The sequence below is a fragment of the Streptomyces sp. x-19 genome, assembly GCF_046549115.1.
GTDB classification, from domain to species: domain Bacteria; phylum Actinomycetota; class Actinomycetes; order Streptomycetales; family Streptomycetaceae; genus Streptomyces; species Streptomyces albulus_C.
Window position 1 is genome coordinate 1 of the sequence record NZ_JAJPWK010000013.1, and the last position, 57,116, is coordinate 57,116.

General features: G+C 70.5%; 47 protein-coding genes, 1 tRNA gene and 2 pseudogenes (1 of these 50 running past the window's edge). 31 read left to right on the forward strand and 19 right to left on the reverse strand.

Translation table 11 applies throughout. The features are described 5' to 3' along the window. Window positions 1-445 precede the first annotated feature (445 nt). From ACLJT4_RS25900 to ACLJT4_RS25915, 4 genes are all read left to right on the forward strand, one after another. Window positions 446-1,705: an ABC transporter substrate-binding protein gene (locus tag ACLJT4_RS25900; protein WP_233661988.1), complete on the forward strand. Its 1,260-nt coding sequence runs from the start codon at window positions 446-448 to the stop codon at window positions 1,703-1,705. Beyond that, window positions 1,702-2,625, forward strand: coding sequence for a carbohydrate ABC transporter permease (locus ACLJT4_RS25905; RefSeq protein ID WP_411125667.1), 924 nt, complete (start codon window positions 1,702-1,704; stop codon window positions 2,623-2,625). The genes ACLJT4_RS25900 and ACLJT4_RS25905 overlap by 4 nt, the downstream gene beginning before the upstream one ends. A 4-nt stretch (window positions 2,626-2,629) precedes the next feature. Next, window positions 2,630-3,466, forward strand: coding sequence for a carbohydrate ABC transporter permease (locus ACLJT4_RS25910; RefSeq protein ID WP_376447491.1), 837 nt, complete (start codon window positions 2,630-2,632; stop codon window positions 3,464-3,466). 332 nt (window positions 3,467-3,798) lie between these two features. Next, window positions 3,799-4,749 (forward strand): TauD/TfdA dioxygenase family protein, encoded by a 951-nt coding sequence (locus tag ACLJT4_RS25915; protein ID WP_411125670.1) that lies wholly within the window; start codon window positions 3,799-3,801, stop codon window positions 4,747-4,749. A gap of 34 nt (window positions 4,750-4,783) precedes the next feature. Here the strand turns inward: ACLJT4_RS25915 and ACLJT4_RS25920 are convergent, their stop codons facing one another. Continuing rightward, window positions 4,784-5,626, reverse strand: coding sequence for an ArsR/SmtB family transcription factor (locus tag ACLJT4_RS25920; protein WP_411125672.1), 843 nt, complete (start codon window positions 5,624-5,626; stop codon window positions 4,784-4,786). Window positions 5,627-6,535: 909 nt separating this feature from the next. On the opposite strand from ACLJT4_RS25920, the pseudogene ACLJT4_RS25925 reads away from it, so the two are divergent. The 3 genes and pseudogenes from ACLJT4_RS25925 to ACLJT4_RS25935 form a co-directional block, all read left to right on the forward strand. After that, window positions 6,536-6,766, forward strand: a pseudogene (locus ACLJT4_RS25925) (amidohydrolase family protein); the annotation flags it as partial. A 10-nt stretch (window positions 6,767-6,776) separates the two neighbouring features. Next, the gene (locus tag ACLJT4_RS25930; RefSeq protein WP_411125939.1) at window positions 6,777-7,277 is read left to right on the forward strand and encodes a cytosine permease; all 501 of its coding nucleotides are present in this window, start codon (window positions 6,777-6,779) and stop codon (window positions 7,275-7,277) included. A 244-nt stretch (window positions 7,278-7,521) separates the two neighbouring features. Then, window positions 7,522-8,088, forward strand: a complete 567-nt coding sequence (locus tag ACLJT4_RS25935) for a GNAT family N-acetyltransferase (protein WP_411125674.1) — start codon at window positions 7,522-7,524, stop codon at window positions 8,086-8,088. A 107-nt stretch (window positions 8,089-8,195) separates the two neighbouring features. Here ACLJT4_RS25935 and ACLJT4_RS25940 read toward each other — a convergent pair whose 3' ends face one another. The 3 genes from ACLJT4_RS25940 to dusB form a co-directional block, all read right to left on the reverse strand. Next, entirely contained in the window at window positions 8,196-10,355 is a 2,160-nt protein-coding gene (locus ACLJT4_RS25940; protein ID WP_411125676.1) for an alkyl/aryl-sulfatase, read from the reverse strand. Between the two features lie 322 nt (window positions 10,356-10,677). Further along, window positions 10,678-13,458, reverse strand: coding sequence for a pyruvate, phosphate dikinase (gene ppdK / locus ACLJT4_RS25945; protein ID WP_411125941.1), 2,781 nt, complete (start codon window positions 13,456-13,458; stop codon window positions 10,678-10,680). 934 nt (window positions 13,459-14,392) lie between these two features. Continuing rightward, entirely contained in the window at window positions 14,393-15,529 is a 1,137-nt protein-coding gene (gene dusB, locus ACLJT4_RS25950) for a tRNA dihydrouridine synthase DusB (protein ID WP_037636358.1), read from the reverse strand. Between the two features lie 65 nt (window positions 15,530-15,594). Here dusB and ACLJT4_RS25955 point away from each other — a divergent pair, with 65 nt between their 5' ends. Then, entirely contained in the window at window positions 15,595-17,052 is a 1,458-nt protein-coding gene (locus ACLJT4_RS25955) for an MFS transporter (RefSeq protein WP_411125679.1), read from the forward strand. A gap of 18 nt (window positions 17,053-17,070) precedes the next feature. Here the strand turns inward: ACLJT4_RS25955 and ACLJT4_RS25960 are convergent, their stop codons facing one another. Next, window positions 17,071-18,066: a helix-turn-helix transcriptional regulator gene (locus ACLJT4_RS25960; protein WP_411125681.1), complete on the reverse strand. Its 996-nt coding sequence runs from the start codon at window positions 18,064-18,066 to the stop codon at window positions 17,071-17,073. A gap of 89 nt (window positions 18,067-18,155) precedes the next feature. Between ACLJT4_RS25960 and ACLJT4_RS25965 the strand changes: the two genes are divergently transcribed. The 5 genes from ACLJT4_RS25965 (at window position 18,156) to ACLJT4_RS25985 (ending at window position 24,830) form a co-directional block, all read left to right on the forward strand. Beyond that, the gene (locus ACLJT4_RS25965; RefSeq protein WP_411125683.1) at window positions 18,156-19,634 is read left to right on the forward strand and encodes an MFS transporter; all 1,479 of its coding nucleotides are present in this window, start codon (window positions 18,156-18,158) and stop codon (window positions 19,632-19,634) included. A 171-nt stretch (window positions 19,635-19,805) separates the two neighbouring features. After that, window positions 19,806-20,810 carry an aldo/keto reductase gene (locus ACLJT4_RS25970; protein ID WP_376447400.1) on the forward strand — a complete coding sequence of 335 codons (1,005 nt, stop codon included), beginning with the start codon at window positions 19,806-19,808 and terminating at the stop codon, window positions 20,808-20,810. 748 nt (window positions 20,811-21,558) lie between these two features. After that, window positions 21,559-23,292: a recombinase family protein gene (locus ACLJT4_RS25975; RefSeq protein ID WP_411125686.1), complete on the forward strand. Its 1,734-nt coding sequence runs from the start codon at window positions 21,559-21,561 to the stop codon at window positions 23,290-23,292. A gap of 1,047 nt (window positions 23,293-24,339) precedes the next feature. After that, window positions 24,340-24,414 (forward strand) — tRNA-Leu (locus ACLJT4_RS25980). A 74-nt stretch (window positions 24,415-24,488) separates the two neighbouring features. Then, window positions 24,489-24,830: an HNH endonuclease gene (locus ACLJT4_RS25985; protein WP_411125688.1), complete on the forward strand. Its 342-nt coding sequence runs from the start codon at window positions 24,489-24,491 to the stop codon at window positions 24,828-24,830. Between the two features lie 69 nt (window positions 24,831-24,899). Here the strand turns inward: ACLJT4_RS25985 and ACLJT4_RS25990 are convergent, their stop codons facing one another. Next, a complete protein-coding gene (locus tag ACLJT4_RS25990; RefSeq protein WP_411125690.1) occupies window positions 24,900-25,679 on the reverse strand; it encodes a hypothetical protein in 780 nt (259 codons plus the stop codon). A 757-nt stretch (window positions 25,680-26,436) separates the two neighbouring features. Between ACLJT4_RS25990 and ACLJT4_RS25995 the strand changes: the two genes are divergently transcribed. Beyond that, window positions 26,437-27,372: a major capsid protein gene (locus ACLJT4_RS25995; RefSeq protein WP_411125692.1), complete on the forward strand. Its 936-nt coding sequence runs from the start codon at window positions 26,437-26,439 to the stop codon at window positions 27,370-27,372. Window positions 27,373-27,432: 60 nt separating this feature from the next. On the opposite strand, the gene ACLJT4_RS26000 is transcribed toward ACLJT4_RS25995, so the two are convergent. Then, complete coding sequence (locus ACLJT4_RS26000; protein WP_411125694.1) at window positions 27,433-27,903, reverse strand: NUDIX hydrolase; 471 nt, start codon at window positions 27,901-27,903, stop codon at window positions 27,433-27,435. A gap of 3 nt (window positions 27,904-27,906) precedes the next feature. Next, on the reverse strand, window positions 27,907-28,650 hold the full coding sequence (locus ACLJT4_RS26005) for a helix-turn-helix domain-containing protein (protein ID WP_411125696.1): 744 nt from the start codon (window positions 28,648-28,650) through the stop codon (window positions 27,907-27,909). A 599-nt stretch (window positions 28,651-29,249) separates the two neighbouring features. Between ACLJT4_RS26005 and ACLJT4_RS26010 the strand changes: the two genes are divergently transcribed. Further along, window positions 29,250-29,753 (forward strand): glycine-rich domain-containing protein, encoded by a 504-nt coding sequence (locus ACLJT4_RS26010; RefSeq protein ID WP_411125698.1) that lies wholly within the window; start codon window positions 29,250-29,252, stop codon window positions 29,751-29,753. A 316-nt stretch (window positions 29,754-30,069) separates the two neighbouring features. Here ACLJT4_RS26010 and ACLJT4_RS26015 read toward each other — a convergent pair whose 3' ends face one another. Beyond that, window positions 30,070-30,330 carry a GntR family transcriptional regulator gene (locus ACLJT4_RS26015; protein WP_037633282.1) on the reverse strand — a complete coding sequence of 87 codons (261 nt, stop codon included), beginning with the start codon at window positions 30,328-30,330 and terminating at the stop codon, window positions 30,070-30,072. 172 nt (window positions 30,331-30,502) lie between these two features. On the opposite strand from ACLJT4_RS26015, the gene ACLJT4_RS26020 reads away from it, so the two are divergent. Both ACLJT4_RS26020 and ACLJT4_RS26025 read left to right on the forward strand, forming a co-directional pair. Next, window positions 30,503-30,826: a hypothetical protein gene (locus ACLJT4_RS26020; RefSeq protein ID WP_411125701.1), complete on the forward strand. Its 324-nt coding sequence runs from the start codon at window positions 30,503-30,505 to the stop codon at window positions 30,824-30,826. 372 nt (window positions 30,827-31,198) lie between these two features. Beyond that, the gene (locus tag ACLJT4_RS26025; protein WP_411125703.1) at window positions 31,199-31,780 is read left to right on the forward strand and encodes a TetR family transcriptional regulator; all 582 of its coding nucleotides are present in this window, start codon (window positions 31,199-31,201) and stop codon (window positions 31,778-31,780) included. Window positions 31,781-31,932: 152 nt separating this feature from the next. Here ACLJT4_RS26025 and ACLJT4_RS26030 read toward each other — a convergent pair whose 3' ends face one another. Beyond that, window positions 31,933-33,315, reverse strand: coding sequence for a glycine--tRNA ligase (locus ACLJT4_RS26030; protein WP_411125705.1), 1,383 nt, complete (start codon window positions 33,313-33,315; stop codon window positions 31,933-31,935). A 222-nt stretch (window positions 33,316-33,537) separates the two neighbouring features. Between ACLJT4_RS26030 and ACLJT4_RS26035 the strand changes: the two genes are divergently transcribed. From ACLJT4_RS26035 to ACLJT4_RS26055, 5 genes and pseudogenes are all read left to right on the forward strand, one after another. Then, window positions 33,538-34,500 (forward strand): metal ABC transporter substrate-binding protein, encoded by a 963-nt coding sequence (locus ACLJT4_RS26035; protein ID WP_411125707.1) that lies wholly within the window; start codon window positions 33,538-33,540, stop codon window positions 34,498-34,500. Window positions 34,501-34,606: 106 nt separating this feature from the next. Further along, the gene (locus tag ACLJT4_RS26040; RefSeq protein WP_038519369.1) at window positions 34,607-35,431 is read left to right on the forward strand and encodes a metal ABC transporter ATP-binding protein; all 825 of its coding nucleotides are present in this window, start codon (window positions 34,607-34,609) and stop codon (window positions 35,429-35,431) included. A gap of 12 nt (window positions 35,432-35,443) precedes the next feature. After that, window positions 35,444-36,337: a metal ABC transporter permease gene (locus ACLJT4_RS26045; protein ID WP_411125709.1), complete on the forward strand. Its 894-nt coding sequence runs from the start codon at window positions 35,444-35,446 to the stop codon at window positions 36,335-36,337. A gap of 175 nt (window positions 36,338-36,512) precedes the next feature. After that, entirely contained in the window at window positions 36,513-36,989 is a 477-nt protein-coding gene (locus ACLJT4_RS26050; RefSeq protein ID WP_411125711.1) for a Fur family transcriptional regulator, read from the forward strand. Between the two features lie 21 nt (window positions 36,990-37,010). Beyond that, window positions 37,011-37,376 (forward strand): annotated as a pseudogene (locus tag ACLJT4_RS26055) (amidohydrolase family protein); the annotation flags it as partial. Between the two features lie 141 nt (window positions 37,377-37,517). Here ACLJT4_RS26055 and ACLJT4_RS26060 read toward each other — a convergent pair. Both ACLJT4_RS26060 and recO read right to left on the reverse strand, forming a co-directional pair. Continuing rightward, complete coding sequence (locus ACLJT4_RS26060) at window positions 37,518-38,336, reverse strand: isoprenyl transferase (protein WP_037636610.1); 819 nt, start codon at window positions 38,334-38,336, stop codon at window positions 37,518-37,520. Between the two features lie 77 nt (window positions 38,337-38,413). Further along, a complete protein-coding gene (gene recO, locus ACLJT4_RS26065) occupies window positions 38,414-39,160 on the reverse strand; it encodes a DNA repair protein RecO (RefSeq protein ID WP_016575343.1) in 747 nt (248 codons plus the stop codon). Between the two features lie 630 nt (window positions 39,161-39,790). Here recO and ACLJT4_RS26070 point away from each other — a divergent pair. The 6 genes from ACLJT4_RS26070 to ACLJT4_RS26095 are packed head-to-tail and all read left to right on the forward strand — an operon-like array spanning window position 39,791 to window position 45,235. After that, window positions 39,791-41,269 carry an ATP-binding protein gene (locus ACLJT4_RS26070; protein ID WP_411125714.1) on the forward strand — a complete coding sequence of 493 codons (1,479 nt, stop codon included), beginning with the start codon at window positions 39,791-39,793 and terminating at the stop codon, window positions 41,267-41,269. Next, window positions 41,266-41,694, forward strand: coding sequence for a roadblock/LC7 domain-containing protein (locus tag ACLJT4_RS26075; protein ID WP_016575341.1), 429 nt, complete (start codon window positions 41,266-41,268; stop codon window positions 41,692-41,694). Before ACLJT4_RS26070 ends, ACLJT4_RS26075 begins: the two co-directional genes overlap by 4 nt. Further along, window positions 41,691-42,053: a DUF742 domain-containing protein gene (locus tag ACLJT4_RS26080; protein ID WP_016575340.1), complete on the forward strand. Its 363-nt coding sequence runs from the start codon at window positions 41,691-41,693 to the stop codon at window positions 42,051-42,053. Before ACLJT4_RS26075 ends, ACLJT4_RS26080 begins: the two co-directional genes overlap by 4 nt. A gap of 22 nt (window positions 42,054-42,075) precedes the next feature. Further along, a complete protein-coding gene (locus ACLJT4_RS26085) occupies window positions 42,076-42,660 on the forward strand; it encodes a GTP-binding protein (protein WP_233661938.1) in 585 nt (194 codons plus the stop codon). Beyond that, a complete protein-coding gene (locus tag ACLJT4_RS26090) occupies window positions 42,657-44,087 on the forward strand; it encodes a cytochrome P450 (RefSeq protein WP_411125717.1) in 1,431 nt (476 codons plus the stop codon). Before ACLJT4_RS26085 ends, ACLJT4_RS26090 begins: the two co-directional genes overlap by 4 nt. Next, the gene (locus ACLJT4_RS26095; RefSeq protein ID WP_411125719.1) at window positions 44,003-45,235 is read left to right on the forward strand and encodes a cytochrome P450 family protein; all 1,233 of its coding nucleotides are present in this window, start codon (window positions 44,003-44,005) and stop codon (window positions 45,233-45,235) included. The genes ACLJT4_RS26090 and ACLJT4_RS26095 overlap by 85 nt, the downstream gene beginning before the upstream one ends. A gap of 148 nt (window positions 45,236-45,383) precedes the next feature. Here ACLJT4_RS26095 and ACLJT4_RS26100 read toward each other — a convergent pair whose 3' ends face one another. Both ACLJT4_RS26100 and leuA read right to left on the reverse strand, forming a co-directional pair. Then, window positions 45,384-46,103 (reverse strand): TerB family tellurite resistance protein, encoded by a 720-nt coding sequence (locus ACLJT4_RS26100; RefSeq protein WP_016578229.1) that lies wholly within the window; start codon window positions 46,101-46,103, stop codon window positions 45,384-45,386. A gap of 276 nt (window positions 46,104-46,379) precedes the next feature. After that, the gene (leuA, locus tag ACLJT4_RS26105; RefSeq protein ID WP_016573759.1) at window positions 46,380-48,137 is read right to left on the reverse strand and encodes a 2-isopropylmalate synthase; all 1,758 of its coding nucleotides are present in this window, start codon (window positions 48,135-48,137) and stop codon (window positions 46,380-46,382) included. 291 nt (window positions 48,138-48,428) lie between these two features. On the opposite strand from leuA, the gene ACLJT4_RS26110 reads away from it, so the two are divergent. The 3 genes from ACLJT4_RS26110 (at window position 48,429) to ACLJT4_RS26120 (ending at window position 51,354) form a co-directional block, all read left to right on the forward strand. Then, entirely contained in the window at window positions 48,429-49,520 is a 1,092-nt protein-coding gene (locus ACLJT4_RS26110; RefSeq protein ID WP_331249863.1) for a M4 family metallopeptidase, read from the forward strand. Between the two features lie 92 nt (window positions 49,521-49,612). Then, entirely contained in the window at window positions 49,613-49,879 is a 267-nt protein-coding gene (locus ACLJT4_RS26115; RefSeq protein WP_411125722.1) for a protealysin inhibitor emfourin, read from the forward strand. A gap of 104 nt (window positions 49,880-49,983) precedes the next feature. After that, window positions 49,984-51,354, forward strand: a complete 1,371-nt coding sequence (locus ACLJT4_RS26120) for a GH1 family beta-glucosidase (RefSeq protein ID WP_411125724.1) — start codon at window positions 49,984-49,986, stop codon at window positions 51,352-51,354. 722 nt (window positions 51,355-52,076) lie between these two features. Here the strand turns inward: ACLJT4_RS26120 and era are convergent. The 5 genes from era to ACLJT4_RS26145 all read right to left on the reverse strand — a co-directional run. Continuing rightward, a complete protein-coding gene (era, locus tag ACLJT4_RS26125) occupies window positions 52,077-53,024 on the reverse strand; it encodes a GTPase Era (protein WP_411125726.1) in 948 nt (315 codons plus the stop codon). 96 nt (window positions 53,025-53,120) lie between these two features. Next, the gene (locus tag ACLJT4_RS26130; protein WP_037632337.1) at window positions 53,121-53,483 is read right to left on the reverse strand and encodes a hypothetical protein; all 363 of its coding nucleotides are present in this window, start codon (window positions 53,481-53,483) and stop codon (window positions 53,121-53,123) included. Between the two features lie 802 nt (window positions 53,484-54,285). After that, complete coding sequence (locus tag ACLJT4_RS26135; RefSeq protein WP_411125728.1) at window positions 54,286-55,587, reverse strand: hemolysin family protein; 1,302 nt, start codon at window positions 55,585-55,587, stop codon at window positions 54,286-54,288. 11 nt (window positions 55,588-55,598) lie between these two features. Beyond that, window positions 55,599-56,096, reverse strand: coding sequence for an rRNA maturation RNase YbeY (gene ybeY / locus ACLJT4_RS26140; RefSeq protein WP_411125730.1), 498 nt, complete (start codon window positions 56,094-56,096; stop codon window positions 55,599-55,601). A 39-nt stretch (window positions 56,097-56,135) separates the two neighbouring features. Continuing rightward, a protein-coding gene (locus tag ACLJT4_RS26145) for a PhoH family protein (protein ID WP_020929295.1) crosses the window boundary here: on the reverse strand, window positions 56,136-57,116 show its 3' portion. It continues 21 nt past the right edge of the window; the window shows 981 of its 1,002 coding nt (coding positions 22-1,002); the start codon falls outside the window, past its right edge; the stop codon is at window positions 56,136-56,138.

Genomic DNA, 57,116 nt, shown 5'->3' on the forward strand with positions numbered 1-57,116 from the left:
GGGGGGGGGGGGGGGGGGGGGGGGGGGGGGGGGGGGCGCCCGGCCCCCCCCCCCCCCCCCCCCCCCCCCCCCCCCCCCCCCCCCACACCCTCGCGCCGTCCGTACGGTTCCCCACCCCTGGGGTGAGGAGGGAAAGGCCCTGGTTGCGCACGGCCGACCCGCACTGCTGGTCGGGGGGCCACCACGACCGGGCCTGTTCGTCCTCTCCCCCTCACCGGGTGGGGGCGCTCCACGGCGGGAAGGGGTCGGGCCGGAGGGGGCGTTGTGCAGGACGTAAAGCGCAGCAGTCCTGCATGACGCCCCCTCCGGCCCGACCCCGGCACCACAACGAACCAACGCCCCCACCCGAACACACCCCCCGCCGAAGGCGAAACAACCGCACCCCCACGGCGGCAAACCCCACAACGTGGTGCGCGGCCCCGCCAGGTACGGCAAAGTACCTGCCATGACGATGATCGGCAGAAGACGGCTCCTCGCCGCCGGAGGCGGCATCGCGCTCACCGGGGCGATGGCGACCGCGTGCGGTTCCAACACCGGTCGTGGCGGCTCCGGTTCGGGGCCGGCGCTGGCGCAGTGGTACCACCAGTACGGCGAACCGGGCACCCAGCAGGCGGTGAAGCGGTACGCCGCCGCGTACAAGAAGGCGGACGTCAGCGTCCAGTGGCGGCCCGGCGACTACGACCGGCAGACCGCGGCGGCGCTGCTGACCGATGCGGGACCGGACGTCTTCGAGGTCAACGGGCCGATGCTGGAGCAGATCCAGGGCGGGCAGGTCGCCGATCTGACCGAGCTGGTCGCGCCGGTCAAGGACGACTTCAACCAGGCGGTGCTGGCGCCCAAGATCTGGCAGGACAAGATCTGGGGCATCCCGCAGACCGTCGACACGCAGTTGCTGTACTACCGCAAGAGCCTGCTGAAGGGCGCCGGGGTGCAGCCGCCGCAGAGCGTCGACGCGTTGGTCGACGCCGCGAAGAAGCTCACCACCGGCAAGGTCAAGGGGCTGTTCCTCGGCAACGACGGCGGTGTCGGGGTGCTCAGCGGGACGCCGCTGTTCGCCGCCGGGCTGAGCCTGATCACCGAGGACGGCAAGGTCGGGTTCGACGATCCGGCGGCGGCCCGGGTGCTGGCGAAGTTCCGGCAGTTGTTCGCCGACGGGTCGCTGCTGCTGGGTGCGCCCACGGACTGGTCCGACCCGGCGGCCTTCGTCCAGGGGCTGACCGCCATGCAGTGGTCGGGGCTGTGGGCGCTGCCGCAGATCAAGAAGGCGCTGGGGGACGATTTCGGGGTGCTGCCGTTCCCGAAGGACGGCCCCGGCGGGAAGCCGACCGTGCCGGTGGGGGCGTACGCGACCGCGGTGAACGCCCGCAGCAAGAACCGTGCGGCGGCTAAGGAATTCGCCAAGTGGTTGTGGATCGACCGGACGGATTTCCAGGAGGATTTCGCGCTGTCGTACGGATTCCACATTCCGGCCCGCCTCTCGCTGGCGAAGAAGGCCCGGCAACTACAGCAGGGGCCGGCGGCGGACGCCGTGCGGTTCGCCACCGACCACGGTTACGCCGAGCCGCTGCTGTGGAACACCGCGGACCGCAACGCGTACCAGGACGCGCTCAGTCGGATCATCAAGAGCGGGGCGAACCCGGAGTCCGAGCTGAGGTCCGTGGTACGGACGGTCAACGCCGAGCTGCAGCGGGCCAAGAAGAAGTGAGCGCGCGCACCGCCCGGCTGCTCGGTCCGCAACGGCGCAATCTGTGGTTCTGGGTGTTCGTCGGGCCGTTCGCGATCGGGCTGGCGCTGTTCACCTACGTCCCGTTGCTGTGGAGCGTCTACCTCAGTTTCTTCGACGCCCACAACACGGTGAACCCGACGGAATTCATCGGGCTCGACAATTACGCGACGATGCTGCAGGACGGCGCCTTCCTGAGCAGTTTGGGCACCTTCCTGCTCTTCACCGCGTTCATCGTGCCGGCCACGTTCGGGCTGTCGCTGTCGTTGGCGCTGATGGTGAACCGGCTGCGTTTCGCGCAGGCGTTCTTCCGGTCGGTGTTCTTCCTGCCGACCGCGTGCTCGTACGTCGTGGCGTCGCTGATCTGGAAGTTGTCGCTCTTCAACGGGGTGCGGTTCGGGCTGGCGAACACCGTGCTCGGCTGGTTCGGGGTGGATCAGACGGCGTGGCTGTCCACGACCAGTCCGCCGTGGTACTGGCTGGTGATCGTCACCGTGCGGATGTGGCTGCAGGCCGGCTTCTACATGATCCTCTTCCTCGCCGGACTCCAGCGGATCTCCCCGCAGTTGTACGAGGCGGCGGCGGTGGACGGGGCCCGGCCGGGCTGGCAGGTCTTCCGGCACATCACCTTCCCGCAGCTGCGGGCCACCTCGGTGGCGGTGGTGCTGCTGCTGGTCATCAACGCCTTCCAGGCGTTCGACGAGTTCTACAACCTGCTGAGCGACGCCCGTGGCTATCCGCCGTACGCCCGCCCGCCGCTGGTGTACCTGTACTACACCGCGCTCGGCCGGGACCAGAACCTGGGGCTGGGCAGCGCCGGCGCGGTGATCCTGGCGTTGATCATCGCGCTGGCGACGGTGGTCCAGGCCCGCTGGTTCGGGCTCGGCCGCAAGGAGGACTGAGACCATGCACGAGGCCCTGACCCGGGCCGGCCGGGCGCTGCGGCTGGTGCTGCTGGTCGCGCTGGCCCTGCTCTTCCTCGTCCCGTTCTACCTGCTGGTGCGCAACGGGCTGGCGAGCGAGGCCGACATCACGGCGCCCGCCTGGACGTTCTTCCCGCACGAGCTGCACTGGTCGAACCTGGCCGAGGCGTTCACCGATCCGGACCTGCCGTTGGCCCGGTCGCTGCTCAACTCTGCGGTGATCGCGGTGGCGACGACCGTGGGCACGGTGGTGCTGGCCTCGATGGCCGGCTACGGCCTGGCCCGCATCCCCTACCGCCACGCCTCGGTGGTCTTCTACGCGATCCTGGGGACGTTGATGGTCCCGGCGGCCGTGACGTTCGTGCCCAGCTTCGTGCTGGTCTCCACGCTCGGCTGGATCTCGACGCTGCGCGGCCTGGTCGTCCCGACGCTGTTCAGCGCCTTCGCGTGCTTCGTCTTCCGGCAGTACTTCCTGGGCTTCCCCCAGGAGTTGGAGGACGCGGCGCGGGTGGACGGGCTGGGGTACTGGCGGACGTACTGGCGGATCGTGGTGCCCAACACCCGGCCGGTCTTCGCGGCGGTCGGCACCATCGTCTTCATCGGGGCGTGGAACTCCTTCCTGTGGCCGCTGGTGATCGGGCAGGACCAGTCGGCCTGGACGGTGCAGGTGGCGCTGTCCACGTTCACCACCGCGCAGAACCTCAACCTGCACGAACTCTTCGTCGCGGCGGGGGTGTCGATCCTCCCGCTGGTGGTGGTCTTCCTGCTGCTCCAGCGGTACATCGTGGCCGGCGTGGAGCGCTCCGGCATCGACGACTGAGGGCGGTCGCGGTCCGCGCACCATGGGCAGCGGGCCGCGGATGCGGTACGGTGCGTGCCATGTGCACGTACCTGGATCTCCGTGAGGCGGCGCCGCGCGACCGCGGCCCTCACGGTGCGTGCGCCCCGCGCGGCCTGAGCTTCCTGCGCCGCCGCGGCCGGGTGGGTTCGCCCCCGGCCGGCTGTCCCGGCACGCACTAGGGACCCACGACCCGGCCCGGCCGCCGGCTCGCCCGTTCCTTCCCCCGGCACCCGCCGTCCCCTTCCCCCGCCCCGCGCCGGTCGCCCGTCCGCGGCCGTGCGCCCACTCGACTCCGTTGCAAGGAGGACCCGTTGACGACTTCCCTCGACGCGCCCGCATCCGCCGTCCCGCCGCCCCTGCGCCCCCACCGCATCCCCGCCGACGGCCTCTACGAAGGCCATCGGATCCTGCGCCGCACCCCGGACGACTGGCCGGACCGGCCCTACGAGCTGTTCGACGTCGTCCCGCAGTCCGCCACCATCGGGGCGGAGGTCCGGGGGCCGGACCTGTCGCGCCCCCTGTCCCCGGCGCTGCGGGCGGAGCTGAACCGGGCCCTGCTGGAGTGGAAGGTGCTGTTCTTCCGCGGACAGCACCTCACATCGGCCGCGCAGCGTCAATTCGCCGCCAATTGGGGGGAGTTGGAGACCAACCCGCTGCTCGCCCGGGGCGACTCGAAGGAGGTGGTGCGGTTTGACAAGGCGGCCGCCGGCGCTCAGACGTTCGAGAACGTATGGCACACGGACGTAACCTTCCGCGAACGGCCGGCGATGGGCGCGGTGTTGCAGCTGCGCGAGGTTCCGGCGGCGGGCGGGGACACGATGTGGGCCGACATGGCCGCGGCGTACGACAATTTGCCACTGGAAATCCGGGAGCGGATCGATGGGGCGCGGGCGGTGCACGACTATCTCCCGGGCTTCTCCCGATTCTTCTCCGCGGCCCAACTCGCCCCGTTCCAAGGGGAGTTCCCTCCGGTGGAGCATCCGGTGGTGCGCCGGCACCCGGAGACCGGGCGGCGGATGCTGTTCGTCAACGCGTCGTTCACCACCCGGATCGTGGGGCTGCCGGAGGCGGAGAGCGACCGGCTGCTGCGCCGGTTGTTCCAGCAGGCGCACGTCCCGGAGTTCCAGGTGCGGTTCCGCTGGCGGGCCGGGGACGTCGCCTTCTGGGACAACCGCGCCACCCAGCACTACGCCGTCCACGACTACGGCACACAGCGGCGGCTCGCGGAACGGGTGGCGATCGCCGGGGACCGGCCGTACTGACGGGACGGGCCGCGCGCCGCGCCCGACCGGCGGCTCAGCGCTCGAAGACCGCCGCCCCGTCCGCGTGGGCGCCGCGCAACAGGGCGGCGCCCAGCGGCGTCAGGGTGTGCAGCACCGCATTGCCCTGACGCAGGGTGGACAGCAGGCCGGCGTCGCGCAGGACGGTGGCGTGCTGGCTGGCGGAGGCCAGCGACACGTCGACGCGGCGGGCGAGTTCGCTGGTGGTGCAGCCGACGCCGATGCCGTGCAGGATCGCCGAGCGGGTCTGGCCCACCAGCCGGCCCAGCGAGCGGTCGGCCGGGACCGGCGGGGCGAGGCGGGGCGCCGGGTGCTCGACCGGATAGACCAGGACCGGCGTCAGGTCCGGGTTGTGGAAGGTCACCGGGGTGCGGCGGCAGAAGTACGAGGGCAGCAGGAGCAGCCCGCGGCCGCCGAGGTGGAGGTCCCGGTCCACCGGGTAGTCGGCCTCCAGGACGGGCGGGCGCCAGCGCATCATCGGCGGCAGCGACGCCAGCAGCCGGTCCGCGCCGCCGTCCAGCAGGGCCCGGCCGCGGGCGGCCCGGTCGGCCTCTATCCGACTGCGGACGCGGTGCCAGTGGGGGGCGACGGCCGCGTCGTGGTAGCGCTGGAGTATCCCGGCGAGGCGGCCCAGCGCACGGGTCTCGCCGTCCGCCATGGCGCGTATCCAGGCGGGGAGCGGGCGCCCCGCGGCGGGCACCAGACGGGAGAGTTCGGCGTGCAGCCGACCGACCGGCGTCTCACGCAGCGCGGCGAGCGCCTCGCCCATGCCGAGCAGCCCCTCGGCGGGCGTCAGGAAATCCGGGAAATAGCCGCGGGTGGGCACCAGCGGCGCCAGCATACGCGCTTCGCCATTCAACCTTCCGCGGGTTTCCGATCGCCAACTGCCGAACGTGGAATCGTCACGTCGGTCGCGAAGCCGGTGAAAGCTTAAGACCGTCTCCCACAGCGCATCCGGGCGCGCGGCAATCCGCACGCGGGCCAGATCGAGTCCACTGAAATGGACGCGTAACACCGAACCCCCACTCTTTGGTTATCTCCGTCGGCCCCCGGCACGCCTGAGTATGCACGCAACCACACGCGGTCACCATGCCCTTTTGGCCACAGTTGAAAAGGGTCGCGCGGGGCCCCACCCGGACGGAATGCTGGAGGCAATTCAACGACGGTGCGCACGGCCCGGATTGCTCGATCCCGTGGGGGGTGATGGGCAAACAACCGGCCGGGCACAGCCCCGTTGAAGGCCGCCTCCCACGCCGACTGGGAGGGCGGCAGCTCCCGAGGGGGGAGTCCGGAGAAAAGCGAGGGCGGCACCCGTGCGCACGGGTGCCGCCCTTGCCGTACGCCGCCGTTCGCCGGCCGGTCCGCGGGGCACGTCGCCGCCCGGTCGACCACGGCCGCGACTCCCGGAACGGCCGACAACCGACCGTGACCCGCGCCACGGAATAGTTCCGATACGGACGGTTCCCGTTCGGACGATTCCGGGACGGGGCATTCCCCCGCGGATGGTTCTCCATTGGACGATTTCCGGTGCGGCGTCTTCCGGTTCAAAGGATTCCCGGCCGACGGGTTCCGGTGCCGCTCGGATCACCGGCTTCGACGCTTTTCGGGATTCCGCGCAGGGGCCTCCGGGTCCCTTCTGCGGGCCCGTGTGCCGAAAGCCCTGAAAACGGCGCCCGGAGCGGAGCGGCGGGCCCCGGCGTGGCGGACTGGGCGCCCGATTCGCACGGCCGAGGACTGCCGCGCCGCGCTCGACGGCCGCGTGGACGAGGTGCTGGACCTGGACGGCCGGTGGGTCCTGCCCGGCTTCGTCGACGCGCACTGCCACCCGGTGATGTACGGCCAGAACCTGGCCTGGGCGGACGTCCGCCCGGAGACCGTCGACACCATCGACGGCCTGGTGGCGGCCCTGCGGCGGCACGCCGAGGGCCTGCGCCCCGACACCGCCGTCCGCGGCTACGGCTACGAGCTGGCTGTACGTCCTCTACATCGCCGCCTGCTTCCTCGGCTCGATCTCCAACAACGCCTCCGTCTTCTACTCCTCCGGCCTCGCCATCCAGGCGATCGGCATTCCCCTCAAGCGTTGGCTGGCCACCGCCCTCGACGCCCTCCTCGCGCTGGTCGCGGTCCTGCTGATCCTCTTCGTGTACGACTTCGAGACCGCGTTGAACGACTTCCTGTCGCTGGTCAACGTGTGGGCGGGACCGTTCGCCGCGGTCTGGATCACCGACGGGGTGCTGCGCCGCTGGCAGTACGACGCGCACGCCATCCACACCAGCGACGCCAGCAGCCGCTACTGGGGCCTGGGCGGCGTCAACGTCCGCGGCATCGCGGCCATGGCGTGCGGCGTGGGAACGGGGCTGCTCACCATCAACTCGCCGCTGCTGCACAGCTGGCTGAGCGCCCGGCTCGGCGGCACCGACCTGTCCTGGTTCCTGCCCATCGTGGTGTCGGGCGCCGTCTACGCGGTGCTCGCCGGACGGCGGGTACGCGGCGAGGTCCGGGCCGGCTGACCGCGCCCGAGCCGGTCGCCCCGCGCCGGCCGGCCGAGTCCGAGGGCGGCACCCGTGCGCGGGTGCCGCCCTCGTCGGCGTTCCACGGCGGGCGGAACGCGTCACCGGGCCCGGCACGGGGATCGTCCGGCGCCGGTGGCTGGGAAAGATCCGGATGGTCCCGCAGCCCACCCGCGGCCGGGGCCGAGCCGGCCGCCGCCCGCCCGGGGCGGCCGGATCCGCGCGACCGCCCGAGGAGCACCACGTGACCCACCCCGCATCCCTCACCGTCGCCCGCCTGGACGGCCCGGCCGCCGAACGGGCCGAAGCCGACCTCACGTTCGTCCACGCCGACGCGTTCGCCGAACCGCCGTACTGCGAGACCGGGGACGACGTCCGCGCCGCCGTCCGCCGCTTCCGCGGCACGACCCGGAACCCGACGTTCCGCGCCGCGCTGGCCCGCACGCCGGACGGCACCCCCGTCGGCCTGGCGTACGGCGCCCACCTCGGACCGGGGACCGGCTGGTGGGACACGCTCACCGCGCCCGTGCCGGACGCCGTGCGCCGCGCGGACGGCCGGCGCACCTTCGACCTGATGGAACTGGCCGTGCGCCTGCCGTGGCGCGGCCACGGCCTCGCGCGCCGGCTGCACGAGACCCTCCTCGACGGCCTCGCGGCCGAGCGGGTGGTCCTCCACGTCCACCCGGCGGGCGAGGCCGCCCAGGCCGCCTACCGGTCCTGGGGCTACCGCAAGTTCGGCGAGGCCCGCCCGCGGACCGGCGCCGACCTGCACGACGCGCTGTTCCTCGATCTGAGACGCGGGCCCGCGTAGGGCTGCCGGACAAAGTCCGCCCCGCGCACGCCCCTGAACGGCCGGCGCCCGGTCCGCGGCGGACGGACCGGGCGCCGGCGTCCGGACGGAGTCGTCCGGACGGGTCGTCAGTTCCGCTGGCGCGGGGTGACGATGGCGAACTTCGGGTCGGGGAGGGTCAGCGTGGAGAAGACGGCGTCCGTCGCCTCCTGCGCCCGCTCGCCCTCCAGGGTGATCTTCCCTGCCTGCACGGCCTTGTTGAAGTTCTCCTTGAAGCCGGGGGTCTCGGCCAGTTCGTTGAGCGTCTGGCGGCTGAGCGTGACGGTCGCTGCCGGCAGCTCGACGAAGCGGTCCCCGCCCTCGACGAAGACCAGCACGCCGTTGCGGAGCGTCGTGGTGCACTTCTCCCCGGTCGCGGCGCCCTGCGCGTCGGTGAAGACCCAGTTGAGGGCGATCGGGGCGAGGTGCTGCTCGGCGGCCGCCGGCCCGTCCACGCTGCGGGCGAGCGCGGAGAAGTACTGGTCCAGAGTGGTGCTGCGGATCAGGTCGGAGGAGGACTGGCTGACGATCAGCGGCTGCGGACCGTTCACCACTTCCTGGGCACCGGTGAGGTAGGCGTTGCGCCAGGTGCCGTTCTCGCTGCCGTAGCCGAGCTGGGTGAAGACCTTGGCCTGGAGCTCCTTGGCCCGGGTGACCTGCGGCTCGGCCAGCGGACTGCCGTCTTCCGCGGCCGCCGCGAAGATGACGTGGTTGAGGAGTTCCGCGGCCCAGCGGAAGCCGTCCGGGGTGTCGCGGTCGTACGCCTGCTGGGCCTGGTCGACGACGGCTTCGGCACCACCCATCGCCGCCACGTAGGCCGCACCCGCCTCGACGGGCGGCAGTTCCCACAGGTGTGCCGGGTTGCCGTCGTACCAGCCCATGTAACGCTGGTAGACCGCCTTGAGGTTGTGGCTCATCGAGCCGTAGTAGCCCTGGTCGTACCAGTGGTCACGCAGGCCGGGCGGCAGGTCCTGGAGCTCTTCGGAGATCTCGATGCCGGTGCGGCCTGCGTTGATCAGCCGCAGCGACTGGTCGTTGAGGTAGCCGTACATGTCGCGCTGCTTGTTGAGGAATTCGAGGATGCGCTCGTTGCTCAGCTTGGCGCCTGGCTCCTCGTGCTCCACCTCCGCCCACACCGGCCAGTGGTGCGAGGCGAACAGGACGTCCGTCTCCTTGCCGAAGGTCTGGATCGCCTCGGTGAGGTACTTCGACCAGGCGTGCGCGTCCCGCACCTGCGCACCGCGCAGGCTGAGGATGTTGTGCATGGTGTGCGTGGCGTTCTCCGCGATGCACAGGGTCCTGGCGTCCGGGAAGTAGATGTTCATCTCCGCCGGCGCCTCGGTGCCCGGCGTGAGCTGGAAGACCAGCGGGAAGCCGAACTCCTCGAACACGTACAGCCCCGACCGCCAGGGGATGACGTGCGAGCCGCTCCAGGAACCCTTCGGAACCGGCTGGTACTGCGGCCCGCCGATGTAGTGGGTCGGCGGGATGAGGGTCACCTCGCCCGTGGAGATCGTCAGGCCCAGCCCCGAACCGACCTGCCCCATGGGGCTCTTGTCCAGCTGCGCCGCGTACATGTACTGCGCGCGCCGCGCCATCGCCGGACCGGCGTAGACGTTCTCGCTGATCGCGTGCTCCAGGAAGCCGTCCGGCGCGACGATCGGCACCCCCGGGTCCGCGGGATCGCCCAGCTCGGCGAAGACGCCGCGGGCGCCGCCGAAGTGGTCGACGTGGCAGTGGGTGTAGATCAGCCCCTTGACGGGCCGCTGCTCCTTGGTCAGCTCCGTCTTGTCCCGGAACAGCTGCAGCGCGGCCTGCGCGGTCTCGTAGCAGGCCAGCGGGTCGATGATGACCAGGCCCGCGTCGTGCTCGACGATCGTCATGTTCGACAGGTCGTAGCCGCGCACCTGGTAAATGCGGTACTCACGACAGGACGTGACCTGGAACAGCCCGGCGATGGCGGTCAGTTCGCCCTGGCGGTGCAGGCTGCCGTTGACCGACGGCATCTGCGCGCGCAGGTCCGGATCGAGGAAGTCGTACGCGGTGAAGTCCCAGACCACCTTCTCCGGGTCCCTGCGGGACATGATCACCGGGACGTCGGGCACGGCGATCTGGAACCTGCTGGCATCCGCGAAGTCCCTGCCGTCCTTCTCATCGGCGGCGTTGGTCGCCTCGGCGACCTTCCGGTTCGCCTCGGCAACCGCGGCCGACGGCTCGATGGGCTCGACGTACTCAGACTTTTCGGGCACGGCGCAACGACCTCCACATAGGGGGCGGGAATCACACGAGAACGCCCGTCACGCTATGCACACGCATCGTCACGTACAAGAGAGGGATCAAGCCAGCACCCCGAAACGGATCGCACCCGCAAAGCCCCCGAGCCGCACCACACCCACCCGACCACCCCGCCCCACCGGGCACTCGCCCGCAAAGCCCCCCGCCCACAAAACCGAGGGCGGCACCTCCGCACAGGTGCCGCCCTCGTGGGGTTCCGGAGCAGGTGGCGGGCTTGAGGGTCGAAGGGCGTGCCCGCCGCCGGTTCCGGGGGTGTGGGGACTCGCGCCCCGGGGGTCAGCGGCTGTCGCTGCCCTGGGACTCGGCCGCCGCGCGGCCCGCTTCCAGTCGTGCGACCGGGATGCGGAACGGCGAGCAGGAGACGTAGTCCAGACCGACCTCGTGGAAGAAGTGGACCGACTCCGGGTCACCGCCGTGCTCGCCGCAGACGCCGAGCTTGAGGTCGGGGCGGGTGGCCCGACCGGCCGCCGCGGCGCTGCGGACCAGGGAGCCCACGCCGTCCTTGTCGATGGTCTCGAAGGGGCTGACGCCGAAGATGCCCTTCTCCAGGTACGCGGTGAAGAAGCTGGCCTCCACGTCGTCCCGGGAGAAGCCCCAGACGGTCTGGGTGAGGTCGTTGGTGCCGAAGGAGAAGAAGTCCGCGGACTCGGCGATCTGACCGGCCGTGAGGGCGGCCCGGGGCAGTTCGATCATGGTACCGAGGGTGAGCTTGAGGCTGACGCCGCGGGCCTGCTCGACCTCGGCGATGACCTGCTCGGCCTCCTCGCGGACGATCTCCAGCTCCTGGACGGTGCCGACCAGCGGGATCATGATCTCCGCCCGCGGGTCGCCCTTGGCGTCCTTGCGCTCGGCGGCGGCCTCGGCGATGGCCCGCACCTGCATGGCGAACAGGCCGGGGATGACCAGGCCCAGGCGGACGCCGCGCAGACCCAGCATCGGGTTCTGCTCGTGCAGCTTGTGCACGGCCTGGAGGAGGCGCAGGTCGTTCTCGTGCGGCTCCTTGCGGGCCTCGGCGAGCGCGACCCGCACCGACAGGTCGGTGATGTCGGGCAGGAACTCGTGCAGCGGCGGGTCCAGCAGGCGGACGGTCACCGGCAGGCCGTCCATCGCCTCGAACAGCTCGATGAAGTCGGCCTTCTGGAGCGGCAACAGCTCGGCGAGGGCGGCTTCCTTGTCGGCGTCGCTGTCGGCCAGGATCAGGCGCTCGACCATCTCCCGGCGCTCGCCGAGGAACATGTGCTCGGTGCGGCACAGGCCGATGCCCTGGGCACCGAACCGGCGGGCGCGGGCGGCGTCCTCGGCGTTGTCGGCGTTGGCCCGCACGCGCAGCCGGCGCACCCGGTCCGCGTACGCCATGACCCGGTGGACGGCCTTGACCAGCTCGTCGGCGTCCTCGGCACCGGCGTGCATCCGGCCCTCGAAGTACTCGACGACCGGGGACGGCACGACCGGGACCTCACCGACGTAGACCTTGCCGGTGGAGCCGTCGATGGAGACGACGTCCCCCTCCTCGATGACGGTGCCGTCCTTGGTGGTCAGCTTGCGGGTCTTGGTGTCGACCTCCAGCTCCTCGGCGCCGCAGACGCAGGTCTTGCCCATGCCGCGGGCGACGACGGCGGCGTGCGAGGTCTTGCCGCCGCGCGAGGTGAGGATGCCCTCGGCGGCGATCATGCCGTTGAGGTCGTCGGGGTTGGTCTCGCGGCGGATCAGGATGACCTTCTCGCCGGAGCGCGACCACTTGACGGCCGTGTAGGAGTCGAAGACGGCCTTGCCGACCGCCGCGCCCGGGGAGGCGGCGATGCCGCGGCCGATCAGCTCGGACTTCGCGTCCAGGTCGAAGCGGGGGAACATCAGCTGCGCCAGCTGGCCGCCGGTGACCCGCTGGAGCGCCTCGGCCTCGTCGATCAGGCCCTGGTCGACGAGCTGGGTGGCGATCCGGAAGGCGGCACCGGCGGTGCGCTTGCCGACCCGGGTCTGGAGCATCCACAGCTTGCCGCGCTCGATGGTGAACTCGATGTCGCACAGGTCCTTGTAGTGCGTTTCGAGCGTCTCCATGATCTGCATCAGCTCGTCGTACGACGCCTGGTCGATCGACTCCAGGTCCGCGAGCGGGACCGTGTTGCGGATGCCGGCGACGACGTCCTCGCCCTGCGCGTTCTGCAGGTAGTCGCCGTAGACGCCCTGGTGGCCGCTGGCCGGGTCGCGGGTGAAGGCGACGCCGGTGCCGGAGTCGGGGCCGAGGTTGCCGAAGACCATGGAGCAGACGTTGACCGCGGTGCCGAGGTCGCCGGGGATGCGCTCCTGGCGGCGGTAGAGCTTGGCGCGGTCGGTGTTCCAGGAGTCGAAGACCGCACGGACGGCGAGGTCCATCTGCTCGCGCGGGTCCTGCGGGAAGTCCCGGCCGGTCTCCTTGGTGACGATCTGCTGGAAGCGCTCGACCAGCGTCTTGAGGTCGGCGGCGTCCAGGTCGACGTCGACGGTGACGCCCTTGGCGTGCTTGGCGTCCTCCAGGGCCTCCTCGAAGAGGTCGCCGTCGACGCCGAGCACGGTCTTGCCGAACATCTGGATCAGGCGGCGGTAGGAGTCCCACGCGAACCGCTCGTCGCCGGCCTGCGCGGCGAGGCCGGAAACCGATGCATCGGAGAGGCCGATGTTGAGGACGGTGTCCATCATGCCGGGCATGGAGAACTTCGCCCCGGAACGCACCGAAACCAACAGGGGGTCGTCGGCCTGGCCGAGCTTCTTGCCCATCTTCTGCTCAAGGGCGTCGAGGTGGTCGGAGACCTCGGCACGGAGTGCCGCGGGCTCACTGCCGCTCTCCAGGTAGACCTTGCAGGCTTCCGTGGTGATCGTGAAGCCGGGCGGGACGGGAAGTCCCAGGTTGGTCATCTCCGCGAGGTTGGCGCCCTTGCCACCGAGGAGGTCTTTGAGGTCCTTGTTGCCCTCGGTGAAGTCGTAGACGAACTTCACGGAAGAAGACGCGCTTACGTGGGGATCTTGTGTTTCCGGCACGGGTCTGACTCCTCGCCGACGGGCTGCCCTGACGGCGAGGAACATACCCAGATCGAAGGCGTATGGGTACGTCCACTTGGTCGACATACGTGCGTAACCCGGCGTCCGCCAGTAGATCGAATGTGATCATGCATTTCGACCATCGTTTACTACCTGAATGCATCACTGCACTCCGCAGTCATCAAGGCCGGAACCGTTACGGAGCGCTCGGTTTCACTTGATGGATTGAACGGATGCCGAGTGGCACCGGGTGCCACCTTTGCGAGAGATGGAGCCCACCCTTCAGTACTCATATGAGCGCAACCCCTATCAGGGGTGGCGAGAATCACGCGCTCATGTGTGACGCCGGCCCATCATTTGGACCCTCTTCCGCGATGTGATCAAGGAACGCGACGACCGGATCACGGGCCCTTTTCCGTACCGCGGACAGATCGGCGCACTATTCGGCCACCCGCCGCTGCGGATCGACGCCGGCGCACACCACGAGCGCCGGACCGCCCCGGCGCACCGGGCTCGCAGCGCCCCGGCCATCAGCTCCGGACGGCGCTGCACGCCCTGCGACCGGCAGAGGGCGAACGTCGGCGTGGCGACCTCGCTACGGGCCAGCTCGGGGGCACCGGACGGCACCCGACGGCGCCCGCATGGAACGGGCACCGCGGCTCGGGCCCCATCCGCTCCGGAACGTCGGTGGGCGTCCGGCTCCGGCCCCGTGCGACGCGGCGGCCGGTTCGACGCCCCGCCCGGCGCGGCGGCCGGCGCCTGCGCACCGAGGCAGCTGCCCGGCGCCGCCGACCCGGGCACTGCGGGCGGCGCGCGGCAGCACCCGCACCGCCCGGATCCACGCGGTGCGGCGGGCCAGCGCCCAGGGCACGCCCGGCGGCAGTATCAGGCCATAGTTCGACGCCGGCGGGAACGCCGCTACGACGTCCGGGGTCGTATACCGGCGGGCACCGGGAGCCCTCGCCCGTGACGGCTCCGGTCAGCCGCCGGAGGTGTCCAGCTCGGCGTCCTCACCGACGCCGGCGCAGTCGTACGGGTCGCGCAGCCAGCCGTCCGGGAGCACCACGCGGTTGTTGCCGGAGGTCCGGCCGCGCGGGCCGTCGGCGCCGACCGGCCAGGGCTGGTCGAGGTCGAGCTCGTGCAGCCCCTCGGAGAGTTCGGCCAGCGACGAGCTGATCGCCAGCCGCTTGCGCATCTCGGAGCCGACCGCGAAGCCCTTGAGGTACCAGGCGACGTGCTTGCGGAAATCGATCACGCCGCGGGCCTCGTCGCCCAACCACTCGCCGAGCAGGGTGGCGTGCCGCACCATCACGGCCGCGACCTCGCGCAGGTCGGGGGCCTTGGGGGCACCGGTGCCCTCGAAGGCGGCGACCAGGTCGCCGAAGAGCCAGGGCCGCCCCAGGCAGCCGCGGCCGACCACGACGCCGTCGCAGCCGGTCTGCCGCATCATCCGCGCCGCGTCGTCGGCCGACCAGATGTCGCCGTTGCCGAGCACCGGGATCTCCGGGACGTGCTCCTTCAGGCGGGCGATGGCGTCCCAGTCGGCGGTGCCGCCGTAGTGCTGGGCGGTGGTGCGGCCGTGCAGCGCGATGGCGGTGACGCCCTCCTCGACGGCGATCCGGCCGGCGTCGAGGAAGGTGAGGTGGTCGTCGTCGATGCCCTTGCGCATCTTCATCGTCACCGGCAGCGCACCGGCGCCGGTGACCGCCTCGCGGAGGATGGCGCGCAGCAGCGGCCGCTTGTACGGCAGGGCGGAGCCGCCGCCCTTGCGGGTCACCTTGGGGACCGGGCAGCCGAAGTTGAGGTCGATGTGGTCGGCCAGGTCCTCTTCGACGATCATGCGCACGGCCTTGCCGACGGTGACCGGGTCGACGCCGTACAGCTGGATCGACCGCGGACGCTCGCTGGCGTCGAAGTGGATCAGCTGCATGGTCTTCTCGTTGCGCTCGACCAGGGCCCGGGTGGTGATCATCTCGCTGACGAAGAGGCCCTTGCCGCCGCTGAACTCCCGGCACAGCGTCCGGAACGGGGCGTTGGTGATGCCGGCCATGGGTGCCAGGACCACGGGGGGCTGCACCGTGTGCGGGCCGATCTGCAGCGAACTCATGGCTCCCATTGTCCCGCACCCGGCCGGGCACCCCGCCGGGGGCCGTCCGGCCCGGATCGTTGTAGCGTTCAACCATGCCTGACCTCAGCCGTCGGCGGCGTCTGCTCGTCCTGGCGATCTGCTGCATGAGCCTGCTGATCGTCAGCCTCGACAACACCGTCCTGAACGTCGCCCTGCCCTCGATGCAGCACGAACTGGGCGCCTCGATCTCCGGCATGCAGTGGACGATCGACGCCTACACCCTGGTGCTGGCCGCACTGCTGATGCTCGCCGGCTCGACCGCGGACCGCCTGGGCCGGCGCCGGGTCTTCACCGCCGGCCTGGTGGTCTTCTCCCTCGGCTCCCTGCTGTGCAGCCTGGCGCCCGACCTGGGGTGGCTGGTGGCGTTCCGGATGGTGCAGGCGGTCGGCGGCTCGATGCTCAACCCGGTCGCCATGTCGATCATCACCAACACCTTCACCGACCCCCGGGAGCGGGCCCGCGCCATCGGGGTGTGGGGCGGGGTGGTCGGCATCAGCATGGCCGCCGGGCCGGTGATCGGCGGGCTGCTGGTGCAGAGCGTCGGCTGGCGCTCGATCTTCTGGATCAACGTCCCGATCGGCGCCCTGGCGCTCTTCCTCACCTTCCGTTACGTGCCCGAGTCCCGCGCCCCGCGCCCGCGCCGGGTCGATCCGGTGGGCCAGCTGCTGGTGATCGCGCTGCTCGGCTCGCTGACGTACGCGATCATCGAGGCCCCGGAGGCCGGCTGGACCTCGGCGGAGATCCTGGCGTTCACGGTGGTGGCGCTGGTCTCCCTGGCCACCCTGATCGGCTACGAGCGGCGCCGCCGGGAACCCCTTATCGACCTGCGGTTCTTCCACAGCGCGCCGTTCGCCGGCGCGACGGTGATAGCGGTCTGCGCGTTCGCCGCGCTGAGCGGCTTCCTGTTCGTCAACACCCTCTACCTCCAGAACATCCGCGGCCTGTCCGCCCTGAACGCCGGCCTGTACATGCTGCCGATGGCGGGCATGACGCTGGTCTGCGCGCCGCTGTCCGGGCGGCTGGTCGCCAGTCGGGGCGCGCGGCTGCCGCTGCTGCTGGCCGGCTGCGCGATGGCGACCAGCGGCGCCCTCTTCGCGGCCTTCAACACCGCGTCGGCGACCGGTCTGCTGTTCACCGGATACGTCCTGTTCGGCATCGGATTCGGCCTGGTCAACGCCCCGATCACCAACACCGCGGTGTCCGGCATGCCCCGCACCCAGGCGGGCGTCGCGGCGGCCGTGGCCTCCACCAGCCGGCAGGTCGGCGGGTCGCTGGGGGTCGCGGTGATCGGTGCCGTACTGGCAGGCGGGGCGCACGTCGGCGCCACCCGCCCCGAGTTCCTGGCCGCGGCCCACCCGGCCTGGTGGATCATCACGGGCTGCGGCGGCGCCATCTTCTTCCTCGGCGCGCTCACCACCGGCCGCTGGGCCGCCGCCACCGCCCGGCGCACCGCCACGCTCTTCACGGACGAGGCGCCGCAGGACCACCACCGGGCGCGCGCCGGTTCGTGACGAGCGGCCGGGCGCCGGCTACGCCGACGGCGCGTCGGCTCCCGCGGCCTCCGGCCGGGCTCCGGGCCGCTTCCGGGCCAGTTCCGCCAGCTCCGTCAGGCGCACCCGGGACGTGTCGTCCACCGGCGTGTACGTGAGCACCTTCGGGCCGGGGTTGGGGCCCGTCCACAGGTTGGTGCCGGTCAGCTGGAGGACGCCGACGACCGGGTGTCGGAACACCTTGACCGCGCTGGTCGCCCGCTCGACCTCGTGCTCGGCCCACAGCGCGCGGAACTCCGGCGACGCCTCCGTCAGCCGGGCCACCAGCGCCTTCCACCCCGGCTCCGCGATGTGCTCGGCCATCGAGGCCCGGAACTTCGCGGTCATCGTGCGGACCGTGGCCTCCCGGTCGACCAGGCTCGCCCGCCAGCCGGGGTGGGTGAACGCCAGCCACATGCAGTTGCGGTCCTCGTCGGGCAGCGCGTCCAGGTCGCACAGCAACTGCCCGTACGGGGCGTTGTAGGCGAGGATGTCGAACCGGCTGTTCTGGACGACGGCCGGATACGGCTCCAGCCCGTCGAGGATGTCCCGCAGCGCCCGGGGGACGCCGGTGCACTCCTTGCCCGGCAGCGGATCGACCGCCCCGGCCAGGGCGAAGAGGTGGCTGCGCTCGGCGCGGTCCAGTTGCAGGGCCCGGGCGACCGCGTCCAGCACCTGCGGGGAGACGTGGATGTCCCGGCCCTGCTCCAACCACGTGTACCAGGTGACGCCCACGGCGCCGAGGTGCGCGACCTCCTCGCGGCGCAGCCCCGGCGTGCGGCGGCGGCTGCCGCGCGGCAGCCCGACCTGCTCGGGGGTGATCCGCTCGCGCCGGCTGCGCAGGAACGCCGCCAGCTCGGCCCGTCGGACCGCGTCGTCGGCCCGGTGCCCGGCGCCGCCCACCGGCCGCGGCCCCTTCGGCCTGGCCGTCCCGCTCGTCCTGGTCGTCCCGCTCATGCGCGCCGCCCCGGCGAGCTCGGTCACGTCCACTGTCATGGGTCCAGCGTGCCCCAGACCGCAGCCGGTTGCCAGGTAGCGCCGGTACCAGGATAAGGACACTCTGGTACCTGGTTGAGCGGCGCACGATGCTCGTCTGCGTGAGCGAAACCCCGATAGCGTCCCCCGCCCCACCGGCCCCGTCCACCACCCGGACCACTACGGTCCCACCCCGTCCGGCGCCCGCCCCGCTGCTGACCCCGCTGGGCCTGCTGACCGTGCTGCTGGGCGCGGCCCTCCCCCTGATCGACTTCTTCATCGTCAACGTCGCGCTGCCGACCATCGACCGCGACCTGGACGCCGGCCCGGCGATGCTGGAGATGGTCGTGGCCGGTTACGGCGTCGCCTACGCCACCTTGCTGGTGCTCGGCGGACGGCTCGGCGACATGGCCGGGCGGCGCCGGCTGTTCCTGTGGGGACTGGCCGCCTTCGGCCTGACCTCGCTCGCCTGCGGGCTGGCCCCCGACGCCTGGACCCTGGTGGCCGCCCGGGTCGCCCAGGGCGCGGCGGCCGCACTGTTGCTGCCGCAGGTGCTGGCCACCATCCAGGCCGCCACCACCGGCAAACGGCGCGCGAAGGCCGTCAGCCTGTACGGCGGCACGGCCGGGGTCTCCAGCGCCGTCGGCCAGGTGCTCGGCGGGCTGCTGGTCTCGGTGAACCTGGCGGGCAGCGGCTGGCGCGCGGTGTTCCTGGTGAACGTCCCGATCGCGGCCGTCGCCTGGCTGCTCGCGGCCCGCACCGTGCCGGAGAGCCGCTCCCCGCACCCCAGCCGGGTGGACGGCCCCGGCACCGCGCTGCTCGCCACCTCGCTGATCACCCTGCTGCTGCCGCTGACCGAGGGCCGCGCCGCCGGCTGGCCCCTGTGGTCCTGGCTGCTGCTGGCCGTGTTCCCGTTCGCGGCCGTGGCGTTCGTGGCCGTGGAACGCCGCGCCGAACGCACCGGCCGCACCCCGCTGGTGCCGCCCTCGCTCTTCCGCCTCCCCTCCGTCCGCAGCGGACTGACCATGATCGTCCCGTTCTCGCTGGGCTTCGGCGGGTTCATGTTCGTGGTGGCGGTCGCCCTGCAGAGCGGGCTGCACTACGGGCCGCTGGCCGCGGGCGTCTCCCTGGCCCCGCTCTGCGTCGCCTTCTTCGTCGCCTCGCTGGCCGGACCCCGACTGGTGCAGCGCTTCGGGCGCAAGGTGGTCGTCACCGGCTCGCTGGTCCAGGGCGCCGGCCTGCTCCTCCTGGCGCTGACCGTCCACGCGGACTGGCCCGACATCCCGGTCGCCGCCCTCGCCCCGAGCATGGCCGTGCTGGGCGCCGGCCAGGGACTGGTGCTGCCGGTGCTGATGCGGATCGTGCTGAGCGAACTGCCGGCGACGCAGGCGGGGGTCGGCGGCGGCGTGATGGTGACCACCCAGCAGTCGGGCCTGGCCCTGGGCGTGGCGACGCTCGGCACGCTGTTCCTCTCCCTGCTGCCCACCACCGGGATCCGGGACGCGTTCCTCGCCGCCGTGCTCACCCAGTTGGCGATCGTCGCGGGCACCACCCTGCTCGGCCTCCGCCTCCCCCGCACCCTGCGCTGACCTGTGCTGACACCCCACCGCTGCACCACCGCGGGCGCGCTCCGCCCGCACACCCCCACCCTTACGAATGACAAATATTGAAATCTGTCAGCCGTCATGCGAAGGTGGTTACCGGCACGGCGCGCCCCGGCACGCCGGCCGCACCTTCCCCTCCCCACCCAGGAGCACGACGTGCAGACCCGCACCCTCGGCACCAGCGGCCCGCAGACCTCCGCCCTCGGCCTCGGCTGCATGGGCATGTCCGCCCTCTACGGCGACGCCGACCGCACCGAATCCCTCGCCACCGTCCACGCCGCCCTCGACGCGGGCATCACCCTGCTCGACACCGGCGACTTCTACGGCATGGGCCACAACGAACTCCTCATCAACGAAGCCCTCCGCACGGCCCCCGCCGCCGCCCGCGAAAAGGCCCTCATCAGCGTGAAGTTCGGCGCCCTACGCACCGTCGAGGGCGGCTTCAGCGGCTACGACGGCCGCCCCGCCGCGGTGAAGAACTTCGCCGCCTACTCCCTCCAGCGGCTGGGCACCGACCACATCGACATCTACCGGATCGCCCGCGTCGACCCGGACGTCCCGATCGAGGAGACCGTCGGCGCCATCGCCGAACTCGTCGAAGCCGGCCACGTCCGCCACATCGGCCTCTCCGAGGTGGGCGCTGAGACCCTCCGCCGCGCCGCCGCCGTCGCCCCGATCTCCGACCTCCAGATCGAGTACTCCCTGCTCTCCCGCGGCATCGAGGACGCGATCCTGCCCACCGCCCGCCAGCTCGGCATCGGCATCACCGCGTACGGCGTGCTGTCCCGCGGCCTGATCAGCGGCCACTTCGGCCGCGACCGCCAGCTGGCCGCCAACGACTTCCGCGGCATGTCCCCCCGCTTCCAGGGCGACAACCTCACCCGCAACCTCGACCTCGTCGACGCCCTCCGCGCGATCGCCGACGCGAAGGGCATCACGGTCGCCCAGACCGCCATCGCCTGGGTCCTCTCCCGCGGCGAGGACATCGTCCCCCTGATCGGCGCCCGCCGCCGCGACCGCCTGACCGAGGCCCTCGGCGCCCTCGACACCCCTCTGGACGCCACCGACCTCACCGCCATCGAACGCGCCATCCCCGCCGGCGCCGCCGCCGGCGACCGCTACCCGGCCTCACAAATGGCCCACCTCGACAGCGAAAACTAACGGTTCGTACGTCGTCGGCCGTCCCGCCGCGGGGGTTTCTGTTCGCGCCTGCGGCGCGGGGCCGCTGCGCGGGGCGTCGTCGTACGTCGCCGGCTATCCCGCCGTGGGGGTTTCTTTTGCGCCTGCGGCGCGTTGCCGCTGCGCGGGGCTGGTCGGGTGCGGTGCCGGGGGGGGGGGGGGGGGGGGGGGGGGGGGGGGGGGGGGGGGGGGGCGGGGCGCCCCCCCCCCCCCCCCCCCCCCCCCCCCCCCCCGACCCCTCCCGTATGAGGTGGGAGGGGGAGACGGTGGGGGTTCGCGTGGGTGGGTTGGCGCGCGTTGTGTGTGGCGTGGTGCGGGAGCCTAGGCCAGCCCACCTGTGCGCCTTGGTACTGGTACACAGGGCCCCTATCCGCCTTCCGACAGGGATCCAGGACCTATGGCGCTTTGGCAGGCGGATGCAGGCCCCCAAACTCCTCCTCGACACACCCGCACCAACCCACCCACCCCAGGCCCCACCCACCCATCTTTCAACCCACCCCCTCCGGCCCGTCACCGCCACCCAACAGCCCCGCGCAGCGGCCCCGCGCCGCAGGCGCAAACAGCACCCCCACGGCGGGACAGCCGACAACGCCCGCGCCGCCAGGCGCAAACGGCAACCCCCACGGCGGGAAAGCCCCGAAGCTCCAGAGTTGTAGTTCTGGAGTGATCACCCGTGGTGGCATCTACGCAGGTCAAGCCTTGTGGGAACGCGTCGGTCCCTACCGGGGGCATGGACACTTCACAAAGAGCCCTCGCGGGGACCGTCTTCCCCGAGACCCTGCGCGGGGTCCGATGCGTCCGCCTCTCGGTGCGGACGGATGAGACGACCAGCCCCGAGCGGCAGCGCGAGGCCGACGACATAGCGGCGGCAGCGCTCGGGATCGATTTCGGAGAGGGTGATGCACTTCGGGAAGCTGTGGACCTGGACGTGAGCGCGTCCAAGGTCGGCCCGTTCGATCGTCCGCAGCTCGGCGGATGGCTCGCCCAGCCGGAAGCTTTCGATGCGCTGGTGTGGTGGCGCTTCGACCGGGCCATCCGGTCCATGGGCGACATGCACGAGCTTGCAAAGTGGGCGCGAGCCCATCGCAAGATGCTCGTCTTCGCCGAGGGCATCGGCGGGGGCCGGCTGGTCTTCGACTTCCGCAACCCCATGGACCCCACGTCCGAACTCATGATGATGATGCTCGCCTTTGCCGCACAGGTAGAGGCACAGAGCATCAAAGACCGCGTGACCGGCGCACAGGCAGCCATGCGCAAGATGGCACTTCGGTGGCGCGGCGGCGGTCGCCCGCCGTTCGGCTACCTGCCTGCCCCCATGCCCAAGGAACACGGCGGGGCGGGCTGGACGCTCGTTCCCGATCCGGACGCCGTGCGCGTCATTGAGCGGATCATTGCCGCACTGCTGGAAGGCAAGAGCCCCCGGGCCATCGCGCTCATGCTCAACAAGGACGGGGTGCTGTCCCCCTCCGAGCACTGGCGGGCGTACAAAGCCCGGATCAAGGGCATCACCGGCACCGATGGCGACACCGAGACCGACGCGCCGAAGCGGAAGCCCACCCCGTGGCGTGGTCAGCGCATCGTCGAAATGCTCACCAGCCCCGCACTGCTGGGCTGGAAGATGCACAAGGGCAAGCCCGTCCGTGACGACCAGGGCAACCCCGTCATGGCGACTGAAACGCCGATCGTGACCCGCGAGGAGTTCGACCAGATCGGCGCGCTGTTGGCGCCGAAGCCCACGGAGCAGAAAGCACCGACGCGTACGGATTCGGCGGCGCTGCTGCTACGGGTCATCCACTGCACCGGATGCGGCAGCCGCATGTACCTCAACAAGTCCTCCGGGGCCTACGGGTGCAGCTCGTACAAGTACGGGACGTACTGCCCGGCCCCCGTCACCATCCGCGGAACGTGGGTGGACGAGTACGTGACCGCTGAGTTCCTGCGACTGGTCGGCTCGGTGCAGTTCACGCGCATCACGGAGATCCCCGGGTACGACCCACAGCCCGAAATCGACGCCACCGTGGCCGAGATGGAGGAGCACGACGCACAGAAGGACCGTCGCAAGTCCCAAGCGGGCATGACTGCCTGGCAGCGGCGTGCAGACGCACTTGACGCGCGGCTGGCCGAACTGGAGTCGAGGGAGAAGACCGAGCCCCGGCGCGAGATCGTCCCCACCGGGCGCACGTTCGCCGACGAATGGCACACGTCCGACACAGCAGGCAAGCGCGCCATGCTCATCGAGGCAGGCGCACGCTTGGACGTAAAGCGCGGCACCAAGGGCGGATGGCGAATGCTCGACCTGCGACGAGTGGAGTTCGCCATCACCGGAGAGCTTGACCCGTGCATTGAGGAAGCCGCAGCCACGGCCGATCACCTCGCAGCGGAAAGCAACCCGGACCACGCGCCCACGCCGGGAGCGAGCGCGCACCGGAACCTCACCCCGCAGACGCTCACAACCGCCGCGTAGCGGCCCAGGGAAGCCCCGGCACCCCCGACCCCGTGGCCGGGGCTCTCTGGTGCCCGCAGACAGGCAGGTATGCCGCTCCGGGGGTATCGCTGGCTCCGGGGTCGGGCTGCGACTGCCCTCCAGCGGATAGGGAGGGTGTTGGAGTGACGGTTTACACCACTTTTCAGAAACACGTAAAAAAGTAAGAGAGAAGAGAGATTGGGGTCTCAGCCGACACCGCGTCACTGTCCGGTGCCCACAGGAATCCCTCGGTCCCTACTGTCTGGGAACCCAGAGGGATCGAGCCCCACGGCCTACCGTGCAAGCGGTCAGGGCGCGGGAATTCGTCGGTCCCTACTACCGGGGAAGCAGGGGACAGTGAGCCCGGTTCCGCTACGGCGGGCAGGAATTCGCTGGTCCCTACTACTCCATAGAGAGCGGGATTACCGCGCACCCACCCCAAGGGGGAACACGGCGGACTGAGTGCCCACTCTCGGAACAGCGTTGCCCGCACAACACATTGCGGGCGGCGCGCGGGGACTGCACGGCCCATGAGCAACCGCCCAACCGGTGCGCTGCTTCGGGGTGTGTGCAGTCCCCTCGGTGCCCGTACCGGTCCGTATAGCCGAACGGCTAAAGGTGTGCCGTACTCAATCTGTAGAGCCACATTGCGGATCTCTAATTGAGACTCTGGCCGGTTACGATGTTAGCGGCGTTCTCAACCACCCCGACGGATCCATCCAAGCGTCCAGTAATATCCGAAATATCCAACGGCAGGTCAGCTCCGCCGCATTGGTTAAGGGGAGTGCTGACGGGGACTTGCCCAAGGAGGCCGCTAGCGCTGCCTGAAGCGTGCTTTGTTGGCCCTGCCGCGCCGCTGGAGTGCCCGTTGGCGCAACTGTTGTCCATGGCCGGGGACAAGAAGACGAGGACACCGCCGGCGGATGCGGGGGCGGCGGTTGCTAGTCCGGCTCCGAGTGCTGCGGCGGTGAGCCCGAGTGCGGTGGCTGTCCTACGAGTGGTCATGACCCATCAACGACGTGCGGCCCGTCCAGGCGCCGCATGTTCGCCCGTCTGGCCCAACTGGCAAGAGGCACGCGGCCTAGACCCGCGGTGTTCCCGGTTCGAGTCCGGGGGCGGGCACTACTGCTGACCAGCTCGTTTGCTGTTCGGCGACGAGCACCAGGACCAAGGACAACGAGCACCAGGAGGTGAAGATGAACGGCTGTATCGACTGCACCAGTCCAGCAACTCGCCGTGGACGGTGCGACGTTCACGACCAGGCGCACCAGGACCGGCCATCGGTTCAGGCGCGGCGTTCGCGTGGCCGGCGACGGGCGAAGCGGTTCGACGCTGCTGCGCGGCTCCGGCGACAGGTTCGGGAGCGCGGTTACGCGTGGTGTGACTGGTGTCTGCTGTACCACTTCGCGGACGCCGTGGAGGTGGACCACGTGCGGCCCCTCGCGTTGGGAGGGGCCGACACGGACGGGAACGTTCAGGTGTTGTGCCGGGGGTGCCATCGGCTTAAGACGAGCACCGAGTTCGGGGCTTCACCGTGATCGCGGTTGCGCCCTTCCGGGCGGGAAGAGGGTCCGCGTCTGGCTCATCGCTCCTACTGACAACCGTGTCTACGCGGGCCGGACCTGGTCTGTCACGTCTTCGCTCTTGGCGGAGTCGCCCAGCATGGCGGCAGCCACGAAGCCGGGCAGAGTGATCGTTCCGTCGTTGTGCCGCCGCACCGGCGGGTTCTTGGGGCGAGATGTCGCCTCAGCGGCGGCGCGCAGCTTTTCCAGCATCTGAGCGGGCATCGGCACTTCCCGAGCCACGATCACATCTCGGAGGCTCCCTTCGACGCCGGGCGCGGTGACCGTGCCGCTGAATCGCCCGGCTGTAAGTGGTACGCCCGTCAAAGAAAGGTAGTAGACGAAGTCTCCGTCGAGGATGCGCATGACGGGCGTGGCTTCCAGCCACATCATGTGGCCTGGCGGGATGATCACTTGGAGTGAATCGGTGAACTTCTTCTTCTGGGTCCATGTCTGTGAGAACCCAGAGGTCACCGACACTTTGACCACGTCGAAGAACCCGGCTTCGACAGTCGCAGAGATGTGGAACGTCGTTTCTGTACCGATCTCCTCCTCGCCGGTGAGGGTCCGCGTGACGGGGTGGGACGTCGCGTTGGCCACGGCTGGCGAGATTGCCTTCGGCGCCCCGAAGTCGTACTGCATCACCTTGTGTCGTCCGATGACCCCGAAGGCCCATGAGTCATTTTCGAATTGCTCCCATTGCTCAGGTGCGATGCGGTTCGGGTCGATCGTCGGCAGGCTGCCGATGCGGGACGGATCGATCCCGTGCTTACGAAGCTGCGCGTCGATGGCCGCGTTGTTGGGGTAACGCTCCAGTAGTGGCACACGGTTTCCTTGTCTCGGTGGCCTGAGCAGCCCGCAGGGCCGCACTCGCAGCGAGAATTTAGCGCACGAGCAGACACAGTCTGTCGAGGTGCAGTCGCTCCGCGTAGCAAGAAATTGGCCATGGTCACGTCCATGAGGCCCCGTGCCCACGCTGCACTTGCGCCCCTTCAGGAGTGTGTGACGCCCGCCTATCGCCCATCGGAGGTGCCCCCATGCCCCGTAGACCCCGCCCCCCTTGTTCCGTCCCCGGGTGCCCCGAGCTGACGCGCACTGGTGGTCGCTGCGACCGGCATCGACGTGAGGCTGAGAGGCAGCGCGGTACGTCTGCTGAGCGGGGCTACGGGACACGGTGGCAGCGCATCCGTAAGGCGTACCTGTACCGGAATCCGTGGTGTCTGCTGTGTGGTCGCACGGCGACGGTTGCTGACCATTTCCCTGTGTCGCGCCGTGAGTTGGTCGCGCAAGGGGTGAGCGATCCTGATGCGTTTGCTCGTCTGCGTCCGTTGTGTGCGACGTGCCATAACAGCGAGACAGCGAGGCATCAACCGGGCGGTTGGGCTGCCGAAAAACGTTCAGATTCGCAGCATTTTTGAATGAATTACCAGGGGGGTACCCCCTTCCCCTCCCGCTGCTGATCGGCAGGGAGGTGACTTTCTCGCATGGCTAAATAAGCCAATTCTGTGGGCTGGTTCATTCGCCAGCCACCGACGAGAGGGTGGACATCCGTTCGCCCTCGCTTATCTCAAAGGAGAATTTTATGGCTCTCACCCTTACCGAATCCGCGAAGCTTTCGCTTGACCAGTTGCAGCGTGGCGTGATCGAGACGTTCGTGCACGAGTCCCCGATCCTGGACCGGCTTCCGCTGATTCAGGTGACCGGGAACGCATACAAGTACAACGAGGAGTCCAGCCTTCCCGGCGTTTCCTTCCGTGCTGTGAACGAGGCTTACCCGGAGAGCACGGGCACGCTGAACCAGCGGATCGAGACCCTCGCCATCCTCGGCGGGGACGCCGACCTGGACAAGTTCATCGTGCAGACCCGGGGCAACCTGAACGACCAGCGAGCCATTCAGACCATGCTCAAGGTCAAGGCGGCGTCGATTCACTTCGCCGACCAGTTCTTCAACGGTGACGTGGAAGTCAACCCGAAGGGTTTCGACGGGCTGCGCAAGCGGCTGCTCGGCGCTCAGGTGCTCGATGCGAAGGAGACCGGTCCTGTTGCCAACGGCTATGACTTCTTTGACACCTTGGACGCACTGACCGCACAGGTACGTGGCATCAACGGCTCCAACGGAGCGCTGTACATGAACGCTGCTGTCCGGGCGAAGATCGAGTCCGGGTTCCGTCGGCTCGGTGGCGGCGAATTGCTCAGGGAGGTCATTGCGGGGAAGAGCACCGTCATGTGGAAGGGCGTCCCCCTCCTGGACGCCGGGCAGAAGCTCGACGGAGCGGACGTGCTGCCGCTCACGGCGGGCACGGGCGGGAAGCAGACCGGTGACATCTACGCGGTGCGCTTCGGTACCAGCGAAGCTGACGCCGGTGTCTCCGGACTGACCAACGGTGGTGTCCAGGTGACCGACTTGGGCGAGGCGCACGACAAGCCCGTCTACCGGACCCGCATCGACTTCTACTGCGGTCTCGCACTGTTCGGCGGCAAGGCCGCTGCCCGTCTGACGAACGTTCTCGTCGGCTGATCAACTCTGAGCCCCCGCGCTCGTCACCCTTCACCGGGGGGCGGGTGCGGGGGCATTTCGCTATCCGAGGTAAGGCATCGGCCGGTCCTCCAGGAAGTGTTGGAGTCGTAGCCGTTGGGTGTGGTGCATGGGAAGCGCGTCTAGTTCGCTGGGCTCCACGAAGCGGACCTCCGTGCTCTCGGCAGAGACGGTCAGCGAGCCGCCGACGATGCGCGCCCGGAAGCACACATTGAACTGCCGCCTTACCTCCCCGTTGCTGTACGCGATGATGTGGCGCGGGTCGGTGTACGTGCCGACCAGTCCCGTGATCTCCACGTCGTAGCCGGTCTCTTCCATGACCTCCCGCACGGCCGTTCCCGGTAGTGATTCAGCCATGTCCATTCCGCCGCCGGGCAGTGCCCAGAGGTCATTGTCTCGGCGGCGCTGTAGCAGGATTCGGCCTCTATCGTCGGTCACGACCGCTGAGGCAGCGACGACGAGGCTGTTCGGCTTCGGCGCGTCGGGGTCGTCGTAATACTCGGTGCGTGCCACTCTCTAGCCTTCCTGCACAGGCGTTGCCTGTTCCCATACGCCGTTGAAGCTCTCCGCGTAGCTGTCGAATATCCCACCGTCGCTGTTTCGCCGTAGGTGCCATACGGGCGCGCCATACGCGTTTACGCCCCAGACGTGTGCGTTGACCAACATCTGATCGTCGCTGCGATAGAGGCTGTTGTAGAGGGTTGTGCCGTGCGTCCGCAGTTCGATCCCAGACACCCCGAGCAATGGCCGGTAATGCAGGAGCGCGAGTCGGCAGCGCGACTCGATCCCGTGGCCAAACCGTTCTTCCCTCCCTCGCTGCTTGACGTTCTCGCTGTCGGCGTCCCCAATGGCGATTCGGACGGTGCACCCCTCGGCGGCCCGCTCGCGCAGGAGGTCGTTCAGACGCGGGTATGCCTCGTGCAGGAAGACCGCCGCATAGACCAGAACATCAATGCGCTCATGCGCTTGGGCGAACAAATCCGCGTACGTGGAAACAGGGACATCGGCCCGTTGGTCGTACAGCGCGACCAGTTCGGGACTGACCGCCCGTGCGGAGCGGGCCTGCCTGAGTGCTGGCCACAGTGCGTGCATATCTTCCCCTAACGCCTCGGCTGCCTTGAGTGCGGTTGCTCGCCTCGGCGTGCGCCCGAGGTTGACCCACCGTTCAACACTCTTGGGATCAACGCCGGTTGCTTTGGCTAGGTCTGAGTGCGTCCACCCTTTGGACGCCAAGCCGGCCCGCAGACGATCGTTCCGCATAGTCAGTGTCACCCCGCACGTTTGGACGTTGCTAGGGACGTTCTACCCGCCGTGGGACGTCCCGAAGTGGGAAACGTACGAGGTTCCTACGTCCTGGTGGAGGGCGGAAAGATCGGCACCATGACCGAGCCGACGAGATACTCCGCAGCCCCGGTTGTACTGCCTCTACGCCTGGACGTGGAGCCCGTGCCTGTAGACGGTTGTGATGTGTGTGCGGCGCTGGCCAAACATCGGGCGGAAGCACGGAAGCGCGGGGACGGGTCTGCGGCGTCCGATTGCAACATCGAGATCCACCAGCACCCAGAGCACCAGCGATGACAACCGAAGTGCGCATCGTGCGGAACGTGGTTGATGCGTCGCTGCGAGAGTCGCGGCGGGTGGCATGTTCGTCGGCGGCATCCCCGGACTGCGCTCGGAGTAGTGAGCGCGAAGCGGTCGCCCAGCACCGAGCGGTCCTGAGTGACGGTCGCGAGTTCCTGCCCCTGCCTTCCTGAAAGTGCGGGTTGGCAGGGGCGGGCTCCACCACCGCACTAGGGAAAGGCGCAAGGCGCGTCTCTGGTCGCCAAGCCTGGACAGCGATCACGACCAGAGACGGCCCCATGCACGACACACTCAACGAGAGGCCGTACATGAACACGGTAAGCGCGTTAGTCAGTGAGGCGTCCCTCATGGGCGTCGTCAACACGGTGAAGGACAACAATCCCGGCATGGAACTTGGCCTTGCCGAACGGATCGTCGCGGAGGGGCTGAAGTTCGTAGCCGCCTGCTCCCGCTTTCCCCGCGACGGCCTGGCACCGTCCCGAGTGGTTGACGAAGGCTGGCACGGGCTCATCCTCCACACCAAGGTGTACGCGGATCTGTGCGAGCAACTGGGCGGAGACTTCGTGCACCACTTCCCCGGCTGGGACCCGATGAACTACGACCCCAGCGTCCTAGAGCGCACCCGCGACAGGATCCGGCAGTGCGGCTACAGCGTCGATGACGAACTGTGGGGGCCGCCTGTCAGTGCCAGCGCTCCCCTCGTGTCCGTGGCGGCAAACTGCCAGCACTCAACAGAATGTGCCATCAAACCGATGCCCACACCCCAAGATCCCCGAGAGTGAACCCTCTTAGCTGTCCGGCCGATTGGGCGTAGGTTGGGCGGTGGATTGGAGGCTCCATGACTGAGTGGATCAACCCTCGGTACGCATCGCTCGTACGATCGTGGCGCGACGCCCAGACGCAAGCAGGCGATGAAGGTGTCACGACACCCCGACGGGGGTTCATCTGGCCGGGAAGTGAAGCCCCGGAAGCGCCGCCGGCGAGTGGCGACGAGTAGCCAGGCTCTCAGTTCCCGTAGCTGGATGCGCCCCTGTGGTGGGGGCGGGTTGGAAGCCCCCGCTCACACCAGGGCGGGGGCTTCCATGCACCCCGGCCCGTCTACGTGTCGCCCTTGCCGCTGCGGTCGCGGACGTACGTCCCTCGTTGCGGGACGGTGAAGACATGACCTTCCTCGCGCAAGAAGCGCACCGCGTTGCGCACGGTCTCCCGGGCCACGCCGAAGCGCTGCACTAGAGATGCTTCGGAGGGAATCCGCCGGTTCACGGCCAAGGTGCCGCTTTCAATGTCAGCGATGATCGCTGCCGCGATTTGCTGGTAGACTGGCGTGGGGGATTCGTGATCAACCTCAGATGCAGCCATAGAGCCACAGTAGACATCCAGCCATGTCTCCACCCGATGGCATACGTCTATCTACTGAGGTAGACGAAGGTAGACCAGTGCCTTACCGTCAAACACGAAAACGCCCCGACAGACCGATTAGGCCCGGTCCGTCGGGGCTTGCCGAAACAGCTACACAGGAGCTGAAACGACCATGCGCGATGCTATCGCCCGTGCCCTGGTGTGCATGCTGGGGTTGCTGCTGCCCGCCCGAGGACGACACGCAGCAGCACCCACCACCGAACCGGGCACCGAACCCGCACCCGTGAACCCGTGGTCCCGCCCCTGGACCGGGCCAACCAAAGAAGAAGCTGCCGAGTTCTTCCGACAGCAAGCCGAGTGCACGCTAGAGCTGGGTGTGATCCGGGAGCGGCGGCGCGCGGCAGTGCTCGCCACCATGGGCACGGACTACCCGTACAGCTACCCCGGCGCCCCGTTCCCAGCGTCCTCGTTTGCCGCCGAGGGGAGCGCCGCATGAGCTGGCACCGTCAACGCTTCCCGCTCGTACCACCAGAGCGAGCCGTGAACTGCTGCCGCTGCGGGCAACCAACGCGGGTCCCTGTCCCCGTACGCCATGTTCCCCGCGCAAGCGGACCCGACGTGATGATCTACGCCTGCCCCAACTGCGCCGTGCACCTCGTGCCCGGCCCCCTGCCTGGCGAACTGAAGTAGCCCTCCGCCCCACCAGCCCCGTCCGGGCTATCTCCGGACGGGGCTCTATCAGGCCCATCACAGAAGTACCCGTTATGAGCTTCGGGAAGCCGACAACGTGGGAAGCCAGCCAAGCGCAGCGACCCGGTACCGTCCATAGGGAGCCGCCCCCCATACCCCGAAAGGTCGGACCGACCCCATGCCACCCGAGACGTTGACGCCCGAGCGGATCCTCGAAGCCACCGAGGAGGTGCTGCGCCGGTATGGGCCGGCGAAGGCCACGGTCGTGGACGTGGCGCGGGCGCTGGGGGTGAGCCACGGCAGCGTGTACCGGCACTTCCGGACGAAGACGGCGCTGCGGGAGGCGGTCACGGCGCGTTGGCTGGACCGGACGAGCGAGGCGTTGGCGGGTGTGGTGGCGGACGCGGGGCCGGCCGAGGAGCGGTTGGGGCGTTGGCTCGCCACGCTCTTCGAGGCCAAGCGGCACAAGGCCGGGGACGATCCCGAACTCTTCGCCACGTACATGACGTTGATCGGGGAGAGCGGTGGTGTGGTGGACCGGCATGTCACCGCTCTCGAAGGCCAGTTGGCGAAGATCATCGAGGCGGGGGCGGCGGAAGGGGCCTTTCACGCGCCGGCGCCGGCCGTCTCCGCGCATGCCGTGTTCGCGGCCACCAGCCGCTTCCATGACCCGTGTTACTCCGCGGAGTGGTTCCGGCCGGAGATCACCGACGACTTCGAGGCGGTCCGCGACCTCGTGCTGCGCGGTTTGCGGGGGTAGCGCGTCACGGGGCGACGGCTCGCCCGGGTGGGCGGCACGACGCCGGCCGGCTCCCGATTCCTCGGGGGCCGGCCGGCGTTGGTGTGTGCGCCGCGCGGAGCGGGCGGGTGCCCGCGGCCGGCCGTTCGCCGGTCGGGCCGCGGGCCGCGGGGTCAGCAGCCGAGGAGGCGGCTGCCCAGGTAGGACTGGATCTGGTCGAGGCTGACGCGCTCCTGCTTCATGGTGTCGCGCTCGCGCACCGTGACCGCGTTGTCGTCGAGGGTGTCGAAGTCGACGGTGACGCAGAACGGGGTGCCGATCTCGTCCTGGCGGCGGTAGCGGCGGCCGATGGCGCCCGCGTCGTCGAACTCGATGTTCCAGAACTTGCGGAGGTCCGCGGCGAGCCCCTTGGCCTTCGGGGAGAGCTGCGGGTTGCGGGAGAGCGGCAGGACCGCGACCTTCACCGGGGACAGGCGCGGGTCGAGGCGCAGCACCGTGCGCTTCTCCAGCTTGCCCTTGGCGTTCGGCGCCTCGTCCTCGGTGTAGGCGTCGAGGAGGAAGGCGAGCATGGCGCGGCCGACGCCGGCCGCGGGCTCGATGACGAACGGGGTGTAGCGCTCGCCGGCCTCCTGGTCGAAGTAGGAGAGGTCCTGGCCGGACGCCTTGGCGTGCGAGGCAAGGTCGTAGTCGGTGCGGTTGGCGACGCCCTCCAGCTCGCCCCACTCCGAGCCGCCGAACTGGAAGCGGTACTCGATGTCAGCGGTGCGCTTGGAGTAGTGGGAGAGCTTCTCCTTGGGGTGCTCGTACCAGCGGACGTTCTCCTCGCGGAGACCGAGGTCGCGGTACCAGTTCCAGCGCTGCTCCATCCAGTACTCGTGCCACTGCTCGTCCTCGCCCGGCTTGACGAAGAACTCCATCTCCATCTGCTCGAACTCGCGGGTCCGGAAGATGAAGTTGCCCGGGGTGATCTCGTTCCGGAAGGACTTGCCCATCTGGGCGATGCCGAACGGCGGCTTCTTGCGGGAGGTCTGCTGGACCTGCGCGAAGTTGGTGAAGATGCCCTGGGCGGTCTCGGGACGCAGGTACGCGACGGAGGCGGTGTCCTGCGACGGGCCGAGGTGGGTGGAGAGCAGGCCGGAGAACTGCTTGGGCTCGGTGAAGCCGCCCTTGTTGCCGCAGTGCGGGCAGTTGATGTCGGCGAGGCCGTTCTCGGGGAGCTTGCCGTGCTTGGCCTCGTACGCCTCCTCCAGGTGGTCGGCGCGGAAGCGCTTGTGGCAGGAGGTGCACTCGGTGAGCGGGTCGGTGAAGGTGGCGACGTGGCCGGACGCCTGCCACACCTCGGGGGCCAGGATCACCGACGAGTCGATGCCGACGACGTCCTCACGGGAGGTGACCATGGCGCGCCACCACTGGCGCTTGAGGTTCTCCTTGAGCTCGACGCCGAGGGGACCGTAGTCCCAGGCAGCGCGCGAGCCGCCGTAGATCTCACTGCAGGGGTAGACGAAGCCACGGCGCTTGCTCAGGCTGACGATGGTATCGATCTTGTCGGCGGCCACGGTGCTCTCTTCAGTACGACGTCGGACAGTGGATAGGAGGGCGCGAAGCGCCTCACTCAAGCGTGGTGATCAGGAGACGGCTGGGCGAATAGTTCAGGGTAGCGGCGGGCGTACCCCGCGGACCAAATCGATTCCGGATCGCTTCCGGCCGGTTGTCTTCGCCCTGTGACCTGGCGCGCACTTTGTTGACAATCATTTCCAGCTTTGTTGAAAATGAGTGTCATGAACGTACGCCCGCACATATCCACCGCAGCCGTCGCCGGAGCCGCGGTTCTCGGCCTGCTGGCCCTGTCCGCCTGTTCCCCCACCACCTCCGGGCGCACCGACGACGGGAAGCTGAAGGTGACGGCGTCGTTCTACCCGATGCAGTTCCTCGCCCAGCAGATCGGCGGGTCACACGTCGAGGTGTCCAACCTCACCGAGCCCGGCGTGGAGCCGCACGACCTGGAGCTCACCCCCCAGCAGACCGGGCACCTCAGCCAGGCCGGCGCGATCGTCTACCTCAAGGGCCTGCAGCCCGCCGTGGACAACGCGATCGCCCAGTCCGGCGTCAAGCACATCGCCGACGCGGCGAAGCTGACCCCCATGGAGGTGCACGGCCCCGAGGTGGACGGGCACCACCACACCACCGGCGACAACCATTCGCACTCCGAGTCCGAGCCCGGCCAGGATCCGCACATCTGGCTGGATCCGTTGAAGTTCGCCCAGGTGGCGAAGGGCGTGAACACGACCCTCGCGGCGGCCGACCCCCAGCACAAGGCCGACTACCAGAAGAACACCGACGTCCTGGTGAAGAAGCTGGACGCGCTGAACACGGAGTTCGTCAACGGCCTGAAGAACCGCGCCTCGGACACCTTCATCACCACCCACGCGGCCTTCGGCTACCTCGCCGAGCGCTACGGCCTGACCGAGGAGGCGATCAGCGGCCTGGACCCGGAGTCCGAGCCCAGCGCCAACCGGATCAAGGAACTGCACACGCTCGCCCAGACCCACCACGTGTCCACGGTGTTCTTCGAGACGCTGGCCAACCCGGCCACGGCCAAGACTCTCGCCGGCGACCTGCACCTGAAGACCGACGTGCTGGACCCGCTGGAGGGCATCACCAAAAAGTCCCGCGGCACGGACTACTTCTCGGTGCAGCGCGCCAACCTCACCGCGCTGCAGAAGGCGCTCGGCACCAAGTGACCGGCACCCGCCCGCGCCCTGCGCACCACGTGCCCGCCGGGCACCCGGCGCGGCACACCCCGCACACCCCGCACACCAGGACGCACCGCACGACGGAGGTCACCAGATGAAGGACACCGGCCAGCCCGTCATAGCCCGAGAGGCCGCCGAGCGGCCCGCCGGGGACCGCTCGGCGGTCATCGAGCTGCGCGGGGCGACCGCGTCGCTGGGCGCCCGACCGGTGCTCCGCGGAGTCGACCTGACCGTGCGGTCCGGCGAGGTCGTCGCGCTGCTCGGTGCCAACGGCTCGGGCAAGTCCACCGCCGTCCGCTCGGTGATCGGCCAGGTGCCGCTGACCGGCGGCGACCTGGCGCTGTTCGGCACGCCGTTCCGCCGCTTCAAGGACTGGGCCCGGATCGGCTACGTGCCGCAGCGGACCACGGCGGCCGGCGGGGTGCCGGCCACCGTCCGCGAGGTGGTCACGGCCGGCCGGCTGGCCCGGACGAAGCTGGGCCTGCTCCGCAAGGCCGACCGCAGCGCGGTGCACCACGCACTGGAGCTGGTCGGGATGGCGGACCGGGCCAAGGACTCCGTCAACGCCCTGTCGGGCGGGCAGCACCAACGGGTCCTGATCGCCCGTGCGCTGGCCGGGGAACCCGACCTGCTGATCATGGACGAGCCGATGGCCGGCGTGGACCTGGCGAGCCAGGAGGTACTGGCCTCGGCCCTGCGCGAGCAGGTCGGCCACGGCGCCACGGTGCTGCTGGTGCTGCACGAACTGGGCCCGTTGGAGCCGCTGATCGACCGCGCGGTGGTGCTGCGGGACGGCTGCGTCGTCCACGACGGTCCGCCGCCCGAGGCGGTGGGGCAGCACGCCCTGCCCGGCCACGACCACGTCCACCCGCACGCCGACGCCGCCGCGGAACCGCTCCGCACCGGCCTGCTGAGCTAGGGGCCCGCCACCATGGAAATGCTCTCCTTCCCCTTCATGCAGCGGGCGTTGATCGCCGCCCTGATCGTCGGCATCACCGCACCCGCCATCGGCATCTATCTCGTCCAGCGCCGCCAGGCCCTGATGGGCGACGGCATCGGCCACGTCGCCCTGACCGGTGTCGGCCTGGGCTTCCTGCTCAACACCAGCCCGGTCTGGGTCGCCACCGCGGTCGCGGTGCTGGGCTCGGTGGTGATGGAGCTGATCCGCTGGTACGGCAAGACCCGCGGCGACCTGGCGCTGGCCATGCTGTTCTACGGCGGCATGGCGGGCGGCGTGATGCTGATGAACCTCTCGGACGCCGGCTCCAGCGCCAACCTGGGGACGTACCTGTTCGGGTCGATCACCACCGTCTCGCCGCAGGACATGACGACGATCTACGTGCTGGCCGCACTGGTGCTGGCGATCACCGTGGGGCTGCGCCGCCAACTGTTCGCGGTCTGCCAGGACGAGGAGTTCGCCCGGGTCACCGGGCTACCGGTGCGGTTGCTCAACCTCCTGGTCGCGGTGACCGCCGCGGTCACCGTCACGGTCGCCATGCGGGTGGTCGGCCTGCTGCTGGTCAGCGCGCTGATGGTGATCCCGGTCGCGGCCGCGCAGCAGATCAGCCGGAGCTTCGCGGTGACCTTCGTGACCGCGCTGGCGATCGGCATGGTGGTGACCCTCACCGGCACCACCGCCTCCTACTACGTCGACGTGCCGTCCGGCGCGACCATCGTGCTGTTCGCCATCGCGCTGTTCGTGGTCTTCACGGCGGTGGCCGCCCCGCTGGCCCGGCGGCGCGCCGGAGCGCCCGCGGCGGCCGGCGAGGGGTGCACCCTGGAGGTACCGGGCAGCCGCACCGCGCAGGACGACGTCCGGGTGTGACGGTCGGCGCGGGCCGAGGCGCCGCCGGGCGCAACGGCGTTGCGGACGAACGGGAAGCGTCGGAACCGCTGGCCGGGCGGTGCGTGTGGGACCGCCCGGCCGAGGGATACATAGAGGAGTACATGTAAGCGCCAAACAGGGCTTCCGGTCATCACCTGGCACAATGGCCAAACGCATGCGCGGGAGAAGTCCTGACGTCCTAAGGGAGGCAACGGTGGCGACGAGCGCGGGATCTCCGGTCCGCGGCCGGTCGACGCGGCAGCGCACCGCGGTTTCGGCCGCACTCGACGAGGTCAACGAGTTCCGCAGCGCACAGGAGCTCCATGACATGCTCAAGCACCGGGGCGACTCGGTCGGGTTGACCACCGTCTACCGGACGTTGCAGTCCCTCGCCGACGCCGGCGAGGTCGACGTGCTGCGCACCAGCGACGGCGAGGCCGTCTACCGCCGGTGCAGCAGCGACGACCATCACCACCACCTGGTGTGCCGCGGCTGCGGCACGGCCGTCGAGGTGGAGGGCCCCGCGGTGGAGAAGTGGGCCGACCAGATCGCCGCCGAGCACGGCTTCCGCGACGTGGCACACACCGTCGAGATCTTCGGGACGTGCGGGGAGTGCGCAACCAAGGCGGAGGCGGGCGGCCAGGGCGCCTGACGGCCCCGGCCGGCGCCCTGGCCCACCGCCACCCACGCCATCGGCGACGCCGCCGTCCGGCACGTACTGGACGCCGTCGAACAGGCCCGGCGCGCCGACCCCAACGGGGTGCGGCACCGCATCGAACACATCGAGACGGTGCCCGACGACACCCTGCGCCGCTTCGCCGAACTCGGCGTGCTGGCGTCCATGCAGCCCACCCACTGCTGCGACTTCACCCGCGCCGACCACACCGACAACTGGTCCCGCCGGCTCGGTGAGGAGCGCGCCGGCCGCGCCTGGCGCTGCCGCGACCTGACCGACGCCGGCGCCACCGCGGTCCTCGGCTCCGACTGGCCGATCGCCCCCTACCCGCCGCTGGGCGTGATGGCCGGCGCCCGCCACCGACCTGCCCCGGCTGCCGGTCCTACTCACCGCGACCGGAGCCTGTGAGCGGGCCCGGACGGGTCCCCGGAAACGGCGGACGGGCCGCCTCCCCGTGGGGAGGCGGCCCGTCCGCCGTGCACGGCCCGTCGCGCGGGCCCGGGCTCAGGTCGCCTGCTCGCCGTCTTCCAGTGGCGCCGCGCCGAAGCGGCGGTCCCGCTTGGCGTACTCGAAGCACGCGTCCCACAGGTTCCGGCGGTCGAAGTCCGGCCACAGGATGTCCTGGAACACCATCTCGGCGTAGGCGCTCTGCCAGATCAGGTAGTTCGAGGTGCGCTGCTCACCGGACGGCCGGACGAACAGGTCCACATCGGGCATGTCCGGGTAGTACATGTACTTCGCCACGGTCTTCTCGTTGACCTTGGACGGGTCCAGCTTCCCGGCCCGGACGTCCGCCGCGATGGCCGCCGCGGCGTCCGCGATCTCCGCCCGACCGCCGTAATTCACGCAGAAATACAGCGTCATCGCGTCATTGTTCTTGGTCTGCTCCTGGGCGACCTGGAGCTCCTGGACCACGGACTTCCACAGCTTCGGCATCCGGCCGACCCACCGGATGCGGATGCCCAGCGCATCCATCTCGTCCCGGCGCCGCCGGATGACGTCCCGGTTGAAGTTCATCAGGAAGCGGACCTCGTCCGGCGAGCGCTTCCAGTTCTCGGTGGAGAAGGCGTAGAGCGAGAGGTTCTTCACCCCCATCTCGATGCAGCCCTTGAGGACGTCCAGGACGACGCCCTCGCCGACCTTGTGGCCCTCCGTGCGCGGCAGCCCGCGCTCCTTGGCCCACCGCCCGTTGCCGTCCATCACGACGGCGACGTGGTTCGGCACGAGCTCGCCGGGGATCCTCGGCGGACGCGCGCCCGAGGGATGCGGCTCGGGCGTCTGGTACTCACGTCGGTTGCGCCCCAGAATCCCGCGTACTGCCATGCGCCCCACGTCTCCTATGCAATCTCGATGGACGGTGTGTTCACGACGTCGTCGTGGCCGGTCGGTCGTGCCCGGCGCTACTTCTCCACGTAGCGCAGGGACCGCAGACCGCGCTCCAGGTGCCAGTGCAGATACGCCGCGACGAGGCCGCTGCCCTCGCGGACGTGCCGGGCCTCGCAGGCGTCCGCGGTCTCCCAGTCGCCGGTCAGCAGCGCGCCCAGGAGGCCGATGGCCTCTGAGGAGGGTACGACGCTTCCGGGCACCCGGCAGTCACCGCACACCACGCCACCCGACGCCACCGAGAAGAACCGGTTCGGACCAGGCATTCCGCACCGCGCGCAGGCGTCGAAGCTCGGCGCGTAGCCGTTCACCGCCAGCGAGCGCAGCAGGAACGCGTCCAGCACCAGGTGCGGGGCGTGCTCGCCGTTGGCCAGCGTCCGCAGCCCCCCGACCAGCAGCAGGTACTGCTGGACGGCCGGCTCGCCCTCGTGGTCGGTGAACCGCTCGGCGGTCTCCAGCATGGCCGTGCCGGCGGTGTAGCGGGCGTAGTCGGTGACGATCGCGCCACCGTACGCGGCGATCGTCTCGCTCTGCGTGCACAGCGGCAGCCCGCGCCCGATCAGCTCCCCGCCGCGCGCGAAGAACTGCACGTCCACGTGGGAGAACGGCTCCAGACGGGCCCCGAACTTCGACTTCGTCCGCCGCACGCCCCGCGCCACGGCCCGCACCCGGCCGTTGCCGCGGGTGAGCAGGGTGATGATCCGGTCCGCCTCCCCCAGCTTCTGGGTGCGCAGCACGATGCCGTCGTCGCGGAACAGAGTCATGCCGCCATTCTCCCGCACCTACCGGACACCCCGTCCCGCACCCCGACGCCCCTCCGGGGCCACGGCCCGCAGCGCGCGAGCGTGCGGAATGTCACTGCGCGGCACGCGGCGCTTTCCGGGCGGCCCGCCACTCACGGTGCGCGGCGGGCGTGTGACGCTTCGGAATCGGGCCGGGCGACGGGGCGGCGGGCGTCCCTCCGCTCACGCGAGGCGGGGCCGCCTACCGCCGCGACCGACGGCCGACCGCTCGGCGGCTTTAGTGACGACTCGTCAATTTCCTTGCAGAGATGGCGGAGTGGCGTGAAGGAGCGCCACGGGACGATCGCGCCGCCACGCGCGCCGTCGCTTCGAAAGGCCGCAATGACGGTCGATATGCGGTGACCTGACCGCGTTTCATCCGCGTCGCATCCACACCATCTCCACAACCCCTCTGCAGGGCTCCGGATGACGGGGCCTCATCACGCTACCCACCGGTCATCAACGCCTCAATGCGACCTTCCACACTTCTCCGTCCTCGCACGTCAAGGACCCTCACGGCGTGTCGAGCGACAGGTAGCATCCGGTGATGTTCGGCGGCACGCCAGCCGTAGCGGCCGAGACATCCCCGTCAGTCCCCAAACGAGGATCTCGATGACATCCATACCGCAGGCGCTGTTGTGGTGCCTCAGCGCAGGTACGGTCGCCGCCGTCGTGCTGGCGGCGCTCCTGGTCCGCGTGCGCAAGGAGCGTGCCGGCCTCAGAGCCCGACTGACCGCCGCCGAGGAACACAGCAGCGCCACACTCCACGGCAACACGGAGCTGTCGGCCAGGCTGCGGGCCACCGAGGCCGAGGTGCGGCACCTGGCCGAGGCCCGACTGCCCGACCTGACCCTGGCGCTGGCCCACCCGCACGTCCCGGTGCGCGGTCTGCTCGACAAACGGTTCGGCGGGTCGGAGACCGACGAGGCGCTGGACGCCGTCATGGCGCAGGTCAGCGAGGCCATCACCAAGGAACGGACCCGGGTCGACGCGGCGGCGCAGTCCACGCTGCGCGGCGCCACCACCACGATCCAGGCACTGCTGTACCAGGTGCAGACGTCGCTACAGGCGATGCAGCACAAGTACGACGACCCGCAGATCGCGCAGGACCTGCTCGACGCGGACTTCCTCAACGAGCAGGCGCTGCGCCGCGTCCAGGCCACCGGCGTGGTCTGCGGCGCCTGGCCGGGGCTGACCCGCGAGGACTCCTACCTCGCCGAGCTGGTGGTAGGCGCCACCTCACGGCTGCGCGGCTACGAGCGGGTGCAGGTCAGCAACCAGCTGCGGGACCCGGTCGCCGTGGTGGCGCGGGCCGTCGAGCCGATCGCGATCACCGTCACCGAGCTGCTCGCCAACGCACTGCACCACTCGCACCGGGAGCTGCCGGTCACCGTCACGCTCCAGCAGGGCAACCGCGGCGCCTCGGTGATCATCGACGACTACGGCGTCGGCATGCACGACGACGAGCTCAAGCACGCGATGGAGCTGCTGGCCAGCAACGACGGGCTGCTGCTGACGCAGTTGGGCGACCCGCCCCGGTCCGGTTTCGCGGCGGCCGGCCAACTGGTGCGGCAGTACGGCTTCGGCGTGCACGTGGAGCCCTCGCCGTACGGCGGCGTGCGGGCCGTCGTCTACATCCCGGGCGACCCGCTGCTGACCGTCCTCGACGAGGGCGCCCGGCCGATCTCGGTGATGGCGCCGATGCCGCACCGGGCCCCCGGCGGGCCCCGGGACCGGGCCGCGGTGCCGTCCGCGATGCCGACCGGAGCGAGCGCGCCGGCCACCCCCGCGGGTGCCGTGCCGACGCCGCGGCCCGCCGCCGAGGCGCACGCCGTGCCCGTCCAGCCGGCCCCGGCCCGACCGGACGCCGAGCCCGCACCGCAGCCGCCGGTCGAGGGCGAGTTGCCGCGCCGGCGCCGGCGCCGGCCGCAGGCCGAGCAGCAGCCCGAGTCGCACGCCGACACGCTCAACCTGCGCTCCCCGGAGGAGACCGGATCCCGCTGGGCGGCGCTCCAGCGCGGCACCGAATCCGGGCGGGCCGCAGCCCATTCAGAACCCCCGCGCAGTCCCGAAGGGAACGCCCAGTCATGAACAGCCCCACCCGTCGCCGTGTCACCGAGGACAAGTCCTGGGTGCTGGCTCCCCTCTTGGAGCTGCCGCATGTCGTGCACGCCGCCGTCATCTCCGGCGACGGCTTCATCGAGGGCGCCTCGCCGGGCCTGTCGCGGGAGGCCGCCGAGGGCGTCGCGGCGATGATGTCGGCGCTCCAGGGCGCGGGGCGCGCGGTGACCGCGGCGTTCACCGAGCAGGACGACGCCCGGCTGCGGCAGACCGTCATCGAGTCCGACGAAGGTTTCGTTTTCGCGATCCCGGCCGGCGAGAACACCTGCCTGGCCGTCTTCGCCGATCCGGAGGTGAACATGGGAGTCGTCGCGCACCACATGCAGATCCAGGTGACGACCCTGGGCAAGAAGGTCATGAACAGCCCGGCTCGGGACACCGGTAGCCACGCATGACGCCGCGCCAGAGCAGCGGACGACGCCTCGTACCGGCCTACCTGGCGACCGGCGGGCGTGCCCGACCGAGCCGCAACACGTTGGACCGGCTGACCGTGCTGATCGGCGTCGACATGCCGATCACCAGTGAGGTACGCCCCGAAGAGCACCGGATCCTGGAGCTGCTCCAGCCCGGTGCGCTGACTCTGGCCGAGGTGGCCGCCCACCTTCACCTGCCCGTGAGCGTGGTGAAGGTGCTGGTCGCCGACCTCGTCGATGCCGGGCGCCTGCACGCCCGAGTCCCCATACCCGAAGCCGAGCAATTCGACCGGCAGATCCTGGAGAGGGTTCTCGATGGACTCCGCTCTCTCAAGTCCTAGCCCCGGCGCCGGGACCGGCAACATGTACCTCCGCGGCGAGGACCAGACCCTGGTCAAGCTGCTGGTCGCCGGGCCCTTCGGGGTCGGCAAGACCACGCTGATCCGGGCGCTCTCGGAAACCCCGCCGCTGCACACCGAAGAGGTGATGACGCAGTCCGGCGCGATGGTCGACGACCTCGCCGGGGTGCGCGACAAGACCACCACCACCGTCGCCATCGACTTCGGGCGGCTGACGCTCCCCGGCGACCTGGTGCTGTACCTGTTCGGCACGCCCGGCCAGAAGCGCTTCCGCCCGCTGTGGCAGGACATCGCCCGCGGCGCGCTGGGCGCCCTGGTCCTCGCCGACACCCGCCGACTGGCGGACTCGTTCGAGGTGATGGACATCGTGGAGGAGGCCGGACTGCGCTACGCGGTCGCGGTCAACACCTTCCCCGACGCCCCGCAGTACGACGTGGAGAAGATGCGCGAGGCGCTCGACCTGCACCCGGACACCCCGCTGGTGCTGTGCGACGCCCGGGACCGGGAACAGTCAGTCGACGCGCTGATCGCACTGGTCCGCCACGTCCTGGACCACACGCCCCAGCCCGAGGAGAACCCGATCCCGTGACTTCCCCGTACGAGCCGGGCGCCGCCCCACCGCCGTCGTCCTGCCCCGGGCAGGCCGTCCCGCCGTCGGAGGCCGCCGCCCCACCGCCGGGCTGTCCGGCGCACGCGGGGCCGCCGCGGGCCGCGGCGCACCCGGAAGCGCACGCCCCGGTGAAGCTGTACGGACCGGACTTCGCCGCCGACCCGCACCGCATCTACGCGCGGCTGCGGCAGTACGGGGCGGTGGCGCCGGTGGAGATCGCGCCCGAGGTGCCGGCGCTGCTGGTGACCGACTACCGGGCGGCGCTGGAGCTGCTGAACGACGACGCGACCTGGTCCAAGGACTCCCGGGCCTGGATGCAGACCGTCCCGGCGGACTCGCCGGTCATGCCGATGCTGCACTGGCGGCCGAACGTCTTCTACAGCGACGGGCCGGCGCACGTCCGCTACCGGGACGCCATCGTCGACAGCTTCAAGCTGGTCGAGCCGCACGAGCTGCGGGCGCGGGTGCACCACGCGGCGGACACCCTGATCCGGCGGTTCGGTGACCACGGTGAGGCGGACCTGATCGCGGACTACGCGCGGCTGATCCCGCTGCTGATGTTCAACACCCTCTTCGGGCTGCCCGACTCCTACAGCGACCGGCTGATCGCGGCGATCGCGGGGATGCTGGAGGGCAATTCGCCGGAGGAGGCGACGGCCGCCAACGAGGCGTACACGCAGTACATCATGGAGCTGGTCGGCGCGAAGAAGGCGCAGCGCGGGCCGGACCTCACGTCGTGGATGATGGACCACGCCAACGACCTGAGCGACGAGGAACTGATCCACAACATCATCCTCGTGATGGGCGCCGGCAACGAGCCGCTGGCCAACCTCATCGGCAACGCGCTCGCCCGCATGCTGTCGGACGACCGCTACTACAACACCGTCTCCGGTGGCGCGCTGACCGTCCACGACGCCATCAACGAGGTGCTGTGGAACGACCCGCCGATGGCCAACTACTCCGCCCACTTCCCGGTCCGGGACGTGTTCTTCCACGGCACCTGGGTGCGCGCCGGGCAACTGGTGATGGTCTCCTACGCCGCGGCCAACAGCCAGTTCGACACCACCGGGGCCCACGGCCCGGGGTCGGGCAGCGGCTCGCACCTGGCGTGGGCGGCGGGGCCGCACGCCTGCCCGGTGAAGCGGCACGCGCTGCTGATCGCGATCACCGCCATCGAGCGGCTCACCGCCTGGCTCTCGGACATCGAACTCGCCGTCGCCCCGGCGGAGTTGACGTGGCGCAACGGCGCCTTCCACCGTGCCCTGGCCGCGCTCCCGGCCCGTTTCACCCCCATCACCCCGGACCAGGCAGGAGCCACGCCATGGCAGAACAGCGACCGCAGCCCGTCGTCATCGACCCGGCCGGCACCGACATCCACGGCGAAGGAGACCGCCTCCGCGCACTAGGCCCGGCGGCCCGGATCGAGCTGCCCGGTGGCATCCAGGCGTGGGGCGTGACCGGTCACGCCCTGCTCAAGGAGCTGCTCACCGACGACCGGATCTCGAAGAACCCGCGGGACCACTGGCCCGAGTGGCAGCGCCCGGAGATCCGCGGCAGTTGGCTGCAGTCGTGGATCGGCGTGACGAACATGTTCACCGCCTACGGCCCCGACCACCGCCGGCTGCGGAAGCTGATCGCCCCGGCGTTCACCGCCCGCCGCACGGACGCGATGGTGCCGCGGGTGACCCAGATCGTCGGCGACCTGCTGGACGGGCTCGCGGCGCGGCCGGCCGGCGAGGTCGTCGACCTGCGGGAGTCCTTCAACCACCCGCTGCCGATGCAGGTGATCTGCGAGCTGTTCGGCTACCCGGAGGGCGCGCCGCGGGGCGAACTGGCCCGGGTCGTCTCCGAGATCATGGACACCACGGCCACCCCGGAGCAGGCCACGGCGACGCAGGTGGCGGTGGCCGAGCTGCTCGGTGCGCTGGTCGCGACCAAGCGCGCGCAGCCCGCGGACGACCTGACCAGCCTGCTGGTCGCGGCCCGGGACGACGAGGGCCAGGGGATGACCGAGCGGGAGCTGCTGGACACCCTGCTGCTGGTGATCGGCGCCGGCCACGAGACGACCGTGGACCTGCTGGGCAACGCGGTGTTCGCGCTGCTGACCCATCCCGAGCAGCTGAAGCTGGTGCGGGACGGCGCCGTGTCGTGGCACGACGTCATCGAGGAGACCCTGCGCTGGACGCCGAGCATCGCGAGCCTGCCGCTGCGGTTCGCGGTTCAGGACGTGGCGCTGCCGCACGGCGAGGTGATCCGCAGGGGCGAGGCGCTGCTGCCGATGTACGCGGCGGCGGGCCGGGACCCCGAGCAGCACGGCCCGGCGGCCGCGACGTTCGACGTCCAGCGGGCGAGCCAGGACCACTTGGCGTTCGGCCACGGGGTGCACCACTGCATCGGTGCGCCGCTGGCCCGGCTGGAGGCGCGGACCGCGCTGCCGGCGCTCTTCGAGCGGTTCCCGGACATGCGTCTCGCGGTGCCGGCCGAGGAGTTGCAGCCGGCGGGCGGGTTCATCGCGGGTGGACTGGCGAGCCTGCCGGTGCGGCTGACGGCCTGAGCCGCACGTGGGCATGCGGCCCCGCCGCCGGTTGCGACCGGTGGCGGGGCCGTCGTGGTGCCGGGCGGCGCCCGGGGGCGGGGCGCCGCCGTGGGCCGGGGGCTTCGAACGCGGGCCGGGGGCCCGTCCGGTGGGTCGGGGGCGGGGCCTAGCCGCGGTAGCGGGACGAACGGGCCGCGGCGAGGAGCAGCCGGTCGACGTCCTCGGGGCGGAGCGTCAGGGCGGCGCCGGCGGTGCTGAGCACCTCCCGCTCGGCGGGGGTGCACGGGCCGTCGGCGAGGGCGATCCGGGCGGCCTGGAGGAGCAGCGACTCCCGCCCGGCGGGGGCGAGGTGCGGGGCGAGCGGCTCCAGCGCCTCGTGGAGCTCTATGGCCAGCGCGGTGCCGCACGGGTCGAGGCCCTGGTGTCCGCAGTGGTCGCCGGTGGCCGCCTCGTAGGTGCCGGTCATCCGACCGGTGTCGGCGGCGAGCGCGGCGAGCAGGGTGAGCAGTTGGTCCTCGGTGCAGTCGGCGGAGCCGGCCGCGCGGACCGCGGTGACCGCGGCGTCGCGGACCGTGCGGGAGGCCGTGCCGCCGGCCGCCAACAGGGCCAGGGTCAGGGTGTGGACGGCGTCCCGGAGCATCGTGGAGAGTCGGACGGTGGTCGGGTGGTCGAGGGCGTCGAGCCCGAAGCGGCCGCGGCAGGCGGAGCATTCGAGGACCGGGCCGGCGTCACCGCGGGCGAGGACGGGGACGCCGAGGACGTGGAGGCGGCGTCGGCCGGTGCGGCGGAGGTAGTTGCGGTCGCCGCCGCAGTCGGGACAGAAGAACTCGCCGTCGGCGACGGTCCGCCACGAGGTGCGCACCCCCACCACACGTACGTTGCGCATCACGTCAGCCCTCCGTCATTCCCCCACGGCCGCTGGGGCATGGGTGGGGGTGCCCCTCAGCGGCAGCTGGGAGAGAGCCCCCTTCGGCTCCGTTGCCGTTCGTTACGTGATGTTAGCCACATCGATGACGTGTCGTCAGCACCTCGTATCGGACAACGGGCCGGCGGCTGGCCGGATGCGGGCGGGAATGCGTACGGAATGTGTACGGATGCGCGCGGCCCCGCCGTTCCGGCGTGCGGAGCGGCGGGGCCGTGCGGGAGACGGGGCGGGTGGGCGTCAGCGCGCCGAGCGGTTGACGGCGGAGACCACGGCCTTGAGGGAGGCGCGGGTGGTGTTGGCGTCGATGCCGATGCCCCACAGCACCTTGCCGTCGATGGCGCACTCGATGTACGAGGCGGCCTGCGCGGAGGCGCCCTCGCTCATGGTGTGCTCCTGGTAGTCCAGCAGGCGGGCGTCGATGCCCAGGCCGGACAGCGCGTCGAAGAACGCGGAGATCGGACCGTTGCCGGAGCCCGTCAGGACGGTCTCGACGCCGTCCACCTCCGCCTCGACGGTGAGGGTGTCCACGCCGTCCTTGTCGGTGGTGGTCTGCCCGGTCCTGACCTGGATGCGGCCCCACGGGTTCTGCGGGTTGGGCAGGTACTCGTCCCGGAAGGTGTCCCAGATGGCCTTCGGGGTGACCTCGCCGCCCTCGGCGTCGGTCTTCTCCTGGATGATCCGGGAGAACTCGATCTGCATCCGGCGCGGCAGGTCCAGCTTGTGGTCGTTCTTCAGGACGTAGGCGATGCCGCCCTTGCCGGACTGCGAGTTGACCCGGATGACGGCCTCGTAGGAGCGGCCGACGTCCTTGGGGTCGATGGGCAGGTACGGCACCGCCCACTCGATGTCGTCGACGGTCTTGCCCTGGGCGGCCGCGTCGGCCTCCAGCGCGTCGAAGCCCTTCTTGATGGCGTCCTGGTGGGAGCCGGAGAAGGCGGTGTAGACCAGGTCGCCCGCGTAGGGGTGGCGCGGGTGGACCTCCATCTGGTTGCAGTACTCGCTGGTGCGGCGGATCTCGTCGATCTGCGAGAAGTCGATCTGCGGGTCGACGCCCTGCGAGAAGAGGTTCATGCCCAGCGTCACCAGGTCGACGTTGCCGGTGCGCTCGCCCTGACCGAACAGGCAGCCCTCGACGCGGTCGGCGCCGGCCATCACGGCCAGTTCGGCGGCGGCCACGGCCGTGCCGCGGTCGTTGTGCGGGTGCGTGGACAGGCAGACGAACTCGCGCCGGCTCAGGTTGCGGCTCATCCACTCGAAGCGGTCGGCGTGCGTGGACGGGGTCGAACGCTCCACGGTGGCCGGCAGGTTGAGGATGATCTCGCGGCCCGCCTCGGGCTGCCAGACGTCCATGACCGCCTCGCAGACCTCCAGCGCGAAGTCCAGCTCGGTGTCGGTGAAGATCTCCGGGCTGTACTGGTAGCCGAAGGCCGTCTCGTCGCCCAGCAGTTTGTCGGCGTACTCCATCACCAGCCGGGTGCCGTCCACCGCGATCTGCTTGACCTGCTCCTTCGAGCCGCGGAAGACGACCCGGCGGAAGGTGGGGGCGGTGGCGTTGTAGAGGTGGACGGTGGCGCGGGGGGCGCCGCGCAGCGCCTCGACGGTCCGCTCGATCAGCTCCTCCCGGGCCTGCGTCAGCACCGAGATGGTGACGTCGTCCGGGATCGCGCCCTCTTCGATGATCGACCGGACGAAGGCGAAGTCGGTCTCGCCGGACGACGGGAAGCCGACCTCGATCTCCTTGTAGCCCAGGCGTACCAGCAGGTCGAACATCTCGCGCTTGCGGGCCGGCGACATCGGGTCGATCAGCGCCTGGTTGCCGTCGCGCAGGTCGGTGGAGAGCCAGCGGGGCGCCTTGGTGATCCGCTTCGCCGGCCAGGTGCGCGCGGAGAGGTCCACGGCCTCGAACGGGCGGTACTTGTGGATCGGCATCCCGGACGACGTCTGGGCGTGCGTGGCGTTGGTGATCGGAGTGGGGCGGCCGACAGGCTGCGACATTGCGTAGGGCTCCTCGGGGAGTTCCGTGTGACGGCCGACAGTCGAACGCAGCACCAGATCCCGCGGGGAGGGGGTCGGCCTACGACTACAGGCCCTCGCCGCGGCAGCTAAGGAGAAGCAGCCCGAAACGCATGATGGACAGCACCGTAGCCGAGGCACCGAAGATCCGCAGTCGCGTATCAGTATGCGGGACCGTGCGGACGTAGAGGCAAAAATGCGACCAACCACACGTTTTCGGGAACTTCGGCCGCTGGCAGTGACAGACGCATTACACAGTGCCACCGTCGTCCTATGAAGGAAACCGTGACCCAGAAACGCACCGCGCCCGCCCCCACCACGCCCGTCTTCTGCACGATCGTGCCGCCGCACATCCTGGGCAAGCTCGCCGAGTCCGACGACCCGGCCCACCACGAGCCGGCCCGCCGCACCCTGGAGCACGACGCCCTCCACCGCACCCGCCGCACCGACCTGGCCGCCCAGGCCCTCATCCCGCAGGAGGCCCGGGCCGCCGCCGACAAGCCGAACCGCACCATCTACGACGCCGGCCACCAGCAGAACCTCCCCGGCACCAAGGTCCACGCCGAGTCCGACGCCCCGTCCAAGGACGCCTCCGTCAACCGCGCGCACGCCGGCCTCGGCGCCACCTTCGAGCTCTACCTGAAGGTCTACGGCCGCAAGTCCATCGACGGCGCCGGCCTCCCGCTCGACGCCACCGTCCACTACGGCGAGAAGTACGACAACGCCTTCTGGGACGGCCAGCGGATGGTCTTCGGCGACGGCGACGGCACGCTCTTCAAGGACTTCACCATCCCCGTCGACGTCATCGGCCACGAGCTGACCCACGGCGTCACCCAGTACACCGCCAACCTCGACTACCAGGGCCAGTCCGGCGCCCTCAACGAGTCCGTCTCCGACGTCTTCGGCTCCCTGATCAAGCAGTACGCCCTCGGCCAGAGCGCCGACCAGGCCGACTGGCTGATCGGCGCGGACCTGCTCGCCCCGGGCGTGCACGGACAGGCCCTGCGCTCGATGAAGGCCCCCGGCACCGCCTACGACGACCCGCAGCTCGGCAAGGACCCGCAGCCCGCCACCATGGCCGGCTACGTCCAGACCTCCGAGGACAACGGCGGCGTCCACCTGAACTCCGGCATCCCCAACCACGCCTTCTACCTCGTCGCCAGCGCGCTCGGCGGCAAGGCGTGGGAGCGCGCCGGCCAGATCTGGTACGACGTCCTGACCGGCGGCCACCTGACGAAGAACGCGCAGTTCGCCGACTTCGCCAACCTCACCGTGCAGGCCGCCCAGACCCGCTACGGCGCCTCCGGCAGCGAACACGAGGCCGTGGTCAAGGCATGGTCCACGGTGGGCGTCACCGGCAAATGACCGCCCCGAGCGGGAGCGGCACCCGGCCGCTCCCGCCCCCCGGGTGCCCGCCCCAGGGCGACTACTTCCGCCCCACCGGGTAGGAACCCCCCATGCGCATCCACATCCGCCGCACCGGCGGCTTCGCCGGCATCGAGCGCCACGCCGAGATCGACACCGCCGACCGCACCGACGCCACCGAGTGGCACGGCCTCGCCGACCGCGCCATGACCGCCGCCCACGCCGCCCCGCCCACCGGCGTCCCCGACGGCTTCCGCTACGCCCTCACGGTCGACGACAAGACCGCGTACTGCACCGACCCCGACCTCACGGACGACCAACGCGAACTGATCACGAGGGTGCTGAAGGAGGGGGAGTAGCGGCGCCGGCCACCGGCCGCTCAGCCCAACCCCCGGGCCCGGCACGGCACTTGCCGGCACCCACCCCTTGACACTGTTACCGGCGGTTACCAGGATCCCGGGGCATGACACCGGAGCCCGCACGCGCGCCCGCACCGCCCCCCGCCCCCCTCCGCTTCCCCCGCGGCTTCCTCTGGGGCGTGTCCACCTCCGCCGCCCAGATCGAAGGGGCGGCGGACGAGGACGGGCGGGGACCGTCCTCCTGGGACGCGTTCGCCGCCGGGGCAGGGCGGATCAAGGACGGCTCGGACCCCCGGGTGACGACCGACCACTACCACCGGTACCAAGAGGACGTCGCACTGCTCAAGGAACTGGGCGTCGGCGCGTACCGCTTCTCGGTGGCCTGGCCACGCGTGGTGCCCGAAGGCCGCGGGGCGGTCAACGCCGCGGGGCTGGACTTCTACGACCGGCTGGTGGACGCGCTGCTGGCGGCCGGGGTCGCGCCGGTGCCCACACTGTTCCACTGGGACACCCCGCAGGCCCTGGAGGCGTCCGGCGGCTGGCTCCAGCGGGAGACCGCCGAGCACTTCGCGGCGTACGCGGACGCGGTGGCGGCCCGGCTCGGCGACCGGGTGACCCGCTGGATCACCCTCAACGAACCCGCCGAAGTGACCCTCCTGGGATACGGCCTGGGCCAGCACGCGCCCGGCCGGCACCTGCTCTTCGACGCACTGCCCGCCGCCCACCACCAACTGCTCGGCCACGGCCTCGCCGTCCAGGCGCTGCGCGCCCGCGGCGCCACCGGCATCGGCATCGCCAACTCGCACGGCCCGACCTGGCCGGCGTCCGACTCCCCCGCCGACACCGAGGCCGCCGACCGCTACGACCTGCTGCTCAACCGGCTCTTCGCCGAACCGATCCTGCTGGGCCGCTACCCCGACGACGAGATCGCCGCGCTCCTGCCCGGCCCCGTCACCGACGACCTCACCACCATCTCCGCCCCCCTGGACTGGTACGGGATCAACTACTACCAACCGACGAAGATCGGAGCGCCGACGACCGAGGAAACGGACTTCTCCGGAGTCCGCCTCCCGCCCGGACTCCCGTTCACCCCACGGCAGATCACCGACCGACCGCGCACCGGCTTCGGCTGGCCCGTCGTCCCCGAGGCCCTCACCGAACTCCTGCTGTCCTTCCACGACCGCTACGGCGCCGACCTCCCACCCGTGATGATCACCGAGAACGGCTGCGCGTACGACGGCATCGAGGACCCCGAACGGATCGCCTTCCTGGACGGACACCTGCGGGCCCTGCGGACGGCGATGGACGCCGGCGTCGACGTCCGCGGCTACTTCGTGTGGTCACTGCTGGACAACTTCGAATGGGCGGAGGGATTCCGCCAACGGTTCGGACTCGTCCACGTCGACTACACCACGCTCCGCCGCACCCCGAAGGCGTCGTTTCGGTGGCTCCGCGAGGTTGTCGCCCAATCCTGAGGGGTTGTGCTTCCCACGTTGTCGGCCGTCCCGCCGTGGGGGTTTCTGTTCGCGCCTGCGGCGCGGGGCCGCTGCGCGGGGCGTCGTCGTACGTCGCCGGCTGTCCCGCCGTGGGGGTTTCTGTTTGCGCCTGCGGCGCGGGGCCGCTGCGCGGGGCGTCGTCGTACGTCGTCGGCCGTCCCGCCGTGGGGGTTGCCGTTTGCGCCTGCGGCGCGGGGCCGCTGCGCGGGGCGTCGTCGTACGTCTCCGGCTGTCCCGCCGTGGGGGTTGCCGTTTGCGCCTGCGGCGCGGGGCCGCTGCGCGGGGCTGTTGGGTGCGGTGCCGGGGGTGCGGGTGGTGGGGTGTCCGGACTGCTGCGCTTTACGTCCTGCACACCACCCCCTCCGGCCCGCCCCCTCCCGTATGAGGGGGGGAAGAAAGGTGGGTGGGGGTACGCCCGGCTGGGCTCGTGCGGGCGCGTTGCTGAGCACTGGCCAGCAGCGAACCACTCACGCCAGGCCCCACCCACCCGTCTTTCCACCCACCCACAACGGGAGGGGACGGGCCGGAGGGGGTGGTGTGCAGGACGTAAAGCGCAGCAGTCCTGCACACCACCCCCGCAGGCCCGTCACCGCACCCCACAAGCCCCGCGCAGCGGCCCCGCGCCGCAGGCGCAAACAGCACCCCCACGGCCGGATGGCCGACCACGTGGGAAGAGACCCGCGCCGCCAGGCGCAAACGGTCTAAAACCCCAGCTTGCGGAGTTGCTTCGGGTCGCGTTGCCAGTCCTTGGCGACCTTGACGTGTAGGTCGAGGAAGACGGGGGTGCCCAGCAGTGCCTCGATGTGCTTGCGGGACTTGGTGCCGACCTCTTTCAGGCGCTTGCCCTTGGGGCCGATGATGATCCCCTTCTGGCTGGGGCGCTCGATGTAGACGTTGGCGTGGATGTCCAGCAGCGGCTTGTCGGCGGGGCGGTCCTCGCGGGGCAGCATTTCCTCGACGACGACGGCGATGGAGTGCGGCAGTTCGTCGCGGACGCCTTCCAGCGCGGCCTCGCGGATCAGTTCGGCGACCATGACCTGCTCCGGCTCGTCGGTCAGGTCGCCCTCGGGGTAGAGGGCGGGGCCTTCGGGGAGCAGCGGGACGAGCAGGTCGGCGAGGAGCGAGACCTGCTGGTCGCCGACGGCCGACACGGGGATGATCTCGGCCCATTCGATGCCGAGTTCCTTGCCGAGCCGGTCGATGGCGATGAGCTGGGTGGCGAGCGCCTTGGAGTCGACCAGGTCGGTCTTGGTGACGATGGCGATCTTGGGGGTCTTCTTGATCTCGGCGAGTTCGCTGGCGATGTAGCGGTCGCCGGGGCCGAGCTTCTGGTCGGCGGGCAGGCAGAAGCCGATGACGTCGACTTCGGACCAGGTGGTGCGGACGACGTCGTTGAGCCGCTCGCCGAGGAGGGTGCGGGGCTTGTGGAGGCCCGGGGTGTCGACGAGGACCAGTTGGGCGTCGGGCCGGTGCACGATGCCACGCACGGTGTGGCGGGTGGTCTGGGGGCGGTTGGAGGTGATCGCCACCTTCGTCCCGACGAGAGCGTTCGTCAGGGTGGACTTGCCTGCGTTGGGACGGCCGACGAAACAGGCGAAGCCGGCGCGGTGGGGGGCGGTGGACTCTGTACGAACGCTCATGGCGCCCATTCTCCCCGATCCCCGCGGCCGGTCCGACCATTCGGCGCACCTGCCGTCGCGGAGGGCGGGGCGCGCCGGCCGCTGACGCCCCGCCCGGTGGTGCGGTCAGGCCGCGGGGCCGGCCGGGGTGGCGGCGCGCAGGGTGCCGTCGGGGGCGGCGACGAGGACGGGGGTGTCCGGGCCGCCGAGGTCGCGCACGGCGGCCCGGTCGGCGTCGGCGGCCTGGTCGGCGTCGGTGACCACGGCCGCGGCCTCCAGGGACGTGGCGCCGCTGGCGACCGCCATCGCGACGGCCGTCTGCAACGCGCTGAGCTGCAGGGAGTCCAGGGCGACGGTGCCGGCGACGTAGGTCCGGCCGGTCTCGTCGCGGACGGCGGCGCCCTCGGGAACGCCGTTACGGGCCCGCGCCGAGCGCGCGAGCGTGATGATCTTGCGGTCTTCGGGGTCCAGCGGTGCGGCTTCGGTCATACCGGCGAGCATATGCGGGGGCCCGGCGGGGTGTACGGGGGCGGGCCCTCGGGGCTGCTTCGGGGGTGGTGCGGCTGGTTCGGTCGGCCCGTGGGACCGGGGTGGGCGTCAGAGCGCACGATGGCTGAAGAGTCCGGTTGCCCCGCTCCCCTGTGCCGGGGCACCCGGCTCTCCAGCCAACGTCGTTTCCGGGTCCGCACCGGCGGGGCCGCCGCGGGCAGTGCCCGCGGGGCCGCCGCGCGGTGCGGAGTCGTGAGTGACCACCGGGTCTCCGGTCACCGTCGTCGGTGACCGGCCCCCCTCCCGGTGCCCGTGTTCGCGATGTCCGCGGCCTGGCCGGACGTCATCGCGAATTCTGCGGTGATCTTTCCGTCACCGCCCGGCGGCTCCCGTGAAAGGGGCCGCTCCCGGGGCGTTCGCCGCAATATGGGCGGCGCTCCGGAATTCCTCACCTCTGGTCGTACTGCGGGTCTTTCCACTCGCGGCGAGGGCAGCGGCCCTGTCCGGCCTGACCGCCGGCAGAACTGCCGCGACGGTGTTCACCACCCCGGCTTTCCTTTCACGCATTTCGTTCAGCTTCCCTCTGCCGCAAAGCACCGGCGCCCTTTTCGGCGCCGGTGCGAAGATCTTTCCACGGAATTGGTGAGGGAATCCAGCGCTGCCGGAAATGGCTTTGAGGATATTTCCGCTGCACTGCAGATCAGGAGCGGGTGCGGGGTCGTAGGCCCCGGAATTGCCGGTGGTGCGGGGGTGCACCGCGGGCCGCGGAGGGCACCGGGCGGGCGGTCAGCCGCCGGCGCCGTCACCCTCCGCTTCCGCCGCGGACCGGTTCGCAGAGCACCGTGACGATCTTGTTGCGGCGGCCGGCCGGCGCCTCGGCGACCAGCCGCAGCGCCTTGAGGTCCGGGTCCGAGGCGTGCTCGGACAGATCGATCTCGACGGTGGCCCCGGCGATCGGAACCCTGCCCAATTGCTTGGCGAGCAATCCGCCGACCGTCTCCACGTCCTCGTCGTCGAGCTCCGCCAGGCCGTACAGCTCGCCGAGCGCGCCGATGTCGAGGCGGGCGGTGACGCGGTAGCGGCCGCCGCCGAGGTCCTGTACGGGCGGGAGTTCCCGGTCGTACTCGTCGGTGATCTCCCCGACGATCTCCTCCAGGATGTCCTCGATGGTGATGATGCCGGCGGTGCCGCCGTACTCGTCGATCACCACCGCGACGTGGTTGCGGTCGCGCTGCATCTCGCGCAGCAGGTCCCCGGCGTTCTTGGTGTCCGGGACGAACACCGCCGGGCGCATCGCCGTGGACACCAGGTCGGTCTCCGCGTCCCGGCTGATGTGCACCTTGCGGGCCAGGTCCTTGAGGTAGACGACGCCGACGACGTCGTCCTCGTTCTCCCCGGTCACCGGGATCCGCGAGAAGCCGGAGCGCAGCGCCAGGGTCAGCGCCTGCCGGATGGTCTTGAAGCGCTCGACGGAGATCAGGTCCGTGCGCGGCACCATCACCTCCCGGACGAGGGTGTCGCCGAGTTGGAAGACCGAGTGCACCATCCGGCGCTCCTCGTCCTCGATCAGCGACTCCTTCTCCGCGAGGTCGACCAGGGACCGCAGTTCCGCCTCGGAGGCGAACGGGCCCTTGCGGAAGCCCTTGCCGGGGGTGAGGGCGTTGCCGAGGAGGATCAGCAACTGCGGCACCGGGCCCATCACCCGGGCCAGCGGCAGCAGCACGTACGCGGCGGCGGTGGCGGTGTTGAGCGGGTGCTGGCGGCCGATGGTGCGCGGGGAGACCCCGACGGCGACGTAGGAGACCAGCACCATCACCGCGATGGCGACGGTCAGTGCCTCCCAGGTGGTGTCGAACGAGCGCAGGCAGGCGTAGGTGACCAGGGCACCGGCGGCCATCTCGCAGCCGACCCGCACCAGCAGTGCGACGTTGAGGTAGCGGGTGGGGTCGGCGGCGACGGCGGCGAGCTTGGCGCTGCCCCGGCGGCCGGAGCGGACGGCCTCCTCGGCGCGGAAGCTCGTCGTCCGGGTGAGTCCGGCCTCCGCGCAGGCGGCGAGCCAGGCGACCACGACGAGCAGTACCGCGACGGCGATCAGGGTGGTCATCGGGCGCCCCGTCAGGTCACGGTCGGGGCCGGCGAGGGACCGGTCATCCCGCGCTCGGCCCGCCAGCCGTCGACGATCGCGGCCTGGAGGCCGAACATCTCCGCCTTCTCGTCCGGCTCCTCGTGGTCGTAGCCGAGCAGGTGCAGCACGCCGTGGACGGTCAGCAGGTGCAGCTCCTCGTCCATGGTGTGCCCCGTCGGGGCCGCCTTGCCCTGCTGCTCGGCGACCTCCGGGCAGAGCACGATGTCGCCGAGCAGCCCCTGCGGCGGCTCCTCGTCGTCCTTGGCCGGCGGCCGCAGTTCGTCCATCGGGAAGGACATGACGTCCGTCGGGCCGGGGAGGTCCATCCACTGGATGTGGAGCTGCTCCATGGCCTCGGCGTCCACGACGATGACGGACAGCTCGGAGAGCGGGTGGATCCGCATCCGGGCCAGGGCATAGCGGGCGACGTCCAGGATCGCCTGCTCGTCGATGTCCGTACCGGACTCGTTGTTGACGTCGATCGACATGGGGAAGGTGGGTCTCGCTTCTTGGTCGCGCAGCGCGGGCTACTTGCCGTTGCGGCTGTCGTACTTCTCGTAGGCGTCGACGATACGGCCGACGAGCTTGTGCCGGACCACGTCCCTGCTGGTGAGCTCGGAGAAGTGGACGTCGTCGACGTCGGTCAGGATGTCCCGGACCTGGCGCAGACCGCTCTTCGTGCCGCCCGGCAGGTCGATCTGGGTGACGTCGCCGGTGATGACTATCTTCGATTCGAAGCCGAGCCGGGTGAGGAACATCTTCATCTGCTCGGGATTGGTGTTCTGCGCCTCGTCGAGAATGATGAAGGCGTCGTTGAGCGTCCGACCGCGCATGTACGCCAGCGGCGCGACCTCGATGGTGCCCGCCGCCATCAGCCGCGGGATGGAATCCGGGTCGAGCATGTCGTGCAGCGCGTCGTAGAGCGGGCGCAGGTAGGGGTCGATCTTCTCGTAGAGGGTGCCGGGCAGGAAGCCCAGGCGCTCGCCGGCCTCGACCGCGGGGCGGGTCAGGATGATCCGGTTGACCTGCTTGGCCTGGAGGGCCTGGACGGCCTTGGCCATGGCCAGGTAGGTCTTGCCGGTGCCGGCCGGGCCGATGCCGAAGACGATGGTGTGCTTGTCGATGGCGTCGACGTAGCGCTTCTGGTTGAGGGTCTTGGGGCGGATGGTGCGGCCGCGGTTGGAGAGGATGTTCTGGGTGAGCACCTCGGCCGGGGTCTCGCTCGCTCCCTCGCCGTTCTCCGCCGCGCGCAGCATGGCGATGGAGCGTTCCACTGCGTCCTCCGTCATCGGTTGTCCGGTGCGGAGCACCAGCATCATCTCGTCGAACAGGCGCTGGACCAGGGCGACTTCCCGGGCGTCACCGACCGCGCTGATCTCGTTGCCCCGGACGTGGATGTCGGTGGCGGGGAAGGCGTCCTCGATCACGCGCAGCAGCGAGTCACCGGATCCGAGGACCGTCACCATCGGGTGCTTGGCCGGGACCGTGAAGTGGGCGCTCGCCTGCGC

Bases quoted from the DNA above. Each gene is read 5' to 3' on its own strand.
- ACLJT4_RS25900 (WP_233661988.1), top strand. From the start codon at position 446: ATGACGATGATCGGCAGAAGACGGCTCCTCGCCGCCGGAGGCGGCATC.
- ACLJT4_RS25910 (WP_376447491.1), top strand. From the start codon at position 2,630: ATGCACGAGGCCCTGACCCGGGCCGGCCGGGCGCTGCGGCTGGTGCTG.
- ppdK (WP_411125941.1), bottom strand. From the start codon at position 13,458: ATGTTCCTCGCCGTCAGGGCAGCCCGTCGGCGAGGAGTCAGACCCGTG.
- dusB (WP_037636358.1), bottom strand. From the start codon at position 15,529: ATGGGAGCCATGAGTTCGCTGCAGATCGGCCCGCACACGGTGCAGCCC.
- ACLJT4_RS25955 (WP_411125679.1), top strand. From the start codon at position 15,595: ATGCCTGACCTCAGCCGTCGGCGGCGTCTGCTCGTCCTGGCGATCTGC.
- ACLJT4_RS25960 (WP_411125681.1), bottom strand. From the start codon at position 18,066: ATGACAGTGGACGTGACCGAGCTCGCCGGGGCGGCGCGCATGAGCGGG.
- ACLJT4_RS25965 (WP_411125683.1), top strand. From the start codon at position 18,156: ATGCTCGTCTGCGTGAGCGAAACCCCGATAGCGTCCCCCGCCCCACCG.
- ACLJT4_RS25975 (WP_411125686.1), top strand. From the start codon at position 21,559: ATGGACACTTCACAAAGAGCCCTCGCGGGGACCGTCTTCCCCGAGACC.
- ACLJT4_RS25985 (WP_411125688.1), top strand. From the start codon at position 24,489: ATGAACGGCTGTATCGACTGCACCAGTCCAGCAACTCGCCGTGGACGG.
- ACLJT4_RS25995 (WP_411125692.1), top strand. From the start codon at position 26,437: ATGGCTCTCACCCTTACCGAATCCGCGAAGCTTTCGCTTGACCAGTTG.
- ACLJT4_RS26005 (WP_411125696.1), bottom strand. From the start codon at position 28,650: ATGCGGAACGATCGTCTGCGGGCCGGCTTGGCGTCCAAAGGGTGGACG.
- ACLJT4_RS26010 (WP_411125698.1), top strand. From the start codon at position 29,250: ATGCACGACACACTCAACGAGAGGCCGTACATGAACACGGTAAGCGCG.
- ACLJT4_RS26015 (WP_037633282.1), bottom strand. From the start codon at position 30,330: ATGGCTGCATCTGAGGTTGATCACGAATCCCCCACGCCAGTCTACCAG.
- ACLJT4_RS26020 (WP_411125701.1), top strand. From the start codon at position 30,503: ATGCGCGATGCTATCGCCCGTGCCCTGGTGTGCATGCTGGGGTTGCTG.
- ACLJT4_RS26025 (WP_411125703.1), top strand. From the start codon at position 31,199: ATGCCACCCGAGACGTTGACGCCCGAGCGGATCCTCGAAGCCACCGAG.
- ACLJT4_RS26035 (WP_411125707.1), top strand. From the start codon at position 33,538: ATGAACGTACGCCCGCACATATCCACCGCAGCCGTCGCCGGAGCCGCG.
- ACLJT4_RS26040 (WP_038519369.1), top strand. From the start codon at position 34,607: ATGAAGGACACCGGCCAGCCCGTCATAGCCCGAGAGGCCGCCGAGCGG.
- ACLJT4_RS26045 (WP_411125709.1), top strand. From the start codon at position 35,444: ATGGAAATGCTCTCCTTCCCCTTCATGCAGCGGGCGTTGATCGCCGCC.
- ACLJT4_RS26050 (WP_411125711.1), top strand. From the start codon at position 36,513: ATGCGCGGGAGAAGTCCTGACGTCCTAAGGGAGGCAACGGTGGCGACG.
- ACLJT4_RS26060 (WP_037636610.1), bottom strand. From the start codon at position 38,336: ATGGCAGTACGCGGGATTCTGGGGCGCAACCGACGTGAGTACCAGACG.
- recO (WP_016575343.1), bottom strand. From the start codon at position 39,160: ATGACTCTGTTCCGCGACGACGGCATCGTGCTGCGCACCCAGAAGCTG.
- ACLJT4_RS26070 (WP_411125714.1), top strand. From the start codon at position 39,791: ATGACATCCATACCGCAGGCGCTGTTGTGGTGCCTCAGCGCAGGTACG.
- ACLJT4_RS26075 (WP_016575341.1), top strand. From the start codon at position 41,266: ATGAACAGCCCCACCCGTCGCCGTGTCACCGAGGACAAGTCCTGGGTG.
- ACLJT4_RS26080 (WP_016575340.1), top strand. From the start codon at position 41,691: ATGACGCCGCGCCAGAGCAGCGGACGACGCCTCGTACCGGCCTACCTG.
- ACLJT4_RS26085 (WP_233661938.1), top strand. From the start codon at position 42,076: ATGTACCTCCGCGGCGAGGACCAGACCCTGGTCAAGCTGCTGGTCGCC.
- ACLJT4_RS26095 (WP_411125719.1), top strand. From the start codon at position 44,003: ATGGCAGAACAGCGACCGCAGCCCGTCGTCATCGACCCGGCCGGCACC.
- ACLJT4_RS26100 (WP_016578229.1), bottom strand. From the start codon at position 46,103: ATGCGCAACGTACGTGTGGTGGGGGTGCGCACCTCGTGGCGGACCGTC.
- leuA (WP_016573759.1), bottom strand. From the start codon at position 48,137: ATGTCGCAGCCTGTCGGCCGCCCCACTCCGATCACCAACGCCACGCAC.
- ACLJT4_RS26110 (WP_331249863.1), top strand. From the start codon at position 48,429: ATGAAGGAAACCGTGACCCAGAAACGCACCGCGCCCGCCCCCACCACG.
- ACLJT4_RS26115 (WP_411125722.1), top strand. From the start codon at position 49,613: ATGCGCATCCACATCCGCCGCACCGGCGGCTTCGCCGGCATCGAGCGC.
- ACLJT4_RS26120 (WP_411125724.1), top strand. From the start codon at position 49,984: ATGACACCGGAGCCCGCACGCGCGCCCGCACCGCCCCCCGCCCCCCTC.
- era (WP_411125726.1), bottom strand. From the start codon at position 53,024: ATGGGCGCCATGAGCGTTCGTACAGAGTCCACCGCCCCCCACCGCGCC.
- ACLJT4_RS26130 (WP_037632337.1), bottom strand. From the start codon at position 53,483: ATGACCGAAGCCGCACCGCTGGACCCCGAAGACCGCAAGATCATCACG.
- ACLJT4_RS26135 (WP_411125728.1), bottom strand. From the start codon at position 55,587: ATGACCACCCTGATCGCCGTCGCGGTACTGCTCGTCGTGGTCGCCTGG.
- ybeY (WP_411125730.1), bottom strand. From the start codon at position 56,096: ATGTCGATCGACGTCAACAACGAGTCCGGTACGGACATCGACGAGCAG.